Source organism: Algoriphagus confluentis (assembly GCF_036245625.1).
In the GTDB taxonomy this organism is placed as follows: Bacteria; Bacteroidota; Bacteroidia; order Cytophagales; family Cyclobacteriaceae; genus Algoriphagus; species Algoriphagus confluentis.
Window position 1 is genome coordinate 230,687 of the sequence record NZ_BTPD01000006.1, and the last position, 57,671, is coordinate 288,357.

Here is a 57,671-nt window from a genome sequence, read left to right on the forward strand (position 1 = left end):
TATGCTCTACCGCTTGGTGAGTATCGATACCCTGAATATTTCCGGCCGACGAGATATTCAGCACCTCCGGCCCCTTGCTGAATTGCGAGACCTCAAAGTCGTCGATATCAGTCAAACCCAAATCCGGGACCTCAGTGCCATTTCCAATGTGACCTTTCTGGAAAACCTGGACATTTCCAATACCCCAACCCGGGACATTCAGTTTATCAAATACGCTGACCGGCTGCAGACCCTCAATATCTCCAATACCCAAGTGGACAGCATAGGGGAGCTGCTCAACCTGAAAAATCTCAAAACACTACGGGCTGAAGGTGCCCCAATCAGCAGCTTTGCCGTATTGAACGAGTTCAAGAATTTGGAACACCTCTACCTGAGCAACAGCGGCTTTAACAATCCGGAAAACATCAAGGGATTAACCTCCCTGAAAACCTTGGATTTGAGCCAAAACTACATGGTGAATTTCTCTTCCTTGGCTTCGCTTACCTCCCTGCAAAACCTCAATCTAGCCCAAACCAACATCCAAGACCTAAATCCCCTCCGGGAGTTTGAAAACCTGGAAACTCTGGATATCACGGCTACTTCGGTATCGGATATTACTCCGCTTCAGGAGTTGCCTGCCCTGAAAAAAGTATTGGCGGATCAGACCCAATTGTCCACCGTCGCTGCGGATGATTTTGTACGGAAAAATCCCGAAGTCTTGCTCATTCACCATGTCAAAGATTTGGAATCTTGGTGGGCTACCCTTCCCGCTGCTTGGAAAGAGGGGCTCAAAAGAGCCAATCCAGCCATAAAAGGAGAAAATCCAGGAATAGAAGTGTTGACACAGACAGTCAATATCTATGAGCTGGATATCAGCGAATTGGAGCTGACCACCCTTAATCCCATCGTCCGCTTCATTAACCTCACCAAAGTCAACTTCTCAGCCAATCCCGTAGAAGACCTGTTGCCCCTTTCTGAAGTGAAAACGTTGAAGCAAATCCTGGGTAAAAACACCCAAATCTCTGACCTTTCTGCCCTTCAGTCCAACGAAGCCCTGGAATCCATCGATCTTCAGGGAAGTCCGGTGACAAGTATCAAAGAGGTGGTAGGTCTGCCCAACTTAAGGTACCTCAACGTCGATCAAAGCCAGCTGGACCAAACCCAGATTCCAGACTTTCTTTTCCAGAGAGCCGAAGTGAATGTAATTTACCGCTCAGAAGAATTGAAAACCTGGTGGGAAGAATTGGATACCCCATGGAAAGACCTGTTCAAAAGAGAGTTTTCCCTTCCTGCAGACCCCAATACCGAACAGCTTCATTCCCTTACAGCCAAGTCGGAGCTGAGTTTTCAGCGGGTATCCATCGAGCATTTGATCCCGATTACCGCCTTTGTCAACCTGAGGTCTCTCTCGGTATTTGACGCCCCGCTATCCAGCATTGCCCCGGTCAGCGGAATGGTGCTGTTGAAAAAACTGACCTTGTCCCAAATGCCGGTAAACGATTTTCTCCCAATCTCCAGCTTGGTCAGCTTGGAGCAATTGGATCTATCCAATACAGGAATTGAGGATTTGAGCGCGATCTCCAATATCAAAGGCCTGAAAAAACTGAACCTCTCCGGCACCAATCTCAAAGCCCTCAAAGGGCTGGAAAATCTCTATGAGTTGGAGGAACTCGATGTGGCCAGTACCAATCTCAGATCTTTGAAACCCGTGGAAGGCCTGATGCTGAAGAAGCTCTCCTGTTTCAATACCCGCTTGTCCTCACGGGCAGTGGATAATTTCAAATCTTCCAATCCCAACTGTGAGGTCAGGTTTTATTAACTAGGATTATCCGCAATGAGGTCAATTGACGGATTCCCCTTGCTGGTCTGGCTGGTAGACCGAAACTTCCATATCCTGAACCTATGAGCTTAAGTTGGCCGTATTTTTCCTACTGGCAAAAAAGCGGAACTACAACGATTAGATAAAAGGTGCTTCCGCTTATTTGCAAGTTACTTGGCTAAATTAGGTTTTGAGGTTACAAATAGGCGGATTCCCTTTGCCAAAGGAGGCTGGGAGATTTTTCATAAAGGAAAAACTGCTACTTGAGACCTACGCGCAAGGTTACGGATACACCCGTGGTATAAATAGGATAATTCACTTTTCAACCGGTAAAATCCTTTCCCCTTGCCAAAATCGTAACTTCCTGTACCCTAGGCGGTCGTCTGGGGAAGATCATTCACTACAGGTGCCTTCTCCACTTTCCTTAACTGCTTGGATTCCGGAAAATCCCCCTTTTTTGAAAGGAAGAAGAGAAAGGGGTAAAAAGTGGGAGAAAAATCCCTTAATGATGTTCTAGAAAAAATGATGAGAAAAGTTGCTTAATCACCCTGACCAAAATTACCATCGGTGCATAGAATAAAAATACCCACTAGTGGGTATTTTTCTGTTTTTGAGCGGATATTTATCCACATTTTATCACTATTCCTGGGTAGAATTAGCTTATTTAAAGCGATTTTTTACTAAACAATCTTTTTTCATTTCAAATATTTCCTAATCCAATGATCTACTTTCTCTCCACTTAAAGCAAGGCCCATTCCTGGATTCTCAACTGCCAGACCGGTGAACAACTAGCAGTCCCTTTGGGTGGATTCTCCCCAATGGATCCATCCGAAATTTCCCTCTCCCAGGTTTTCTCTGCCTTCCCCGATCTACAGTTTTCCCTGCCCAAACGGTCCGATTTTTTTGATCCTACCCGATCTTCCGGGAATCCCTATCCAACCGGAGTAGAGCTTGACTTCCACTTGTCTGGGATGCCTGACTTTCAGTGGCCGACGATTGGAAAATCTCATTTTCCAGTCCTTTCTTCTTGCTTGGACTGGGGATGAGTATCCTGCTTTTTGAATATATTGCCTCAAAAATCCAGCAATTAAGCCCATCGTTCACATATCTGTCGTCGTCCCGGTCTACAAAGGGCGTCAAACACTCCCGGAGTTGGTCGAAAGGTTGGAAAAGGTATGTCAATCCCTGAAATCCAATTTTGAGGTAATTTTGGTGGATGACGGTTGCCCGGAAGGGTCTTGGGATACCCTTGCAGCACTGGCAGGGAAATTCCCTGAAATCAAAGGAATCAAGCTGACCAGAAACTTTGGGCAGCACTATGCCATCACCGCAGGCTTGGACCATGCTCAAGGGGAGTGGGTAATGGTCATGGATGGAGACCTTCAGGACCGCCCGGAGGAAATTCCAAATCTCTATCGGGAAGCCATCAAGGGGTTTGATGTGGTTTTGGCAAGGAGGGTCAACCGAAAAGACAGCCTGCTTAAAGTAGGATTGGGTAAATTGTTTTTCCGCCTATTGTCCTATCTGACTGGGAATACCTTCGATCCCTCGGTGGGCAACTTTGGGATATACCACCGGAAAGTGATCGATGCCTTTCTAAAAATGAAAGAACCCGTCAGAGTATTTTCTGTCATGGTAAGTTGGATGGGTTTCAGCACTTCCTTCGTGGAAGTAAAGCACATGCCCAGAACAGACGGAAAAAGTGGATATTCCTTCCGCAGAAGATTGAATTTGGCCTTGGATATCATTTTGGCCTATTCAGACAAGCCCATTCGCCTCATGGTCAAAGTCGGCTTGTGGATCGCTTTTTTGAGTTTCCTCTTTTCATGCATCACCTTGTTCCGATATCTGTCAGGAGCCATTACCGTTTCAGGGTACACCAGTTTGATTCTTTCCATTTCTTTCTTTTCGGGAATCTTGATGATGATGCTGGGGATTGTGGGGTTGTATGTGGGTAAAATCTTCGAAGGGGTCAAAGGCCGGCCTTTGTACCTGATCGATAAGACTATTGAGAATCAGGAAAAAGACAAATGAAGAAAGACACAAGACACAAAACAAAAGACTTAAGACCAAATCTATTAACCCTTAACCCTTCCAACTCTCAATTAAACAGTTACTCAATTCCCTGATCCAAACTTTGCCACTTTGCAACCTTGCCACTTTAAACTCCTAAATTTTCCAATCTTTAAATTTTCCAATCTTCCAATCATTCCCAATGCCTAAACCTCTCCTCGGAGCCTCGATTCTCGTTGTAGCTATCGTCTTAGCAGGGGTCAACCGTGGATTTGACGTATCCGATGAGGGCTTGTATGTGTTGCTGGCGCATCCCCTTCAGGAAAATCAGGGAGGAATATTCAATTACGACCTCTTTTTTAAGCTCATTCATCAGGTCACTGGATTTCATTTTGGCATGGTAGGATTACGGGTACTTCGTCTGCTGATTTACGGCCTAGGAGCTTTTGCCCTGGCCGTTTGCTATAAAAATGTAAAATCAGAAACTCAGCTTTCCCCAACCATCTTCCTCATTTCCTTATTGGGTCTTTTTGCAGGTTATGGCTTTCTTCCGGCTAGCTTGTCCTACAATCATCTCTCTGTGGTAATCGCTGCCTGCTGGCTTGCTTTGATCTCTTTTCAGGAGGATAGATGGATGGTAAGGCTTGGGATAGGCTTAATGATTGCCTTTTTGGTTTATGTGAAAGTGACAGTGGCAATTCTTGTGGCAGGAATGACTTTGTTGTTTTTGTTTTTGGAGAAAAAGCTGAATTGGTTTTTCCTTTTGGGCCTGCTCCTTCCTTTTATTTTCCTGGAATGGGTTTTTTACTGGGATTTGGGTGAAAATGCCCTCCTTCGACTTAGGGATGGCTTGTCAGTGCAAACGGCCCGAACCGATTACCAAGGATGGACCTTAATCAAGCATACCGGGGTAGGGGTATTTTGGTGCTTGTTGGTTTTTGGGGGTTCGTTTATCGTCTTTAGATGGATCAAAAAGCCAATTATCCAGGCTTTGCTAATTCTCCCTTCCTTCCTTCTCGTCTTTTCAATCACTCGAATTACGGAGGAATGGAACCATATTTTCCTGCTTTTAGGAGCAGGGGTTTGGGCTTGGTTTTTTCACAAATACCATTTCTTCCAACTGTCCGGAAGAGATCAAATCTGGATTTTTTTTCTTCTCCTATTGCCATTTGTCCTGCATTTTGGCAGCAACGTATACTGGATGAGAATAGGAATCCACTACCTGGTCTTTTGGATTCTGGCTTGGTGGATTTGGTTGGGGAAAAACAATCTCCGCCTTGAAAAGGCTTTATCCCTTAGCCTGGCAGGGGTAACGGGGATATTGGTCTTGAATGGGCTTTGGTGGCAGCCTTTTGAACAAGGTCAGCTTGAGCAGCAGACGGAAAAGTGGGAATATCTCCCCGGAAAAGTCATTTTGCTGAGTCCTGACCAAGTCCGAGGCCTGGAGCAGTTATCTGCCCGGTTTGAAGGGGAGGAAAAGCTGCTGGCAGCTTATCGGATTTCCGGACTTGCATACCTTCTGGGGAAAACCCTGCCCAAAAGCCCAGGATTTTGGGATCGGGAGCAATTAGAGGGCTTTTTTCCCCAAGGCTATGCCGAAGATGTTTTATTTTACCCCATTGATTCCTTGCCCCAAAACTTTATCCAAGAGCCTATTTTGATAAGCAATTTCCAATGATAAGCCAGCAGGGAAAATATGATTCCTCCATTTATTGGACTTTTGGCCTTTTTCTCGGCTTGGGGATTATTTGGTTTTTCCCTTGGCGCTTTCAGACCAACGACGACGTGATGATGATGTGGCTGGTTTCGGGTGCTTACACCGGAGAACCAGAACCCTATGCGGTATTTATCCATCCCTGGTTGAGTTGGACTTTTTCCAAGCTGTACTCCGGGTCTCCGGAGGTCAATTGGTATGGTCTCACTTGGTTTGGAGTGAATTTTCTTTCGGCTTTTCTATTGTTAAAGAAAATCTGGACTACCACTTTTCCAACCATTCAAAAGCACTTATTGAGCCTTTTTATTGGACTGATTTCTGTCCATTTTGCCTTTTTTCCGCAATTTACTCTGATCGCAGGATTTGCGGTTTTGGGAGGGATGACCCAATTATTCAGTTCCTACTCCAGACGAGGGCTTGCTTTGGGCTTTTTCACCTTTTTTCTGGGCTTCTCCATCCGATTGGAATCGGCTGCTCTGATCAGTTTGGGCTGGATTTGGGCAGCATTTATTTTTCCTCTGGCAAGTGGCAACCTAAAATGGTTCAAAATATTGGGACTCCTTATCCTTTGTCTTTTCCTAGGGCTTGGAAAATGGGGCTACGAATCTGCCTTCATTTCAGAAGAGTACCTCAAGTTCAATTCTGCCCGAGCCACAGTCTTGGATCACCCGGTTTTTGTACAGCAATCCCAAAAAGGAGAGATTCCCGAATCATCTGATTGGTTTTATGTCAGTCGCTGGATGTTTGAAGAGCTTCCTCTGGACAAAGAGGATTTCCTTATCAAAAAAAAGGAATTGGATCAAAGTCTCTTCCAATGGAAAGCCATGGGAGAGGGACTTACCCGGCTTGTTCGGATTCAGCGCACGGAGTTGTTTAAATCCATGCTGATCGGTTTTCTCCTTTTGGCCTTTTTTGCTTCTGGAGCCGGGTTGAAGAAAAAAATCCTCTTTTTGAGTATTTGGATAGGGTTTTACCTGATATTTAATCATTTCAATCTGCTCTTGGGACGGGTCAATCTGCTGTTTTTTCTGGTTCTTCTCTTTCCGGTTTTTTACTTACCCAAACCAACTATTCCCCGACAAGCGGCTCATGGTCTGTTCCTCTTCCTCCTTCTTTTCCTGTGCTTTCATTCCTTCAATTTCTATAAAGAAGCTCAGGGAAGATTGGCCTTCCAGCGGGAGTTTGATCGATTGCTTGCGGAGAAAAATCCTGAATCCCCTCTTTTTCTGGAAGGGGTTTTTGAATACCTATTTACCGAACAATACAATTCTATAAAGCAGGTTTCATTTCTTGGCTATGGATGGATTTCCCGAAGTGCCATGCAGGAAAAAGCCTATGGAAAGAGAGAATTTTCCAGCCAAAGAGAAATGGAGGATTTCTACCTCCTGGTATTTCGGTCTGCGGAACCGGTCATCTTTCCAGACTACATGAATCGAATCTCTCCCGGTTTCCAGCTGAGCAAGCAGATCAATGGGGAGAGTTTGGTCCTGCTTCATTTTTCCAAGCCTAAGAATCTCTTCCAAAGTCCATGATTCAAGTTCCAAAGACCCTTATTTTTTGGATCGCTGTTCTTCTGATGGCTATCGGATATTCCTGGATAACCTATGCCATGCTTGCCGGGAAAGTCTTTTCCGATTTCCCCGCTCATCTGGATATTTGGAATTTCTACCAAGAGCGGGGAAAAATCCCCTTCCCACCGCTGTACTACCTTTCCTTTTTTGGCATCAGTACCCTCATTCCCTCGCCCCAAAGCCTCAAAATAGGCCTGCTGATTCTGGTCAGCCTGAGTTGGCTGGGGAAGTTCCTGCTGACTTATCGCTACCTCAGCCCAGTGTTTGGAGCAAGGAGCTGGACTCCTTGGATTCCCTTAGGACTGATCTTGTTTTTCCCAATCTCTGCCTGGATGGGAGAGGGGGCCTATTGGTTTTTGGGAAAAATGACCCCCAACCTTTGGCATAATGGCAGTACCATTTTCGTCTTTCCTTTCTGCATGTTGCTTTTTGGGGAGGTTCAAAAATGGTTTAGTGGAGAAAAGCCCAATTTTTTTCGGATAGGACTCTGGACCCTGCTGATTTTAGGAATTAAACCCAATTTTCTCTTTGGCCTGATTCCGGCCCTGATTTCCTTGATTTTTCTTTCAGAAGTAGGTCAAAAGTCCATTTTGCCGATAATAATTTATTCAGGCACGGTGCTTCTTTTCCTCTTGGGAAGCAAGTGGATGATCTTTTCCAATAGTTCAGAACAAAGTCTGTTTTTCAATTTCAATGCCCGAGGAGATGTGATCCTCGATCCTTTCGGTGTATGGCTCCAACTCTCCGAGAACCCGTTTTGGGACTTATTTGGAAGCTTTCCTTTTTTGATGGGTTCCTTGGCATGCTTTGGAAGAACCCTTGGGAATGATTCGGTATTCCGTTTGGCTTTTTCCACTTTTTGCTTCGCCATGCTTGTCTTTTTCCTATTTGCAGAAAGCGGTCCAGGGTATCTGGATGGGAATTTCTACTGGCAAATCCCCATTTCCCTTTTTATCCTGTACCTGGTCATAGCTAAAATTCTTTGGTCAACTTTTTCCCAAAATCCGGATAAAAAACCATCCGACCGGCTAAAAATGCAGCTCCTTTCTTTCCTGTTCGCCCTTCATGTCTTCTCCGGACTAGCCTACCTCTGGCGAATCACAGAAACGGGGCAATACTTTTAGTTGGGAGAACCCAAAACCCAAAACCCAAAACGTTCAACGTTCAAAGTTCTACGTTCAACGTTAATTAACGTCACGTTCCTGCCGAAGGCAGAACCACCCCAACTTAGAACTCAAAACGTAGAACGTCAAACGTTACGTTCGCGCCAACGGCACAACGCTCCAACGTTGAACCCAAAACGTAGAACGCCCAACGTCACGTCCCTGCCAAGGGCAGCACCGATTTAACCCTTAACCTCTTCGGTCCTCAGTTCAACAATCAAACGATTCGACAATTCGACAATTCGACAATTAATCACCAAACGAGTAAATTTTCTTCTCCCGAACTCTTGCAATTCCCAAAGTACCGAGTAATTTTATTACTCAATCTAGGCTAACTTCTCTTCCCAAATCCACCTAAAATTAAAGGTAGGTTGAAATTAATACCCCCTTCAGGGGGCTAGGGGGTGGGAGTGAAAGGGCGAAGCTTTCCAAACGTTCAATGTTCAAGGTTCAAGGTTCTACGTTCAACGTTAATCAACGGTACGTTCCTGCCAACGGCAGAACCACTCCAACGTAAAACTCAAAACGTAGAACGTCCAACGTCACGTTCCCGCCAACGGCATAACGCTCCAAGGGCACAACGCTCCAACGTTGAACCCAAAACGTAGAACTCCCAACCTCACGTCCCTGCAAAGGGCAGCACCGATTTAACCCTTTACCCCATCCCTCTCTTTGCTCGACTCCCTCGTCACATCCAAAACCCGAATCAAGCTTCTCCTGAAGTTCTTTTCCCATAGCAATTCAGGATACCTGCGCTCTTTGGCTAAGGATTTTGAGGAATCCACCAATTCTGTTCGGGTCGAACTCAACCGGCTGACAGAAGCGGGCTTATTGGTTACCGCAGAAGAGGGCAAAACCAAAATGTACAAAGCCAACGAAGGGCACCCCTTCTTTCATGAAATCAAAAATATGGTCTCCAAATTTTTGGGTTTGGATGATTTGATGGAGCGAATCGTAAAGCGAATGGGGGACGTGGACAAAGCCTATATCGTCGGAGATTACGCCCAAGGGATTGATTCAGGCACAGTCCAAATGATCCTTGTTGGAAAAAATCTGGATACCGATTACCTGAATTTTATCCGGGACAAGACCTACGAAAAAGTAAACAGAAAAGTCGAAGTAGAAATCCTCGATCAGGACCCAGGAGATATCATGGGAATTTTGATTTATGGAAAATAAAGGGGTTCAACGTTCAAGGTTCTACGTTAATCAACGTCACGTCTCTGCCGAAGGCAGAACCCCTTCAACCTAGAACCCAAAACGTTCAAGGTTCTACGTTCAACGTTAATCAACGATACGTTTCTGCCAACGGCACAACGCTCCAACGTCGAACTCAAAACGTAGAACGTCGAACGTCACGTCCCTGCCAAAGGCACAACGCTCCAATTGCACAACGCTCCAACGTAGAACTCAAAACGTAGAACGTCAAACATCACGTTCCTGCCGAAGGCAGAACCCCTCCAACCTAGAACCCAAAACCTTGAACACAGAACATTACAAAGTAATCGAACCCTCCTCCGGCTGGAAGATGGTGGACTTCAAAGAGCTTTGGAGATACAAGGATTTGCTTTATTTCCTTACACTCCGGGGGATAAAGGCCCGCTATGCCCAGTCCATTCTCGGGGTGTCTTGGGCGATTATCCAGCCCCTGTTCACTACGGTGGTCTTTACGCTGGTGTTTGGTGGCTTGGCCAAGGTGGACTCAGACGGAATGCCTTACATCCTGTTTTCCTACCTGGCTCTTTGGCCTTGGAACTACTTCTCCGGCACGCTTACCGAATCGGCCAATTCCCTGATTCAGAATGCCAATATGATCACCAAGGTCTATTTTCCCAGAATGGTGTTGCCTCTCTCGGCTATCCTGTCCAAGATGCTGGACTTTACCATTGCTTTTGTGGTCGTGGTGATTATGCTGATCTACTTCAAGCAAATCCCAGGTTGGGGGGTGCTGTATACCCCGCTTTTGATCCTCCAACTCCTGATGTGCAGCCTGGGAATAGGGATGTTTCTCTCTGCCTTGGCCGTGAAATACCGGGATGTGAAGCATGCGCTGACTTTCTTGGTCCAACTGCTGCTCTATGCCGCTCCGGTGGTGTATAGCACTTCCGCAGTACCGGCTGAATACCAAAAGTTCTATATCCTCAACCCCATGGTCGGCGTGATCGAAGGCTTCCGCGCCGCCTTCCTGAACAGACCAATGCCCTGGGAATGGATCTGGCCGGGAAGTATCGTAGCAGTGGTCGTGTTCGTGTTTGGGATGATGTACTTTAGAAAGATGGAGCGTACGTTCGCCGATGTGGCATAACCCCACCCCAACCCTTCCGCTGCGGCGTAGGGGAGTTGGTTTCATTTCCAAGACTTTATTTGTGAAAACATTATTTAATCTGAAAACACTACCCATTTCCCCCCTGAAGGGGGGCTAGGGGGGTAGAAAACAAGGAAGTTAAATTAATGTCCTACTCAGAAAATCTTTTTTACGGAGCTCCTCCAGAAATCCAAAGAAGAGCGAGAGAACTGAAGAAACAAATGACTCCCTCAGAGGAGGTTTTATGGAATTTTCTTAAGAATAAATCTCTTCAAGGATTAAAGTTTCGAAGACAACACCCCATTAAAAACTATATCGTGGATTTCTATTGCCATCAACAAAAGTTAGTGATTGAGGTAGATGGGAGTATACATGATCAAATAGATCAAAAAGAATATGATTTAGGGAGGACTAGCGTGTTAGAGGAATTTGGATTAATAGTAATCCGATTTCGAAACGAAGAGGTATTGGACAGTTTTGAAAGTGTAATTGAGCGAATTTTGGAGTATTTGATCCCACGTCAGCCCTCCCGCCATGGCGAATAGGTAGTCAGATTCGTTTCCAAAAGTAGAATTTACTATGCCGATTTAATTTTGAAATCGCTACCCATTCCCCCCTCAAGGGGGGCTAGGGGGGTAGAAAGATGAAGCGTACGTTCGCCGATGTGGCTTAACCTCCCCCAACCCCTCCTGAAGGAGGGGAGTTGGTTCAGTTTCCAGAAAAAAATGAATTTAGAATCTTTTGATTCTTAATTGTCTTTACATTCCCGCCTTTCCTCCCCCTTCAGGGGGTAAGGGGGGTGAACGAATCTTTGCCGATGTGGCATAACCCCACCCCAACCCTTCCGCTGCGGCGTAGGGGAGTTGGTTTCATTTCCAAGACTTTATTTGTGAAAACATTATTTAATCTGAAATCGCTACCCATTCCCCCCTCAAGGGGGGCTAGGGGGGTAGAAAGATGGAGCGTACGTTCGCCGATGTGGCTTAGGGGTTCGAAGTTCTATGTTCAACGTTCCACGTTAATCAACGTCACGTTCCCGCCAAGGGCATAACGCTCCAATAGTACAACGCTCCAACGTAGAACCCAAAACGTAGAACGTTCAAAGTTCAAAGTTCAAGGTTAATCAACGATACGTTCCCGCCAACGGCATAACGCTCCAACGTAGAACTCAAAACGTAGAACGTCCAACTTTGTCATGCTGAGCACCTGAGGGACGAGAGTCCCGAAGTCGAAGCCCCAAAACGTAGAACGTCCAACGTCACGTTCCCACCAACGGCACAACGCTCCAAGCTAGATCTCAAAACGTAGAACATTACATATTAAATACTAAACCCAAACTATCAATCAGCTCGTTTATAGTTTGGATAGGCTTAAGTAGATTTACATAATGAATCAGAAAACAAAAAAAATTGAGATTCAAAGCTTTCAAACTAGGATGAAGGCTGAAATGCCACGTATAAAAAAGGAAATTGAAACCTACGAAAAGGCGCTTAGAAAAGGTGTGCTGAAAAATCAACCTAATACTTCCCCTCAATTCAATCTTGGCTAATCCACGACTTTGGGTAGTAGCAGGATGCAATGGGGCCGGCAAGTCTTCTTTTTCTAAGTCACTTTTTGATTATCAATTGATTCCCTTCGATTACGATAAATACTTTCTAGATTATTATCATGAGCTTCAGCCATCTGATATTCAGGATCGAATGGCTCATAATCTAGCCTTCGAGGAGTTGAAAAGACAAATAGAAATAGCCGTAAACGATCGTAAGGATTTCGCTTATGAAACAAATTTTAATTCCACTCCACTTTTCTGGCCAGAGAAATTCAAAAAAGTAGGCTATAAGATTCACCTTATCTATTTTGTGTTAAATTCATTGGAAGAAGCCAAAAGAAGAGTTGCTATTCGAGTAGCCAATGGAGGACATTTCGTCCCGTCTTCTGAAATAGAAAAAAGATATTTTGAAGGCTTTTCTAACCTCAATATGTATTTTGCCTACTTCGATTCGGTTGACGTATTTGATTGCTCTACCTATAAAAAAGAGCCTCAGTTTTGTTTTTCTATTTCACATGGGAAGCTCTTATATAAAAAGCAATTTCCAAAATTCCTTGAATCATTGATTCCTGATGTTGCAAGACTCGTTGCTTAGTGGAGTTTATGTTTTGATTCACAAAATCTGTTCAACGTTAAACGTTAATCAACGGTACGTTTCTGCCAACGGCACAACGCTCCAACGTAGAACGTAGAACGTTCAACGTTCAAAGTTCAACGTTCAAAGTTCAACGTTCAAAGTTCAACGTTAATCAACGTCCCGTTCCCGCCAAAGGCACAACGCTCCGATGGCAGAACGCTCCAACGTAGAACGTTCAACGTTCAAAGTTCAAGGTTCTACGTTCAACGTTAATTAACGTTACGTCCCTGCCAACGGCACAACGCTCCAACGTAGAACGTTCAACGTTCAAAGTTCAAGGTTCTACGTTCAACGTTAATCAACGTTACGTCCCTGCCAACGGCACAACGCTCCAACGTAGAACGTTCAACGTTCAAAGTTCAAGGTTCTACGTTCAACGTTAATCAACGTCACGTCCCTGCCAACGGCACAACGCTCCAACGTAGAACCCAAAACGTAGAACGTCCAACGTCACGTCCATGCCAACGGCCGAAACGAATTAACCCTTAACAATTAACCCTTAACCTCTACCTTCTTCAGTTCGACAATTCATCAATTCGTCAATGAACCCCGAACCCTGAACCCCGAACTTCGAACCCTTAACAATTAACCCTTAACCCTTAACTCGCAGCTCTCCAGTTCGTCAGTTAAACAGTTCGACAATTCATCAATTCGACAATGAACCCCGAACCCTGAACTTCGAACCCTTAACCCTTAACCTCATCTTTCTCAATCCACCTGTTGGGAAAATAGGCCGGTCAATTCAAGCTTAAACCCTCAATTTTTTTTTAAATTCATTAAAAAGATAGCTAATGAAAGAAAACGCAGTGTTCGATCAAGTTTCAGAACCCCTTAGTTCGTATTACTCAAGGAATGAAGGACTTAATTTACTTTTGAAAAAAAGAACCGAACTGCTTGATTTATGCCATAAGCATCAGATCGAAAAGCTTTATGTCTTTGGTTCTGCTTTGGGCAATACATTTTCTGAAAACAGTGATTTTGATTTTTTAATCAGATTCAAAAATATTCCATTCGATCAATATACCGACCACTATTTTGAGCTTCATGAAGATCTAGAGCGTTTATTGGGTAGAAAGATCGACTTATTGACTGAAAATTCTTTGGGTAATAAATTCTTCAAGGAAAAAATTCTCTCTTCAAGGCTTCTACTTTATGTAGCTTGAATTAAAGAAATTACTCCTTGATATCACGACATCCATAGAGTCGATAGATACCTACTTAGGAAAAAAAAGAGACTTCCTGACATTTCAAAAAAAGAAAGTGCTTCGAAGGGCTGTAGAAAGAGAGTTGGAGATTATTGGAGAAGCTACCAATCGGATTCTGAAAATAGATCCTGATTTTCCCATTTCGGAGGCAAGAAGAATTGTGAATTTACGGAATTGGGTCATTCATACTTATGATTCAGTAGATCCGATAATTATTTGGGGAATTCTAAACAAAGACTTGCCTATCCTAAAAGAACAGGCCAAAAAGCTCCTTGAGGAATAATTAAATTGATCAGAAATTCAATCTTAATCCCAAAACCCTAAATGTTCAACGTTCAATGTTCCACGTTAATCAACGTTACGTCCCTGCCAACGGCACAACGCTCCAACGTAGAACCCAAAACGTAGAACGTCCAACGTCACGTCCATGCCAACGGCAGAAACGAATTAACCCTTAACAATTAACCCTTAACCTCTACCTTCTTTAGTTCGTCAATTCATCAGTTCGACAAAACGCCGAACCCTGAACCCCGAACTTCGAACCCTTAACAATTAACCTTTAACCCTTAACTCGCAGCTCTCCAGTTCGTCAGTTAAACAGTTCGACAATTCATCAATTAGACATTAAAAAACATCCTTGAAACGCATCCTCGTCACCGGCGGAGCCGGATTTTTAGGCTCTCATCTTTGTCAAAGACTCCTCCAGGAGGGCCATGAAGTACTTTGTGTGGACAATTTTTTTACCGGAAGAAGGCAAAATATCCACTCCATGCTCGACCATCCCAACTTCGAGATGCTCAGGCATGACATCACCTTTCCGCTCTTTGTGGAGGTGGATGAGATCTACAACTTAGCCTGTCCTGCCAGCCCGGTGCATTATCAGTTTGACCCGGTGCAGACGACCAAGACCTCCGTCATGGGCGCCATCAATATGCTGGGATTGGCCAAGCGACTGAAGATAAAGATCCTGCAAGCCAGTACTTCTGAGGTCTATGGGGATCCCGGGGTTCACCCCCAACCTGAATCCTATTGGGGCAATGTAAATCCCATCGGACCCAGGGCCTGCTACGACGAGGGTAAGCGCTGTGCGGAGACGCTATTCTTCGACTACCATAGACAGCATGGGGTAGAGATCAAAGTCATCCGGATCTTCAATACTTACGGACCCAATATGCAGCCCAACGATGGACGGGTGATCAGTAACTTTATCCTGCAGGCTTTGCGGAATGAACCCATTACCATATACGGGGATGGCAGCCAAACCCGCAGCTTTTGCTATGTTTCCGACCTGATCGAGGGGATGTATGGGCTGATGCAGACCTCAAAGGAGATTACTGGCCCAATCAATGTGGGCAATCCCACTGAGACCACCATGCTCGAACTGGCCCAACTTATCCTGGAACTCACTGGCAGCAAAAGCCAACTGGTCTTCAAAAACCTCCCTCAGGACGATCCTAAGCAGCGTAATCCCGATATCCGTCAAGCAGCCGAATTCCTCAACTGGAAAGCTCAAGTGGACCTAAAGGCCGGACTGGAGAAGACAATAGCGTATTTTGAGAAGGTAATGGGTCAAGGCTGATTTGAGGTAAACAAATTAGGGCCAAAAGTTCAACGTTCAAGGTTCTACGTTCAACGTTAATTGACGTCACGACCCTGCCAGCGGCATAATGCTCCAACGCTGAACCCAAAACGTAGAACGTTAAACCCTGTCAGGCTGAGCACCTGAGGGACGGGAGTCCCGAAGTCGAAGCCCCAAAACCCAAAACGTTCAACGTTCAAAGTTCATCGTTCAACGTTAATCAACGGTACGATTCTGCCAGCGGCACAACGCTCCAACCTAGAACCCAAAACGTAGAACGTTAAACCCTGTCAGGCTGAGCGAAGTCGAAGCCCCAAAACTTAGAACGTCTAACGTCACGTCCCTGCCCAAGGCAGCAATATTTCAACATTGAACCCAAAACGTAGAACGTAGAACCCAAAACCTCCAACCCTCAACCCATCCCTTTGACCCAATCTAAACCCCAAGCCATTTCCATCATCGTCCCTTGCTATAATGAGTCTATGGATGTACTAAATCATACCGTTTCAGTCATCCACGAGACCTTGGAGAAAAAGGGAATTGCTTTTGAGATCATCGTGGTCAATGACGGGTCAAAAGAAACTCCGGATAAATCCCAAATCCATATTCCTGTCCAACTGATTCATCATCCTGTAAACAAAGGCTACGGAGCTTCTTTGAAAACAGGTATCAAGCATGCCCGATACGATTGGATTGGAATTACGGATGCGGATGGAACCTATCCCAATCACTTGTTCGGCGAGTTGATTGACAAAGCAGCTGGAATGGATATGGTCATTGGTGCGAGAAAATGGGCCGATATTTCGTGGTCAAGAAAGATTCCGAAGCGAATTTTAACTTCATTCGCTTCATTCTTAAGCGGGCAAAAAATCCCTGATTTGAACTCAGGTATGCGCATTTTCAAAAAGGAATTGGCCGTTCAGTTTTGGAATTTGCTGCCAAAAGGCTTTTCCTTTACCTCTACCATTACCTTAGGTGCCTTGACCAACGATCATGAAGTAGCCTTTTATGAAATAAACTACTTCAAGCGAATCGGAAAGTCCTCGATTAGCCCAATCAACGATACGATTGTGTTCTTTACCCTGGTCACTCGACTCGCCTTGTACTTCAACCCCAAAAAGGTCTTTGTACCCATGAGCATGGTATTTATGGTTTTGGCCATCCTCAGGGGAATTCGGGATTATCAGCTTGTGGGTAGCTTAGGAGGCTTATGTTTGATTCTGTTTTTTTTCTCTTTTCAGTTCTTCTTCTTTGGATTGATTGCAGAGATTATCAATAAAACGCGAAGATTCCTTGTTGTCAACAAAAACATTTGAGGGAGACCTGATGGTAAAAGAAACCCTCTCAGGAGTTTCCAAAATGGCCCTTTGGGGAATACCGGGCTACTTGTTGGCTTTTGGCTTAAACTACGGGTTCAATGACCTGCTTCATTGGAATGTGTACTTGTCCTATTTTCTGGTAAGCGTGATAGTCACTACCCTTAACTTCTTTATTATCGACATGATTGTCTTCAAGGGAGATAAAGGGAAAAGTCTTAAAGTAAGAATCCTAGGCTATCTCTCGGTAGTGTACACCAGCAAAATGGGAGAATGGCTTTTTTATTCCGCATTGATTTGGGCTACAGCTTTTCACTATTTATGGGTGCAGTTGATTACGACTTTTAGTTTTCTTGTATACAAATACTTCTTTTTAAAAAAAGCATTCAGATAAAATGCCTGGATTACTTAGCCCTTATTTAAGAAATAAAAGAACTTCCATGGTATTACCCTATCTCAAGGGTGACATTCTGGATATTGGCTGCGGCCCAGGAAGAAACCGTGAATTAATGAGGGAAAGAAATATCCCATTTTCCTCATACACCGGAATAGAAATAGATGATAAACTAGTTCAAAAGCTTTCTGCTCAGTATCCTGATTCCAAATTTTATAAAGTTGATTTAGATTCTGAAAAAATTCCGGTAAATCAACAGTTTGATACGATAGTCCTTTTGGCAGTGATTGAACATGTATTCAATCTGAAATTCCTTTTCGGTCAATTACCAGATTTACTAAAGCCGGATGGAAGGATAGTTTTAACTACTCCTACACCTTTTGGAAATGATATTGTCCACAGAATAGGAACTTCCTTCGGCTTATTCGATAAAGAAGGAGGGCAAGATGATCATATTGCGATTTTTAATAAAAAGCGACTTGAAATACTTGGTGAAGAAGTAGGGCTTTCAATAATGAATTATAAAACATTTCAGCTAGGATGTAATCAATTAGCTGTTTATCAAAAGGTTGATGGCGGAATTGTCTAAAGATCAATCACATCACGAAATTAAAGATAAGGCTCTCTTTGATGCCATTTCTCCAAAGTATTTGGAAAAGGACTTGGCCCCACAAAGTTCTATCGCAAGAAAGCATCGGCTATTAAGTAGTTTGAAGGGAGTAAATTTCAATGAAAATACAAGGGTATTGGAAGTCGGGTGTGGGGCAGGCTTTTCAGTCAATTACTTGGATAAGCCTTATTTAGCCTACGTAGGAGTAGACTATTCCCAAGGATTAATTGACTATGCCAATCAATACAATTCTAAGCCCAAGGCTCAATTTATCTGTGCCAATATCAAGGAATACCAACCAGAGGAGAAGTTTGATGTCATCTTTATGATTGGAGTACTCCATCATTTTGACGATATGCAAGGCATCTTAGCCCATATTGTTTCTTTTTTGAAACCAGGTGGAGTTTTGGTGGCTAATGAACCTCAATCCAGCAATCCCTTGATTCAGGGCTTAAGAAACCTTCGGACTAAACTCGACAAAAGCTATTCAGATGATCAGGTACAATTGATTCCTGAGGATCTGAAAAGACTTTATGAGTCAGTCGGCTTAGAAAAAATCCAAGTATTCGGTCAAGGATATTTTTCAACACCTTTTGCAGAGGTGGTACTAAAACCAATGTGGTTATTGATTCCCCTATCTCAATTCTTTACTTTTATTGATGAATTAATAATGAAGTTTTTTGGAAGTCTAACTTTCTTCAGTTGGAATTGTGTAGCCTTTGGACGAACGAAAAGTGAAAAATAGTTTTTTAAGGAATAATCTTTGGATTATTGTTAATCTCTTGGTAATGTTTTGTTTCTTGATTTTGGCCAATGTAAACAGAATAACCAACCCAAGACCTCTACAAAAAGATTCTGCTGAATATTTGGAGTTGAGCTATCATTTGGCGTTTAATAAGACTTTTTCTTATGATGGTGTGATCCCCACTAATTACAGAGAACCAATAAGTAGTTTTTTGAATGCTGTCAATATTCATTTATTTACAGATATAAAAGATTCAATTGATGTAAATCAGCTTGGGCAAAACTTAAACTTAGTTTTGCAATTAACCCAAATAAACATTTTTTATTTATTTCTATTGTATATCGGAATTTGGTGGTTGCACTTTATCTTGACGGGATCTCATTCCTGGATGATTTTTTCTGCCTTTATTCCTATGACTTATTTTTCAATATCTACTACTTACTTAAAAAACTTATTGTCTGATTTACCATCTATAGTTTTATTTGTTTTTTCTGCTTGCGTCTTATTGTTAATTAATAGAGAACCAAAATATTGGAAGTCCATTTTACTTGCGATTTTATTGGGATTATTGATAATGTCTAAGGGAGTCTTTTATTATCTCGTTCCTATTTATCTTTTTTTGATGATAAGTCTAATTTGGTTTAAAGATGAGAGTCCGTTTAAGATTCAGAAAATCAAAATATTTGCTTTATCATTTCTTTTAACTTTCCTCACCATTCTACCATGGCAACTTAGGAACTATATTTACCTTGATGATTTTAGTTTGACCACTAGAGGAGGGACAATTCTTTTGCTAAGGGCTGAAATGGACCAGATGAATTCCGTGGAACGGGTCGGAATGTTCTATGTTTTTGCACCTGAAGTATTGAAGAAAGTTATTTTTGAGAAATATTTTGGATATGAAAAGGCAGATTACTTGGATGGAGGGAAGCTACAAAGACTTAATCGTGATTTGGAGCATGATTATAGGGCAATTGAGGCAGGTGATTATAATCAGTTAGTCAGTTTTTTAAGACGTTCAATGTTTATTTCCTTACCAATACTTCAAGCTGAGGCGAATCTGAAAGGACTTGATTCTGATCAATACATTAAAGAAGAATCATTAAAAACTATAAAAAATAATTGGCAATCACACATACTGACTTCAATTCCATTTGCTTGGAAAGGCTTGTGGTTTTATAAAGGCAATAATCTAGTATTTGTCCTTTTGATTGGCCTTTCCTATCTTGTTTTCTTCATCATGTTTATCAAATCACTCATATATTGGAAAATTGATTATTTGATTTTTTTCACATTGCCAATGCTTGTGTTTTTTTTTCATGTGCTATTGACACATAATATACCAAGATATATTTTGCCGATTGTTCCGTTTATATCATTGGGTTTAGTTCTGTTTTTGAAAGAGAAGTTTTCTGTGTATAGAAAAAGTAATTTGTTTAAGCTTTGATTTACCAATTTTATGATTCTTTAATCCATCCTTTTTGCTTATGAGTAAATCCGTAATCAAAGTAAGCAACCTCTCCAAGCGCTTCCGCTTAGGTCAGAAAGAAAAGCAAGCAAAGACTCTGATAGGGCAAGTGGCTTCGGTGATAAAATCCCCTTGGCAGAACCTAAAGCGACTTAAAGACCTTAATCGATTTCAAACCGAAGACGAATCTGTTTTTTGGGCCTTGAAGGATATTTCCTTTGAAGTCAAAGAAGGGGAAGTTTTAGGAATAATCGGGAAAAATGGGGCAGGTAAATCAACCGTACTCAAGATACTTTCTCAAATTACCGAACCCACCTCAGGGAAGATTGAAATTCACGGTAGAGTAGCTTCCTTGCTTGAGGTAGGCACTGGTTTTCATCCGGAACTTTCTGGTCGGGAAAATATCTACATGAACGGAACTATCCTTGGGATGACCCGCAGAGAAATTGACTCTAAATTGGATGAAATCATCGATTTCTCTGGAGTGGAAAAGTTTATTGATACTCCTGTGAAGTTTTATTCTTCCGGAATGAAAGTTCGCTTGGGGTTTTCTGTAGCAGCTCATCTAGACCCGGAAATTTTGATTATCGATGAGGTCTTGGCTGTGGGAGATTATGAATTCCAAAAGAAGTGTTTGGGAAAGATGGAGGATGTTAGTAGGAATCAAGGAAGAACTGTTTTGTTTGTTAGTCACAATATGGCTGCAGTTCAAAATTTATGTCAAAGTGCTATTCTTTTAAATTCTGGTGAAGTAACTGCTGAAGGAAGTCTGAATGAGGTTGTAAAAGTATACTTAAATCAATTTGATGGAATTCAACCTTCTAATTATTGGAAAAGTACTGTGCCTGATTTGACAAAGGCTTTCGAGTTTACTGAAATTTCTATAGCAATCAGTGGTCAACAACCAAATTTGGTTTTAGATTTAAATTTTAAATGTGTCTCGAATTATAAACACAAAGAAGGATTTGTTGCAATTGATATAAGTGCCCAAGATAATACAAATATATTTCAATCTATTTCTGAACCCAAATCAATTTTGAGATTTAATCCGAATTTAAGCCAATTCAATATTAAACTGAATTTACCTCCTTTAGTCCCTGGTTTATACAAATTATCGCTATGGGCTGGTTCTGATTATTCAGAAACACTAGATTGGAAAAAGAATATTCTTGGATTTGAAGTTGTTGAATCACCAATTAGCGGAAGGACATTTCCTCATTCACCGTTTAATAACGGATATTTTTGTCCAGAATCATTTGTTAGTAAGATTGAATTATGAAAATGTTAAAGATTAGAGTTTATAGATTTTTAAATGGTTTAAGGTTTAGAAGAAAATGTTCAATCATTTTTTCAAAGTATTCAAGATATACCATGATTCCAAGAAATATTTATATTTCAAATTTGGAGATTGCATCAGAATTTAAGGCTATTCCTGGAGATGTTGTAGAATGTGGGGTTTGGAAAGGAGGGATGATTGCTGGAATTGCTGAAGTAGTTGGGAAAAAAAAATATTTTTTGTTTGATAGCTTTGAGGGATTGCCACAAGCAGCTGAAATTGATGGAATAAATGCTATTAATTGGCAAAATAATACTTCAGGAGAAAATTATTTTGATAATTGTACAGCTGAGGAGCAATATGCAAATGAAGCGATGGTTCTTACTGGGTTTGATTTTAAATTAATTAAAGGTTGGTTCGACGAGACATTATCCCATACACCATTTGTTTCGAGCATTAGTATTTTGCGATTGGATGCTGATTGGTACGATTCTACTCTTACGTGTTTAAAATATCTGTTTCCTAAGGTATCAAAAGGGGGGGTTGTGATTATTGATGATTATTATACTTGGGATGGTTGTAGCCGAGCTGTACATTTTTATCTAAATAGTATAAACTCTTCTTCTAGGATTCAATCAAAAGATGGTGTCGCTTTTATCATTAAAAATGACTAACTTATGTATTTGCATAATGAAATAATTCATAATAAGGTTTCTGCTTCCATTATTCTTCCAAACGTATTTAAGCTTATAAAACCAAATTCAATTTTAGATATAGGTTGTGGAATAGGGACATGGCTTTCAGTAGCTAAGGATTTGGGAGTTCAGGAGGTATTGGGAGTAGATGGGGAAAATGTTAGCCCTAATTTATTAGCTAAGTACCTAGAAAAGAATGAGTTTTATCCTTATAATCTTTCATTACCATTGGACTTAGGGAGAAAGTTTGACCTGTGCCTTTGTTTGGAAGTAGCAGAACATTTGCCTCAAGAAGCAGCAGAAGCCCTTGTGGGAACTCTTGTTTGTCATTCAGATGTTATTCTTTTTTCTGCCGCTATACCTGGTCAAGGGGGGCAAAATCATCTTAATGAACAATGGCCAGAATATTGGGAAAAATTATTTAATCATTTTAATTTTGTCTTTTTTGATATAATTAGACCTTTGATTTGGGAGAATAATTCTGTGGATTTTTGGTATAAGCAAAATTTATTTCTAGTAGTAAGAAAGGATTCATATTTTAATTTTCCAGAAGCCTTCAGTTCGTTAAGTAAAATTCATCCTGATTTGTTGAAAAGTAAGAACTGCCAGATTGAAAGATTAGAGAAAAGAATTATTAGCCTTACAGATGGAAGGGTTAGTTGGAAGATCTATTTTGAGATAGTTAAAAAAAAATTTAAGAGATTTTTTTTAAGATGAATACAGTTGTTATTTTAATTATTGTTCATAAGAAAATCCCTACTTTTTTTGAGAAAATGTCGCTCATTCAATGTTTAAATATTCTAGGATCGCATCCGATTAAGCTTGTATGTCCCATTGGACTTGATGTGTCTGAATATTTGGAAGTTAATAAAGATCTTGAATTTGATTTTATTAATCCAAATTGGCATAGTAATTACACTATGTTTAATAGGTTGAAAATTTCTCCTTTTTTGTATGAAAGGTATAGAGATTACAATTATATAATGTTTTATGAGTTGGATTCTTGGGTTTTTAGAGATGAATTGTTATATTGGTGTAGTAAAGGCTATGATTATATTGGTGCTCCTTGGATTGGATTAAATGTTTATTCTTGGCTTTACATGAAGAATATTTATCCATTTGAGTTAAAGTTGATTTGGAAATTTTTAGATAAAAGTAAAATAAATATCGTTGGGAATGGAGGTTTTTCTCTAAGAAAAACTAAATCAATGTTGATTAACTCTAAATTATTTTCATTTCGTGGAAGAAATTGGGATTCTAATGAGGATTCTTTTTTCTGTCACTATGTTTCTTCGTTTAATAAGTTTTTTAAAGTAGCAGATTTTCCTAATGCATTAAAGTTTTCTTTTGATGTGTCACCTGATAAATCTTATCAATTGAATAATTTTGAATTGCCGTTTGGTTGTCATGGATTTTCTAGGTCAGATCTTCCGAATTACGTTAACAATTTCGAATTTTGGAGAGATCACATTTCTGAATTGAATCTATAAAGATCATTTCATGTTTTCGCCTTTTTTCTCAATTATTATTCCTTGTTTTAATTCTGAAAAGACTGTTTATAGGTGTGTTAAAAGTGTAATTAATCAAAGTTTTAGTAATTATGAAATTTTAATTATTGATTCTAAATCTTCTGATAATACATTGATAGAAGTAAGGCGCTTTAATGATTTCCGAATTAAAATTCATTCACATTTAGATTTAGGTGTGTATGATGCTATGAATAAAGGTATTAATTTAGCAAGAGGTCAATGGATCTATTTTTTAGGATCTGATGATGTGATTTATAGTGAGCATGTTTTTCAAAATATCTATAGATATATTTATAATGAAAATTTCTCTGTTATTTATGGTAATGTTAAAGTTTTTGGTGATGTTGGCTGGGCAAAAGATGGTGATATTTATGCAGGGAAGTTTTCGAAAAACAGGATGCTGTTTAAATCTATTTGTCATCAGTCCATTTTATATAAGCGAGATTTCTTGATTCTCAATAATCTTTTTTTTGATTTGCGTTATCCCGTATCTGCGGATTGGCATCTAAATCTACGTTGTAGAAGATTGACCAAATTTAAGTATGTGAATTTGATTATAGCAGTTTTCACTGCTGGAGGTATTAGCACACTAAAGAGAGACACCTTTCCAGAACAAATAAAGACGGAATTTGCGGACTTGTTTCCATCTCGTGGAGAGGTAATTCTTAATAAGATATTCAAATTGATTATTAGAATTTTTAAATGAGTTTATTTCGCAACCTTCAATACTATCGTTTTCTTTTTGAAAAGAGTACTGATTTAATTTATTTTCCAATTAAGAATAATCACATTCTCTTATTGACTGTTGCTTATAATAATGTTGAATTTGTAGAGTTGCAAATCAATTTATTAAGGAAATATTTCAAAGAAGATTTTATTCATTGTGTAGTAGATAACTCAACTTCACTTTCCGTTAGAAATGAATTGAAAGAAATCTGTAAGAGCAATTGGGTATTGTATTATGGCGTTCCGAAGACTCCTTTTTCTGATCATAAATCTCATGGTGCTGCGATGCATTGGGCATTTGTCAATGTGGTTAGAAAGATTAAACCCCCTATTTTTGGATACTTAGACCATGATATATTTCCATTCAAATCATTTGAAATTTCTGGAAAATTATTTCAAGGTGTATATGGTCGTGTAGTTAATAGCTATATCAAAGGAGGTGGCTATATGGAAGAAAGGACTAAAGATGTTCCGTATTGGTCGATTTGGGCAGGTTATTGTTTTTTTGACTTTTCACTTTTTAAAGGGTTATTTCCTTGGCATTTTAATTTTCTTTCAAAACATTTCCAGAAAAAGTACTATTTGGATACAGGAGGTGGTCTTTGGGATAGCGTTTATTCCAAAACAAAGTATCCTGGTATATTAGCTACCTATAGAAAGTTGAAAATTGATGAACTAGAAGGACAAGGTGATCAGAATGGTAATTTCGAAATTTTTGATGAGTCATTGATTCATTTTGTAAGTTTATCTAATTGGAGAGCCATATCTGATATAGAAAAGAAAAAAGAGATTTTGTTAGCAACAATTCATCGTTTGACTGAATTGAATTCTAATTAATAAAAGGGTGGAGTTTCATTAAGTATGATTTTAGCTAATATAATATTTACTTGATTGATGAAGTCAATTTACTTTACCCTTTGTTCTAATAATTATATTCCATTTGCTCTTTCATTAGGAAGTTCACTTCAATTGAATGAAGGAAATTCTTTATTTGTGATTGGTTTGGTTGATAAAGTTAACAGTCAGTTGAATTACTCCCTTGGTAGGAATTCTTTATTATTGCCTTGCTTTGATATCGGGTGTCCTGAGTTTGAGGATATGCTGTCTATTTATAGTATTGTAGAGTTTAACACTGCTGTCAAACCTTTTTATTTTGAGTATCTTTTTTCTAAATTCTCTGATATTGATTATATATATTATTTAGATCCAGATTTATATTTTTATGGTACTCCCAAGCTCTTGGATAGGTTTTCAAGTGATTTTGAGATTCTTTTGACTCCTAATCTTGTGCATACTGCGATGCAGCCAACTGTGGGTGAGTTTGCTTCTCTTCGTCATGGTATGTTTAATTTGGGATTTATTGGACTTAAAAGAGGTATAGAATCATTTAAACTGATCCACTGGTGGAAGGAACGTCTTCGGAAATACTGCCTGATTGATAAGTGTCAAGGAATTTTTGTTGATCAAAAGTGGATGGATCTTGTTCCACTTTACTTTGAAAAAGTTCTAGTTGTAAAAGAATTTGGCTGGAATATGGCGTGGTGGAATTTAAGCGAACGAAATTTGTTACTTAATGATTCAGGATTTTATGTAAATACAGTGGATATTCCTCTTCTTTTTTTTCACTTTAGTGGCTATAGACCAGTCAATAGTAATTTAACTGAAAGGATTTCAGTTCTTGATTCAACCTACCCCCACAACAAAGCTTTAATTCGATTGTATGATGATTATAAAAATATTCTTCTAAGTAATGGTTATGTTAAATTCTCAAGTGTTCAACCGGGTTTGAAGTTCAAAGAAAAAAAGGAGTCTAAGCAAAGTAAGGTTAAAAGAAAGATTAAGAAAATTATTAAAAAATTTTTTAGAAATTTTATCGTTTAGATGATAAGTATCATTCTATGTAGCTACAACGGTGCTCACAAGATTGAGAGGACTTTGAATTCAATTATTTCTCAAGAGACTTCTTTTCCTTGGGAGTTGGTATTTATAGATAATAATTCTAATGATAATACTTTTCTTAAAGCTAAGTCAATTTTGGAAAAATCAGGCATAGATTTTAGGGTTGAACATTTTTCTATTCCTGGTAAGATGTTTGCATTTTGGCATGGAATCAGTATTTCTAAGTATGATATTCTGTTAGATTGTGATGATGATAATGAACTATTTACAGATTACTTAGAGAATGGTTTAATGATCCTAACGCAAAATCCAAATGTAGGCGCGCTGGGCGGGCTGGGTATTTTACCTTATGAACATGTTCCAAATTGGTTTAATCAGTTTTCAAAATCTTATGCTCTTGGTCCTCAAGGCAAGCATCTTGAAGTTTTGCCAAAATTTGATCATCTATATGGCGCTGGATGTTTTTATCGAAAGCCAATACTCGTATCATTAAGAGACAAAGGTTTTCGGTCGTTGCTTTCCTGCAGAAAAGGTGATGAACTATCTTCAGGAGGCGATGTGGAGTTTTGTCATGCAATCCAACTATCAGGTATGGATTTGATGTACTCTGAATCCCTTAAATTCTATCACAATATTGAAATCAAGCGTATAAATTTTGATTATTATTTAAAATTGAAGAGAGGAATAAGTTTGAGTTTTCCTATTTTATTATCCTATCGCATTCATAATTTTGATTCTGCGTTTGATTTTAAGAAACACCTTCTTTTAAATTTATATTTAGTTATTAAAGGTTTAATTAAAATATTTATTCTACCAAAGAAATCTTACAGTAGTATGGTCGACTCGGTAGTTGTTAAAACAAAATTTCTTGCTTTTTTTAAGAATTACGCTACTGCTGTATCTGGATTCAGAAAAAATAAAACACTTTTTCAATAGTAGTTATTAGATTCTTTGTTTAGTTTGATGATATAATTATTATAGATTCTAATGATATTTATATATAACTTGCATTTTCATAAGTTTATCACTGATTGTATTTGTAAAAAGTTATTTATAAATTTTAAAGTAATATTTTGATTGTTGATTTTTCTGTAGTCATACCTTGTTACAATCGAGCGCACACCCTCTGCAGGGCGGTTCAATCGGTGCTAACTCAATCGTATCCTGCTTGGGAAGTTATCGTAGTTGATGATGGTTCTACAGACCATACAAGTAAAGTTTTGGAATCCTTTCCCCAAGTGATTTATCACTATCAAGATAATGGAGGTGTATGTTCCGCTAGGAATAAAGGTGCGGAAATCGCTACAGGCAAATGGCTGATTTTTTTGGATTCAGATGATGAATTAGAAGAAGATTCCTTAATTCAATTTTCAAATAGAGTGATAGGCAACCCGCTTACTGAAGTAATACAAGCCAGCTATGTGTTTGTAGATGGTAAGTCATCTATACTTAGAAATGTGACGACAGGAGATGTTGGATTTGTGTCAGGGAGTTTTGTAATCAAAAAGGAATTGTTTAACGCCTTAGGGGGATATGATTCCAATTTGAAATTTGGAGAGAATACTGAACTGAAATTCAGATTGGACAAAAGCGGAACTAAGATAGATAAGTTTGATTTTGTTGCATTTAAATATCATTCAGCTACCAATGAAGGAAGTAAAAACCTTGTAAACATGCGATATTCTATAACTTACATTTTGTCCAAGCATGAGGATTACCTTTCCCCGCATGTCAAACATTTGTACTATCAGAATATTGGGGTTATTGAGTTGAGATTTCAAAACTTTGAGCTTGCCCGGGAATATCTTTTGAAATCGTGGAAGCTGAATCCAAAAAAGATGGCCACATTACTTAGGCTGATTGTAGCTTTTTTTCCCAAAGTTTCAAAAAAGATCTATACGCCAGAAATTCCGCTTTAATGAGGTTTGGGGGATTTGTTATTACTTACAATCGACCTATTCTACTGGTCGAAACATTGGATAAACTTTTTGCTCAGACTTATCCGCCTGAATTAATTTGGGTGATTGATAATTCGGGTAACCTAGAAACGGACCATATCATTGCTGGTTTGCTCAATCCCAAAATCAAGTATTATAGAATGGGCTATAATGCCGGACCTTCTGGAGCTGGGGTAAAAGGTCTTCAACTTTGTAACGAGGAGGGCTTAGATTGGATTTTTTGGGGAGACGACAATGATCCCCCTTTTTTTCCTGATACATTCGAGAAGCTTCTTAGCATTAGAGAAGAAAATCCATTTTGTGGAATAGTAGGTTCGGTAGGTCATTTTTTTGACCGTAAAAAGGGAGTAATCAAACGAGTACAGACCCGATTATTGGAAAAAAAAGAGTGTATTCAGGTAGATTATGTAGGAGGAGGAATGACTATGATCGTAAGCTCCCAAATCGTCAAGAAAGGAATACTCCCTGACTCGGGACTATTTTTTGGGTTTGAAGACTTGGATCTTTGCCTTAAAGCGAATAGACAAGGTTTTGTTGTTTTAGTTCATTGTGGAATTTTTTTAGCTCTTCGCGAAAAACATAATCGATTGGACTATGAGAGACCCTTGTATCGGAAAAAGAAAAATGCTGCTCGGGAATATTACAGCCTGAGAAGTCTACTTTACATTTCCGATTCGCTGACGTTGAATTCGATGCGAAACCAACTCATCTTGAAATGGATCGGAAAGGCATTTTATGGCTTCCGGTACGGATTAAGATATGGCTGGACTAATTTCAGGATGATAACTTTGGCATTTTTTCATTATTCTCATGGGATAAAAGGTAAAACACTGGATCTATGAGAATTGTCCGTGATGAACTAGGTGTGGTAGTGGTGACTTACAAAAGACCTGAAGCTTTGCGCAAAACCATTTTTGAAATTCTTAATCAAGGTATTGCAGAAGCTCACATCGTAGTAATTAACAATGATCCCTCGGTCCAACTCCTTTCAGAAGAGATTGATCCCACCTTTACAAGTCTGATTATTAAAAACCAACCGGAAAATATTGCCTCTGCTGGTGGGTTTGCTATTGGAATGCAAGCTATTCAGGATTTGGGACTGCAATGGGCATGGTTATTTAATGACGATTCAAGACCGATAGATCGATCTTTTGAATCCTTGAAATCTGCATTGGAAAAAGTGAGTAATCAAAAAATCGGCTTGGTCAAGATTGGAAACTTCAACAATAGGGGGAAGGCAACCCTTCTAAACTGGAAGGGAGTGCGGGTTCCAAGCTATGTAGAACCAAGTGATAAATTGATAGAAACGGATCTGGTGACTTTTGACGGCTGCTTGATTTCCACACGACTCATTCAGGAGATTGGCACTTGCGATCCCGACTATTTTGTGGGTACCTATGAGTTTGATTACTGTCTTCGTGCAAGAGATGCCGGCTACTCCATCTTTACCCTTCCCAACGGATTGATCGAAGATGAAAAGGCTGGTTCAATAGGAGGTACTCCGCCTTGGAGGCAATATTACAACACCCGGAACCACCTTTATTTGGGTCTTCAACGGAAGGACTTGCAAACTATTCTAGCATGGATCAAGCGTGAGCTTAAGTTTAGCTATGCCATCATCCGATTTGAGGATCAAAAATTATTAAGGCTAAGACTAAAGACCTTGGCAACTTTTCACGCTATTCTGGGAAAAAGAGGAAAAACACTGGATCCGGCAAGTATCAAATAACAGGCTAAAATATACTAATTCAACCTTTAATCACCTTCTTTATCAGGTTTTTAAAATCATTTGCAGAAACGTAAGGTATACTTTTAAGTAGCTCTGGAAGACTTGAATATTTAGGATGAGAAATTTCGATTTGCCTTTTAAATGTTTCAGGATGAACAATTGACCAAGTTGACTTTCCAGTGTTTGGTACTTCCATAAATGATGGCAATTCCGGTAGTTTGTTTTTCTTTACAAAAACCAGTGTGTTTTGTTTGTACCAGGTTTTCACTTGGGAATTTTTCCAAACAGCCGGTCTGATGATATCAAAAGGAGAGTAGTCATGCTCCTCAAATTTGGCGATCCAATAGTCTGGCCATTGTTCATTGACGTGACCCGAACCTCGTTGACCTGGAATTGCTGCCGAAAACAAAATCACATCTGAGGCTTGAGTAAGATTTTCAACAAAGAGCGATGCAAATTTTTCATCGATATGCTCAGCTACTTCAAGGGAAATAGCTAATTCATACTTTTTTGGAAGTTGAATTTTGGTTGTTAGATCTCGATGAATAAATGAATCTTCTTTGATCACCAAGTGCCTTTTGTTCAGCCATTCTCCCTCAATCCCCAAATAGTCAGAAACTCCAAGTCGGTTTCCTATATTCAGCCAAGTACCCACACCACATCCAAAATCAACCATGGATTTGGGTTGGAAATAAGAAAAAAGTATGGACAAGATAGTATGGGCAGATTTCTCTGTTTCTGAGTTTCTTTTGGCGTAGAAGTTTTCTGTATAAAGTTTATTAAAAGCCATGGGTAAATTATTGCAAGGATATTTTTTTCCAAAGTATGGAATCTACTTATGCCTAAACAAGAGCAACAGAAAAAAATAATCACACTTTGATTTTGGAAGACCTTAAGAGGTATTTACTCATTAAACATCAACAAGTATAGATACAATATTGAAAATCCTCTTCACCCAAGATGCTCTCATAAACGCAGGGGCTGAGCGAAGCCATCTGGAAATTCTTTCCCGATTTTCGAGCGAAATGGATGTAGCGCTTGTGTACTTCTATCCCAAACATGAACTCAAAGAAGCCTACGAACGAGCCGGAATCCGGCTCTTTTTTTTGGATATTCCGGAGGCCTATCATTTTCCTTTGGCCATTTACCGCTTGGTTAAGCTCATCCGAACTGAAAAGCCAGACCTACTGATTTCTTCCCTTTGGAGAGCGGATATCATCACGCGCATTGCTTCCTTCCTTACCGAAGTTCCTTTGGTGGGTACCTTGGTGAATGACAGTTATGCAGCCATCGCATGGACGGATAAGAAGGGGCTGAAATATAAGGTGGTGTATTGGCTTGACCGGCTGACAGCGGGCATTCCGGTTCATTGGATTGCCAATGCCCAAGCCTTGGCTGATTCCCATGTGAAGACTTTGGGGATTAAAGGGGAAAAGATTTCGGTGGTTTATAGAGGGCGGCCTATTCCGCTCCCACCGAGGTCTGTGCCTACCCATCCGTCAGGCGGTTCCCCACATACAGGAAATTCTGGAACTCTGTTTAGTTCACAACTAAAAGAAGAATCACATTCAGTGGCTGGTGAGGACACAGGCCACGGACAAAGAATTCAAAACTTCATTTCCTACGGTCGGCTGCTCGAGCGAAAAGGCTTTCAGGATGCAATTAAGGCATTTTCTCAGCTGATCAAGAAGTGTCCCGATTGCACCTTTACGATCTTCGGAGAGGGTCCGTATCGAACCCAATTGGAGAGCTTAGTCCAAAATCTAGGTTTACAGGAATCTGTCTTCCTTCCCGGAAAAATTGATAATCCAGCAGAATTATTACTTCGAAGTGAATTTGAAAATCCGAAACCTGACACCTGTATTGAGGGGAGTCGAAGTATCCAAAATCCCAAATCATTTCACTGTTTCCTCTTCCCCTCTTGGTACGAAGGGTTCTCAGGTGCTTTGGTCGAAGCCATGATGGCGGGAATACCGATTATTGCCTCGGATATCCCGATGAATCTGGAAGCTATTGAGGATAAAAAAAGTGGGTTAGTTTTTCCTGTTAATCAGGTAAATGCGTTGGCTAGCCAAATGACTTGGGCTATTGAAAACCCTGAGCTCATTCGGGAATTAGGAATAAATGCCAGAATGATAGCAGAGGAGCGGTTTGAAATCGAGAAAATCGCAAAAAGATATGAAGCAACTCTTTTTTCAATTGTCGACTCGAAAACAAGTTTTTAATGATTCGAATAGTACTCTTACTTGATTCTTTGGACGTAGCAGCTTGGGTATGGGAAGCTATCAATCAAGTAAAGAAGGTTCCCAATGCACAAATTGTTTTGGCAGTGATTAATAAAACCCCCAAATCAAGTGGGAAGAAATCACCATTTCTCTATCGCCTTTATCGTTGGGCAGATCGAAAGCTGTTTTTAAAGCAACCTGATGCTTTTGCGAGAAAAAACCTGACTTCCCTCCCAAATTGGGAAGTCCCGGAGTTACAAGTAAAGCCAATTCAAAAAAAGTATTCGGATTACCTGGATTCCGAAACCATAGAACAAATCCATTCCTATCAACCGGATTTGATTTTGCGTTTTGGTTTTCGAATTCTTCGGGGAGAAATTTTGAATCTCAGCCGTTTGGGTGTGTGGTCTTACCATCATGGGGACATCGAGGCCTATCGGGGTGGCCCCCCCTGTTTCTGGGAAGTAATCCGACAGGAAGAGACTACCGGTGTGGTATTGCAACAGCTAACGGATAAACTGGACGATGGGCAGGTCCTTTATCAGTCTTGTTCTCAAACCGACCCGCTTTCTGTTCAACGAAACGCCAATAAGATCTTTTGGCTTTCTGCTTCCTTTATGGCTCGGGTGCTGAAGGAAATAGAGGTAATGGGAGAGGAAGAATGGAAAAAAACGATTTTAGAATTCCAAAAACCAGATCCCAGGCATTCTCCTATTTTGACGCCTCCCGACACGGGAGAAATGCTAGGTATCTGGATTAATTTGTGGGGAAGGAATTTGGCCAGGAAAATCAAGGAGGGCTTTAAAAAGCCCCATTGGGAAATCACTTACGCCTCAAAAGTAAAAATAGGGGAGAAGCTTCCTGCCTTTCAAGTCATTTTCAATTCTGAGAAGAAACTCAAAAAAGGGGGATTCCGCGCAGATCCTTTTCCTCTGGATAAAGACGGGGAGACTTGGGTCTTTTATGAAGAATTTGATCCAGATCAAAACAAAGGAAAGTTAGGCGTTGGAAAGTGGATGGGAAGCCAGTTAGTTCAAAACTGCAACATTTTGGAGGAATCCCATCATCTTTCTTACCCCTTTGTTTGGGAGGATAAGGAACAGGTTTTTCTGATTGCAGAGTCTGGAGAGGCTGGAAAAATTTTCCGATATCGTGCCAAGAATTTTCCCTACGCCTGGGAAAGGCTGGGGGTGTTTTTTGAAGGGGAGGGATATGACCCCACACTTTTCCGTCACAAGGATCGCTATTGGCTTTTTCTAAACCAAAAACCTCTTCCCGGGACCTCGCCATTTGTGGAACTGTATGCCTATTGGACTTGGGATTTGGAAAATCCTCAATGGACTCCTCATGCTTTAAATCCTATTGTCTCTGACGTCAGGTCTTCCCGTCCTGCCGGCAAAATTTTTTCTGAAGGGAATCGATTATTTCGCCCCGCTCAAGATTCCGGAAAGCGCTACGGACATCGAATCATAATCCAGGAAATTCTTTGCCTTTCAGAAACAGAGTACTCAGAAATGACAGTTCAAATTATTTCTCCTGATGAATCTATGGAAAGTTTGGGAACCCACACCTTCAACTTTACCCAAGATTGGATCTTTTCTGATGCCTATTTTAGAAAATAGGTGAACAAATAATCCTGCATTTACTTTAACCAAAAGTCAGCGCTGATGGTGAATTTGGGTAACTCCCCCTTTTTTAAAGGGGGTGAGGGGGATTTACAAAAAAATAACCTAAAACTCATTTCCCTAAAGGACTTCAACTAGCTTAAGCGGAAAATGAAGATTTTTCAAGTCATCCAGAAACCCCAAAAAAGAGGAGCAGAGCTTTTTGCTATTCAATTGAGCGAGGAATTGATTCGCTTGGGGCATGAGGTCATTTTAATCTCTGTTTTTGAAGGAATAGAAGCCCTTTCTTTTTCAGGGAGGCAGATCAATCTTGATCGGCCAATTCAAAGAAGGCTTTGGGACTGGAAAGGCTGGAAAACTTTTGCAGAATTGGTAAAAAAAGAGAAGCCGGATATCATTCAGGCCAATGCGGGAGACACTTTAAAATTCACGGTTCTCTCCCGGCTTTTTTTTGGATGGAAGACTCCCTTGGTTTTTCGAAATGCCTCCCAAATGAGCAGGTATTTCACCAATCCACTAATTAAATCGTGCAATCGCTTCCTGCTAACTCAGGTAGAAGGAATCGCTTCTGTCAGTCTGAATTCACAGGAGGATTTATTCACATTTTTTAAACCGAGAAGAACTAAACTTAAGGTAATTCCTATAGGGGTGAATAAAAAAAACGAAACGATAGGGGAAAATGGCAGAAGGAACAAGGAATTGGTACACATTGGAGGCTTTACGTTTGAAAAGAACCATGCCGAGTTATTGGATATTTTTCATAGACTTTTAAAAGTAGATTCTGATTTTCAGTTGATTTTGATAGGAGATGGACCCTTAAAAAGTCAAATAGAAGATCAAGTAAAGACAATGGGCATGGAAGATAAGGTTGATTTTTTAGGCAATGTCTCCCAGCCTTTTTCCCATATTTCAAAAAATGCGATTCTCCTACTTCCAAGTAAAATCGAAGGGCTTCCTGCAGTTATTTTAGAAGCTATGGTTCACCACATTCCAGTAATCGCTTATGGAGTAGGGGGTATTTCCGAGGTACTCAAAACCGGAGAAACCGGCTGGTGTATTCCCCCAAATGATTTTCAAGCCTTTATCCAAGCCATTCAGGAAGTCCAGACCATGTCTGAAGAAGCCAAACAAATAATCCTGGACCAAGCCCATCACCTCGTTTGCACCCACTATTCCCTCCCCCAAGTCTCCCTCCAATTCGAACAGTTTTACAAGTCTCTCCTCAATCAAAACTGAGTCCTTCCCCTAATTCCCCTAAACTCCGAATCCTGCCTGCAACAGGCAAGCTCGACACCTATCATTGACCCCTATTTTCAGCAGGGATGCTTACATTTGGATTTGGCAAGCATCCTTCAATTTTTACGTTTCACTCCATCAGAGATCGCTTCGTCGCCTTAATTTCCTTTTAATTGCTTGTTTTTGGTAGGCTCCTCGCGATGACGTCCACCCAAAAAGTACGAATTAACCCTTTACCCATTCCCCGGTTTTTCGTTTCCCCCCTTAAGAGCCTGTCCCGAACCTGCCTGCTGCAATTAGGCAGGATTCGGGAGGGGCTAGGGGGGTATACCCCAATTCCCCAGTTCGACCAACCTTGAACCTCCAACTCCGAACTTCGAACTACAGACAATTCCCCAGTTCACCCAACCCTGAACTTTGAACCCCGAACCTCGAACAAAACCCATCGATTCCCCAAACAATTAACCATTAACTATTAACCCTTAACCACTTCCTTTTCTATATTTGAAAAGCACTAACCCCCGTTCCCTTGCTCGGCGCATTATTCCTAGTCCTTTTCCTCTTCTTCGCCTCTCAGCCCATTTTGAACAACCTACAAAAGGAACACAAATGGCTAAAGGCTGGGCTATTGAATCAGATGTACTGGTACCATATGTTTTTTGGCTTGGTCTATTGGACTTATGCTCAACTAAACAGATCAGATTCAGTAATGTATTTTCGAAGTCATGAGCATTACAAGAATTGGTTTGATGCGTTCGTTCCGGGCACACTTTTTATAGAATGGATCAATTATCCTTTTGCCAAATGGTTGGGCTTCAATTACGACATGATGATGTTCCTCTCCACTTGGGTGGGATTTTGGGGTTTTGTGTATTTCTACCTTTTTATGAAGGAAAACCTGCGTTTCAATCCCAAGTTTGAGGGTTGGGATGCGATTACCATTTTTATGTTTTTGCCCAATATGCACTTTTGGACGGCCTCCTTGGGAAAAGGAGCCTATATTTTCGCGGGATTGGCTTTTCTGACCTATGGACTTTCCTGGCCTCAAAAGCGGATTTTTCATATCGCTTTGGGAAGTTTTATCTGTTACATGATTCGTCCCCATATTCTCTTTGCGGTATTGATTGGAATGGGAGTCGGGTTTGTTTTAGGTCGGGAGAAAGTTCCGCTCTACCAAAAGTATGCGGTAGTCGTTTTCGCCATAGGGATGAGTATATATGTGTACGAAGACTTATTGGTATTTTTAGGTTACGATCCGAATAATGTCTTGCAAAGCTTCGAAGAGGAGACTGCATTAAATGCCCAGCGACTTCAGGCTGCGGGTTCGGCTGTGGATATGACCAGTTACAGTCTGCCGATGAAGTTATTTACTTTTTGGTTTCGGCCCCTATTCGTGGATTCTCCGAATGCGATTGGCTTGATTGTTTCCTGTGAGAATGCGCTGTATATCTACATGTTTAGCCGGATACTGAAGAAGAGTTTTATCGATTACATCCGGATAGCCCCGGCGATGGTAAAGATGGCGGGCGTGGTGTTTATCTCCATCTCCATCTCCATGACCTTTGTGATGTCCAATCTGGGGATTATCATCCGGCAGAAGTCCCAGATTATGTATTTTATGCTGTTTGTGATCGTGGCCTTTATGGACTGGGAAAAAACCAACCGCATTAAGAAGCGGGCAGCTATCTACAATCGCATCGTCGAAGAAGAGCGCCGAAACCGCGAGCTCGCCGAAGCCGGCACCTAACCTTTGAGTCCGCCGCGGCGGACCATGCTAGTTCAAGTCTTCAGACCTGCCCGACGCAGGCGGGCTTGGACTTTTTCTTCATGCAGTCTTCAGACTGCCTTACCCACGGCTGTGGTCTGTTATCCGTGGTCTGTTGACCAATTCAACCCCAACTCCTTCATCCTTGCTCATTGAATTTGTCCCGATACATCGGGATGGTCTTTGAACCCTATCCCTTGCGCTGGCACATACTCCCGCTGTTCCCGCTTTTCGGGATTTGCAATCCCGAACCAATATCCTAGGGATTTGTAATCCCTCTACTTGTTGTCCTGCTTTTCCAGAAGCAGGACTTAGGTTTCTTTACGTAATAGCGAGAGATTTCTTTCCTCTTGCTGGCACAGACTTTTCGTCTCCAAATGGAGATTATCGGCCAGCGCTGAAGGGAAGGGTTGACTTAATTACCCGGGGTTGAAACCCCGGGCTACAAATATTTCACCCGCTGTTCGGGATTTGCAATCCCGAACCAATATCACAGGGATTTTTAATCCCGAACTCCTATCCAAAGTCCCGATGCTTCGGGATGCAATCCCAATCCTTGATCCTTGCTTGTGGCCTTGTGTCCCTTGCGCTGGCACAGACTTTTCGTCTCCAAATGGAGATTATCGGCCAGCGCTGGGGAAAATGATTGACTTTTTTACCCGGGGTTAAAACCCCGGGCTATTGACATTTGACCTCCGCCCGCTGTTCGGGATTTGCAATCCCGAACCAATATCACAGGGATTTTTAATCCCGAACTCCTATCCAAAGTCCCGATGCTTCGGGATGTAATCCCGAACTTCATTCCATGAATTTGTAATCCCTCTACTTGTTGTCCTGTTTCTCCGGAAGCAGAACTTAAATCTCTTAGCGTCTTACCGTCTTTGCGAGAGATTTCTTTCCTCTTGCTGGCACAGACTTTTTGTCTCCAAATGGAGATTATCGGCCAGCGCTGAAGGGAAGGGTTGACTTTTTTACCCGGGGTTAAAACCCCGGGCTATTGGCATTTGACCTCCGCCACGGCGGACAAGCATTACAGGGTCATCTTCTCCGCTGGGTCGAATTTGCCCGCTGTTCGGGATTTGCAATCCCGAACCAATATCCTAGGGATTTGTAATCCCCTTTTCACCTAATTTGCACAAGCCCGCCTGTCGGACGGACAGGTCCCCGCTGGGTCTAATTTGTAATTCGACCCAATTATCCTAGGGATTTGTAATCCCAAAACTCACCACTTCCCACCCAAAAAAACCTCCCTTCCCCTTCACTTTTTCCTCATTTACCCCCCAAAATACCCACTACTTGAGGACTGAGTGTAAATAAAATATCCTGGTGGACATTTTTAGCTCAGGGCCAGACTGTAGCGCTAGGAAATTCCCCCAAATTCCCTTTCTTAGCAAAACGAAGCTTTTGATAATCAGTGAGGGTAGGCAGGAGAGATGCCAAGGGATTACAAATCTTGGATTCTCCATTGCATGATCTCACTCTCCTTTAGATGAGAGGACAAGCCGTAAAAAATCTTCTAGTAGAGGACTGAGCGTTAAAAATCTTTCCTTAGGAAAGATATAGCTCAGGGCCAGGCAGCTGGGGAGGAGGCTTGGGCCAGCTTGCAGGCTGGGTTTGTGAAAGGGTGAGGTGGTATTGCACATCCCATTCAGTCCAATTTGATTATCCTACTTCGGTCCGTCCGGGCAGGTAACCAACACGTATAAACCGATGAGTCAGATCGATAAAATCTAGCAGCAAATGAAAAGAAATGAATTTATATCAGGGCGGTTAAAAGAAGTTCTAATTGACGGGAAGTGGATTGCCAATACGAATTATAAAGACCAACTTGAAAATTTAGATTGGAGCCAGGCTACCGAAAAGAATGGAAACCTAAATTCAATAGCTTCGATTACCTATCATGTTACTTACTATTTGAAAGGATTTGTTACTCTGTTCGAGAGTGGCCACTTGGACATACGCGATAAGTACAGTTTTGACATGCAGCCAATTACTTGTGAAAGCGATTGGAAGAGCCTTTTGACTGACTTTATTGATAATTCCAATAAAATCATTGAACATATCCGACAATTAAATGAAGATAAACTTGAGGACATATTTGTAGAGGAAAAATACGGGACTTATCATAGAAATCTTGAGGGAATGATTGAGCACTGCTATTACCATTTGGGACAAATAACACTTCTCAAAAAAATGATCCTTGACAAAGACAAAAAAGACATTTGAGTTGGAGCTGGCCCAATCTTAAACTTGGGCAACTTCTAAGCTAGCCTACAAGGGGCTTACACAAGCGGCGCATTACCTTAAAAACAAATCTCTTCCCAAAATAAACAAACAAGGACCATGGACCCTGCCCTTCTTACCTCCTGATCATACTTTGGTTAAGGCTCTTGCAACCGGCTCTGATAAATTGGTTTCTTTACTTTTTGATCGTCCCTCCAATGCATTCCTGTTTTTCTTTCTGCCTATCCAGATTTTAAACCCGGTGAAGGTGAGAAATGCCGGCAATAGCCCTGCGATAAACCAAATGATTCGCGTGGGGTAACCTCCAAATTCACCGAAGTGTATCGGTAATTGCCATTGGGCCATCAAGGCCGATCCCCTGGGTAATTTTGTCGGGTTGTTCTCAGACAAAACCTGTCCCGTGTACGGGTCAACAGCCAAAAAAATCCGGTGATCCGGTCCCAGGTAAAGATCAGTTTTGTGCTGATAAGCAAAGGACAGCTTCCCGTCCGCTTGGTCAGTCATCCACAGGTTTCGCTTAAAAAAATCAGGATAGTATCTATTCATTTCCTTTAAGGCTTCCAGGGTAGACATGAGTTTGGCATTGGGACTTGCCTCGGGTCTGCTGCTTTTGGTATCCCATACCGATTCAGTCGCTGGTTCTGAAAAGGTAATCGCGTCTACCGCCCATTGGATTTCATCATCAAAATAGAAGGCCGCTCCTGTAATCCCTGTCAGAAACAAAGGCAGAAAAAAATAAAACCCAGTGACATTGTGCAGATCGTAATTGAGTCTTTTTTTATTGGCGTCCCATTTGATTTTGAAGCTTGATTTTCTTCTTCCCTTATTGGTGGGAAACCATAGATACAAACCCGTAGTCAAAATCATTAGGGTAAATATCAAGGTGGCAATCCCGGTTACTAATCGCCCGGTTTCACCCAAAGTCAGGGTGGTATGTAGCTCAAGTATAAATCCGAAAAAAGAATTTCCCAGGGCCTCACCTCCCGGTGTTATTACCCCTGTGCTTTGATCCAGATAGTACCAAATCGGGTCCTCGAAAAGCTTGAAAACATACGTGTCCCGGCCTCTTTTAGGCCATTGGATACTTTGAAGCAGTTGACCGGTTTCCCTTTCAATATATTCTGCAATCGCATAATCGTCCGCAAAAATGGATTCCTCCCCCTGCAAGTGATACAGTTCACGTTCCAAAAAAGCGCTAAGCTCAGGCTCAAAAACATAAATGGAGCCTGTGACTCCCACAATGGACAATACCAATCCGGAGACTAGTCCCAGCCACAAGTGTAGATTTCTTACCGCCTTTTTGATTCGCATGATATTCAGTTTGCAATTAGAAATTCGCCGCTAGGGAAAAGATCGCCGTGGTGGGGGCTCCATAGAGAAAGCTTCCAAAAGCCAATCCTTCAATGAAGCGGATGTTGGTTACATTCCTTACATTCAGTCGGGCAGTCATGTTTTTACCGAAAAGATTGAATTCATATCGTGACCCTAAATCCAATCGGGTAAACCCATCCACATTGAAAGTACCAAAGTTGTCTGCAAATCGGTCACCTGTGTAAAACACACCGGCATTGACGGAAAGTCCCTTTACAAAATCAAAGGCATAATCCACGTAAATATTTCCTTGCAACTCAGGGACGCTTGCTGGTCGCTGTCCATCCAGGTTGGGTTGACTAGGATTATCGATTATTGCATTTAAATACAATCCTCCGACAATCACTTGGAAGTTATCGGTCACCTGACCGGAAAAGGTAGCCTCAAAACCTCTGTGACGTTGGCTTCCCCCGTAACCAAATACGTTGTTTTGATCCAGGAAGGCCAAAGGTTGGTCAATGTCGAAATAGGCACCGGTTAGCAAGACCCGCTTAAATAGATCCGCCTTAAAGCCCACTTCAAATTGGGCTGTTTCCACAGGATCAAGGAAAATATCCGTGCCAAAATTGGCCGCATCGGAGGGGATTTGTAATCCGTTGGTAACTCCGGTGGAATAGCTACTGTAGACACTTAGATTTTCCAGAGGTTTATAGATTATTCCAAAATTCGGGGAGAAAATATCGTCTCGATAGGATTCTTGAAGGGTGCCTGAATCATTGAATACATCCCGGTTTCGCTGCTCGGTAAATCTAACTGCTGCCAATAATTCCAATTTCTCAGACACTTTGATGAAATCTGTAACAAAGGCTGCTTTTTGTGTAAAGACCAAAGCTTCAACGGATTGACTGGCTGTGGCTTCCGGAAAAGGCAGCTCAACCGGATTGAAAATATTCGATGATCCTGCGATAAATTGAGCATTTCCTTGAGAAAACTTCAAGGGATTGTTACTGTAAGCACCTCCAAATGAAATGGTATGCTCCAATCCAAAGGTCTTTACCTTACCAGTCATGAAGGCCTCGATAGACAAAGGATCTCTCACCTGGGCAGGATCAAAAAATATCTCAGAAACAAAATCTCCGTTAGCCTGAAGTGATCGATTGACAATTCCTGCCGCTTTTTGATCCCGGATAAGATTCATTTTTTGAATTCTACCCTGAACCTTCCAATCAGGATTGATCTCGTAGGCAGCCCCCATGGAACTTACAAAGTTTCGGGTAGGGTAGGTTCCCCATTTTTGGCCTATGAAGACGCTGGGATCAAAATCCTTGATCAATTGTTTTTGCTGCTCGATGCTCAAATCAGTGGAAAAAGAGTTTAGCCTTAAAGTAGCCTGTTGCTCCAATTCACGGTATTGATATTCGCCTTCAAAATCAATCGTCAATTTTTCCGTAGGAGTCCATTCAAACAGCGCGCTGAATAGTTGTCTGGGACCTGAGACACCTTTTACATAGGAGGCTTCCTCGGAAATTACGGTGTTGATTCTGTAGCCGAAATTTTTGTTGACTTTGCCTCCAAAATCACCGTGAACACCGACTGTCCCATTGCTGTCCCCAAATCCTTGAATAAATACAAGCGGAGACTCAGTGGGCCGCTTCAAGACATAGTTGATGATCCCGCCCGGTGGAGTAAATCCATACCGTATCGCAGCCGGTCCTTTGACAATTTCTACAGCGGCTTTGTTTTCAAACGGACTGACCACCTGGTTTTGGAAAATGAGGTTTTCCCGTCTATAGCTGCTGGAGTTATCGAGATTATACCCTCGCATATTCAGGGTCTCATTGAACCCGGGAGGATTACTGACTATTACCGATGGGTCATTTCTTACCAAATCCCCCAAAGCTCTGACCTGTTGATCAAGCAAAACCTCCTGGGTAATCACCGAAACAGACTGGGGTAAATCCAGCATTCTCCGCGGTCCAAAAGTGGCAGCGGTCTGGGTAGTGGCCACATATCCCACTTCCCTTTCGGAAGCGATGACCACTTCTTGCAGGAGTTCATCGCTTTCTTGAAGAATAAAATCCACGGTTCGGGGACCGTTTGCCAAGATGATGGTTCTCTCTGCCGGTTGGTAGCCCAGATAATTGGCGATTAGTTTGATTTCTCCATCGGAAAGGTTGGAAATGGAATAGTTTCCTTCCGTGTCAGTAACCGCTCCTTTCTTGGATTTTGCGACCTGAAGGGTAACCCCAATCAAGGGCTGACCTTCTTCCGTAGTCACTTTACCTGAAATAGTGCTTTGGGAATAGCCCAGGGTGATAGTGATGGAAAAGAGAAAGAAAAGCAATAAGGGCTTCATTGGTTTATTTAGACTGATTAAAATTAAGACAAAAGTAAAAGCCTATTTTAATTAAATCTAAATAAGTCTAATTTTTTTTTTTGAATTCAGCTATGCTTCCAGTTGGGTAGGGCTTCCTGATTTCGCCAGTCTGGCATGGATAGGCCATCCGGATCCAATCCCAAAGCTGTCACCTCATGGGTATCTTCTTCTCAGTCCAGTCTCAGCTTCAAGCGACCATGAACTATCGCCCAAAGCCCACCTCTCCAGGTTCCGGCGGAAGACTTCGGATTACTTTCCCCAGTGAAATGGCTTTTGTGGGTTGAAAAGATCATGGTCCACATTTCCTATGGCCCCCTCGATACTTCCCCGCTCACTGCGTTGCCAAATCAGCCAACCTTCAGTAGCCCAGGCTTTTGGGATTTTGGGACTGCTCACCCCATATTCTGCAATCCACAAAGGATAGCTCTCAAATGCAGGATCATCCAAATAGGTATCTCCAAATGGATGGTTGGTATAAATAATAGGAGTAATTCCCAGCTTGGTTTCCACTGTTTTTAGCCAATCCAACACCTCTTTCTGAAATTGAACCTTGTCAATCGGTTCATTGCCTACTAGGCTGCCCTGCTCCAAATCCAAAACGGGAGGCATATCTTTTTCCGAATATTCAATTGCTTGGCAAAAATGCTCAGCTTGCTCTACCCCCGAGGCATTGGATACAAAAAAATGATAGGAGCCATGAAGCAGTCCTGCTTGATGGGCTCCCACTTTGTTTTGATTGTAATCAGGATCCAGGTAGTGTACTCCCTGAGTGGCCTTGTCATAAGCAAATCGAATATTTGCCTCCTTGATCTTTTCCCAATCTATATCCCCCTGAAAATGGGATACATCAATCCCCAGGATGAGGCTGTCGCTACTCGACTTCTCGGAAATCGGGCTCTCTTCTGCTTCTTTTTGCTCCGGTTTTTTTTCCGAACAAAAGCCAAGGAATGCCAGAAGGATCAGAAAGAAATTTATCTTTTTCATTTTATTGGGGGGCTTGAGGTCCGGATTCTTTTGAATTTATTTCCTTTAAGCTTTTCCATTGATTTTCAATTCTTTGCAGAATATTTCCATACCCGAAGAGCTGATTTACAGCCCGTCCAAGGATATACCAATACAACAAGGGCAAAACCAGGAATACCACGGCAATATTTCCCAACAAAGCCACGACCAGCTCCAATCCATGCTGTGCAGTAAATCTTAGCACATCCACCACCTCTTTTCCAATTTTGTCCAATTCATCTTCTGCCGAGTAGGTGATCTTTACAGCTTCGTCTTCAACCTTATTGAAAAGGTTCAGCCGACCCTCATGCTTGGCTCTTTGTTGGGACTCCAAGGTGTCCAGTTTGGATTGATGGATCAGTTTTTTGGCATGGATGGAGTCTTTGCTTGCCTGTAAATGTTCTCTCAGATCTTTTCCCAAATCAAGTTGGAGCTCATGGGTCACCCCCTGCAGGAAATGGGTGTAAATGGCCAATCCCGGTGAAATCAAAAGACCTAGGATCAGCAGGTTTCTGGAAAAAATCCGGATCGGTTGGATAAAGAGTCCTCCAAAAGCCAAGAGCAAAACTGCCTTGAACACCCACCAATGGCTGAGTTTAAGCAAGGCTTGCTGAATCAAAATCATCAGGGCAGCCGCATCCAGGTAGCTCAGAGTTTTCTCGAATTTTCCCTGATAGGTCTCAAACCAGGATTTAACCAAAGGAATACTTTCTGCTGCGGGGAAAATCAGGACATCCATTTCCTGAAGAACTGCCTTGCTAATTGCCAGTTCCTTTGCCACCGAATCCTCAAACTCGATCGCATCGGAATAAAAGATCTGGGTAAAGGACAAAGCAATCACTAATGCAAACAACAAAGCATCCCAATTCTGCTTGATAAAATCATTTTTCATACAAAAAGTAAGTTTAGTGTATAAGATGAGTTCCAGGCCAAAAGGCAATCTAAATTACATTATTTATTCCAATTTTCGCTATCACCTTATAGCAGAATTGAGTTATATTAAAATATTTTGTGAGTTGTTTAAATATTCTCGTTCACATCTGAATATTTGTAGTAAGATTTGACTATTGATATGAATATATCAAGATTTTTTCTTCAGGGTACTTGGTTCTTTCTTCGAGTGAATATGGGAGCGATGACACATAATTTTTTGGTGTTTTGATAAAAAAATTTAATGATTTTTTTATTTTAAATCTGTTGTAAGTTGCTAAAATTCATTACTTTAGGATCTTAATTTGTTTGGGTCTGATTTTACGGATTTGCGTTTTGTTTTCCGACTTTAAAATCAGTTATGAATTATTTACAGGTATTTAGTTGTATAGTTTTTATATGAAATTATATTTTATGCATTTGATAATATAAAAAATGCGGGTCATTGTTTGATTTAGCATTTTAGCCAATTTGTTTTCCTTTTTATTCCCATTTCGGACTGAATTGATTTTGGTCTGAATGGAAAAAGTTTGTCTTATTATTAATGTTGTTTATAGTGTTATTTAATTTTTAAAACCTTTTAAATCTAATGTTATGAGTACAAATCCGAGTAAACAATCCTTTCTCTCCAGTCCGAAGTACGGCTATGATTTTGTAGTGGCTACCACTCAAGCCAGCATCAATTCAGGACTCAAAGAATACCTGAATGCAGTGGATCAGCCTGAGACTTACCTTTGTTTTCTTGCTGATTCCAAAGGAAATCCTACGGTAGAGATCAGCCTGGAAGACCTTTTGGCCAAAACAGGTGGGGTAAATCCTTTTGAAATTCCTGATGGGACACCGTATAATGATCCCAGGATTACGACCCTTACCCAAAACATGTTTGTCGTGGGTTTGAAAATCAAATTGGGGCTCCCTTCCCAAATTCTCCCTAAAGACCTTCCATTTATTGTAGACTTGGGCAATGCTGCCAATAATGTCCGGTTCAATCTCCTGTGTTCTGAATTTCAAATTATTCAAAACAGCCCTCCCAGCGGATTTGGGTCGGGGGGGTCCTGGAATGTCTGGACTCAGCCTGCTGATGCAGCCTGGTACTTCAGTACTACGGTCAATCTGGTTTACAAAGATTTGGATTCGGAATTAAACACCCCCTATTTCAACAGTCATCCGGAGAAAAGGCAACAGCTTCTGGATCAATTGAGAAATCTGGGCTCAGGTGCATTTAGTCTACAGCAATTGCTTTTTGATCTGGATAATGCTGCCCTGCAGTCTATTCCTACCATTCAGGGAATAGATCCCGGGTCGGATGCTGCACTGATTTTGACCAAATCATTCATGAACTTGTACTTTCAGGCTGCCAAAAATCACGGGGAACCGGTACTCTCTGTCCATGCCGTGGCAAATACGCCTGACAATTCTTCTTTGCGATTGACCGGCATTGAGCGGGAAGTTGGGGTTTTTGTGGATGGCGCCGGCAACCCCATCGAAAATCCAACCCCTGATCAAAGAAATGTAGTCACGCTGGATTACCTCTGTGCAGTAAATAACAATCATCTTCCAGGAGTAGCCTCCTTTTCATGGAACTGGGTAGATCCTTCCGATGTAAATAATCTCAGCGGGGTAATTTCCATCAATCGAAATACCCTGGCCAATTACTACAAAGGAATTTTGCTCAATGCAGTCAAGAAATCCTGTATCAAGCCTTGGACCTCGGTCAATGCCCACTGGTATGGGAAATTTGATGCCAAATGGTCCTTTACCCAGAATCAGACTCCCCAGTCTGCTGTCATCCCTCCAAGCGGGGAAAAAGTCCTCGAAATAACCTACTCGAGTAATTCCGATGCCAATGACCAATCCGGAGCAACGTATGCGGAATTTGACATCCATTCCTCCTATTCCTGTGTCGTCTACTTTTCAGGCACTACCATCAAGGTGGTGCAAAATCTCACCTTTTGGTTAAAAGTAAAGTTTGACCTTACCTCCGCTTCAGGAAATGTAGTGGATAAGACTATAACAGACATCTACACCCTTTCGGTAGGTCAGAATGGATTGCTTCAATCCGCAGTCTCCAGCTCCACACAGGACAATTCCCAAACCATCGATTTGGATTGGTTTACTTCCCTTTTTGTAGACATGAACGATATGATCCATGCAGTCAAGTCAATGGCTGAAAATATCGCCTCCACCAATTTCTCCGATATTCCTGCTGGGGATATCAGGAACTTCGTGTTTCCCGGGGCTTCCGTTTTTGCCTACAAGGACGTCGAGTTTTCGGACAATCAGGATTTGCTGACCTCCATCACGTATGTCAGTCCTTCTTAAAGGGTAATTGTTTGCCCCATTTTATAATCCCTTTATCTTTTTAACCCTCTTTTCAATTCATCTTATGAGCACTTTAAAAATAAGCTACTCTGCCGAAATGATGACCAATTACCTTCAGGCAGAATTGATTTCTCCTCAAGCCAAGTTTGAGGCGCTTCAGACGGCAGACGGACATACCCTGCTTTTCTCTTTGGGTACCGACGGAACCATGTACCTCATCGGAGATGCCTCCGGACAAACCACTGCGGGTTGGACTAAGGCAGATTTGAGCAGTTCTCAAATTGCAAAGGATTTTGCGGGACAGCCTGGAATCGTCTGCAGAACCTTCGATGCCGCCCAAAGTGTTGTCAATGATACCATAAGTTTGGCTATGGTAGTCCATACTCCCCAAGGCGATAAGCTCTACCTAAGCATGGGCAATTCCAATGCTGATACTTCCTGGTCCAAAAAAGTGAATTGGGTACCTTATCCTTTCGACGCTCAGGGTGTCAACGTACCTGATCTGGAAATCGTCAATGTGTTTTTTTGCGAAACCTCCGGAAAAGACCAGTACATCATCGTGGATACGCTCAGAGATCCCAAATCTCCCGTAAAAGATATAACCCGATACTACCTAACGGCCACCAAGGAATCAGGTACCTTTTGGCATACTCATGATCTTCCGATAGATGTGGAAGCTGATACCTATCAGACCGCCCTAGGCCGTGCTGTCAAAGGATATGTCGATGGGATGTACACCTCAGGAAGGGCAGGGGAGTCAGGTCAGCTGGTTTTCACCCCGGTGGTCAACGTCTTTGGTGATGGTCCTCCTACTCCTGTCAAGCTGAATCTCCCCGGAGGATTGATCCCTGATTCTATTGCCTCCACACGCAATGATGACCTTTCCACAGACCTTTTTGTGGTGAGCGGGGACAAGCTATTTTATTTCTCGAATGCCAATCAAAAAAGTGGAGCCACAGCCAGCCTGCTGATCGAAAACGAGGTCTTTTTGGGTACTTCCAAACTTATTGGAATGCGGCAGGGAGACACCTTGACACTATGGGGCAAAAACGGAAGCGATCAAGTGTACTACCTGAGCGCGGCTGTAGAAAATATAGCTTCCGGGAATCAGTGGAGTCATCCTGTACCTATCCTCTCTGGCATGGAGGAAATATCTTCCTACCTCAACCTTAAGGATGGAGGGAATACCATCTTTGCTTCCGGAAATGGTATTCTTCAAAAAGTCACTCAGGATACCCAGTCCTCTTCCAAGCTTTGGAAAACCAGTTCGATTACCCTACCCGTACCTCCCAAAGCACCGGCTATTTCCTTCAATTCCTATACGACTACTCTTTCCCTGTCAGATGAAAATGATTTGCCGGCGGCTCAGGCCCAAATAAGTATTTCAGCCAACAGAAGGACGGATGTTTATATCAATGGGCTATACTATGTGCTGGATTCCAATAGCCCCGCCCACATCAGCGCCAATACCATGGGAATGATTACCATAGTGGAGGCCTCCGGCACCTTGATCGGGACGGTTTTCAAACTCTCGGTGGGAGGGGCACAGATGGAAATCAATCCCATGGATGCCCAGTTTAAAAAACTTGCTCTACTGGGTGACTCATCCGGGGATACTTCCAAATTGAAAAGCGCTACCATTGATTTGGGAAATGGGCATACCCAGCCTCTGATTTCGGGAAATCCCTCAGACGGAGACCTGAAAACGGTGGCTGTGGGATTGTCCAATCTGAATACCAGCTACCAAAGTCTTCAGACGCCCAAGTTTCAGACTTTTGCAGGATTGGCTATGCCGGTACCCCAAGCCTATCACAGTTTTGGGGATGATATTTTAATGGCTGCCGGAGACTTGTTCCGGTGGTTGGAGTCAGGAGTAGAAGCGATCATTTCCATTATAAAAGATGCAGCTTCAGCAGTTTGGCATTTTGTGGCAGAAATCGGAGGAAAAGTCTACAGAGCAATTCTCAATGCAGTGGATGCAGTAGTAGGGGCAGTAGAGTGGGTCTTCAATGCCATCAAAACCGGAATTCAAGAGCTGATCAAGTACCTTTCATTTCTCTTTGAATGGGAGGATATCAAGAGAACAAAAGAAGTATTGCATAACCTGATCAAATGCTGGTTGATTGGTCAGGTAGATGGACTCCAGACCTTGAAGACTGAATTTGATCAGATGATTCAGACCGCAGAAGGAAAAATCAACGATTGGGCACAAATCACCGATTGGTCTCCTTTGGGAGATAAATTTTCCCAAAAACCGACGAAATCCGCATCCAATCCATCCCAAAACCAAAATTCAGGCTCCCTCCATCTTACCCATCACTTCCAAAACAACGCAGGAAATATCTCCACCGTTGGTGATTCCCCGGTGATTGATCTTCTGGAGTCCCTAATCAAGGATTTGCTCGATGCAGTAGAGCAGGAAGCAGAGGTATTGGGTGCTGCTTTTGATCAGTTGAAACAATTGGTTCATGATTTTTCTTCCCTGACAGGAGTACAGATCATTCAGCGGGTGATTGCAATCTTGGCAGACACCCTGCTGAGTAGCGTACAGGTAGTGGTAGATGCTTTGTTGAATATTCTGACAGATATTGGCCATGCACTTGTCAGTATTTTGGATACCAAAATCCATATTCCGGTCATTTCAGACATTTTGAACGCAATCGGTATTCCGGATATTTCCATTTTGGATTTGATGTGTTGGATATCCGGAGTGGCATTTACCGTGGTGTATAAACTTGCAAAAGGGGTGGCTCCTTTTCCTGACGATACCTATACCCAGTTTCTGATCAATGCCACAAGTATCGATCAGCTTCAGCAGGCATTCCAGCAGACTACTCCCCGCGCTCTTCAAAAGCTGAATGCTACAGCTGGGGTGCAGGCCCAAGCCAGGGGAGACCAGGCCGGCCCGATTAAAATGCCCCACGTGGCCCAGGAGGCAGTCTTCCTCCTTGGCCATAGTGTGGGTACCATCGCCACATTTATTTCCGCTTTTGTAGATTCTTTGGAAGCAGAAATCCTTTCCTCTGAAGAAAATCCTTTTGCCATTCCTGCGGCTGTTTTAGGGATTGTGGCAGGAGGGTCTATCGGAATAGCCAACTTCCTTGTTCCAAGAGATCCAATTCAAAACAAGATCTTTAGCTACCTGGCCTCTGGAACCACAGGGATTCGGATCATCTCCAAGATCATGTTTTCCTCTTACCTCCAGAAGAAATTCGGAGCGAGTTCTAAGTTAAGTTTTCTGGCCGCTGCCGACGGAAGAGGTACCGGAGCTGCTATCGATGCCTTATTGGTATTCCCGGGAGTGATTGCTACAATCTGGCATTTGGTGGAATTGATGCAGGAAAAAGCGGATTACGCCTTGGCTGATGCAGTTTTGGATGAACTGAGCAACGTAACTTCGTATGTTTCAAGAATCTCTTACGCATTTGCCGTAAATGACGAGGAGGAAGAATCCAGAAATATATTTATCCTGGTCATGGCAGCTGCAAATCTGCTCACCTCTGGACTTCAGGCGGCTGAGGTAGTGGTAGAAGGAACATCCAATGCCTAATACCTACCATGAAATCGGATCAAAAGGAGCTAGTTTGTTCCTTTTGGTCTTTTCACTACCCCACAGCAATTCCAGCATCTTAAGTGGGTGAATTTAGTTTGCCTGAAGGGAAGAGGATATGCCCATAGGATAGGTAGGTTCAATTGACCTCTTTTCAGGCTCATGGTAACTACCGAAGGGGGCTATTCCATTCCGCTTTGGAAAATTCAAAGGAGTTTTTCCCTCCTGACTCAGAGAGGACAAAATGGCCTTGGCAAAGCTATTGATTCAGAGACCGGGTGAGGCCATCCGATGGGGAGCAAAAGGAAAAAGGGGAGGAGAAGTTGGCGAAGCTGGATTTTCCTCCCTACTCTTTGCTCAACATGCTTTGGATTCCTCAGGGTGGCTTGACTGGCTTAGCCTGACCCAAAAAGCCAAATACTAAATCTATTGGTCTACGGTTGATCAAGGGGGATTTCCCGCTAAAAAAAAGATTAAAGTTAAAGAAGTCCATATGGAATTAATTTGATACCTTATTGAAAATTTTAGGCCTCGGGTGCCAAATGTTTTGCCGGAGTAAAACAAAACTGATTCTTATTGCTCAATTGCTCTGATTTTAGGCTTTCTTCAGGGTAATTTATCTTTTACCTAATTAATAAATATTAAATCAATCTGTATATCCGCATGCTTGCACGTTACCGATTTAAACTAGGTTTTGAGGTTCCAAGTAGGCGTTTTCCCCTTTACCAAGAGGGCTGAGGGGATTTTTCATCAAGGAAAACTCGCTATTGAAGACCTATGCGCATCGTTCCGGATACAACAATAAATCCATGATTCCTTAGCTTTTAAAATCAGAATTCAGGCCAGAAAACAGGATAGCGTGGTGAATTTCCTGGTTCTGAAAGTTTTTCTGATGAGATTATTTATTACGGTTTGCCTTGGGTAAGCCTGTGTTATTCGTTGAATTTCTTTTTATCTTTCACTTAAATAATAATTATTATGGAGCCATTTCTTGGACAAATTATGATGGTAGGCTTTAATTTTGAGCCTAGAGGTTGGGCATTTTGCGATGGTCGATTATTATCGATTGCGCAGAATAGTGCCTTATTTTCCCTACTCGGGACGATGTATGGAGGGGATGGAAGGACCACTTTTGCCTTGCCTGACCTGAGAGGAAGAAGTGCTGTGGGAATGGGAAATGGTCCCGGGCTTTCCAGTGTGCAAATCGGTGAGCGGAGTGGGGCAGAGCAAGTGCGCCTGAATTCGGCTAATTTGCCTGCTCATAATCACCTGTTAAATGCAAGCTCAGCAGCAGGCACGACTTCCAGTCCCGGAGGAGCGGTTCTTTCCCAATGTCAATTTCAGGTAGACAGGTCCAGTCCTGTAGTCAATGTAAATTCTTACGGAAGTTTTCCGAACGAAACCATGTCTCCCCAAAGTATCTCAGAAACCGGACAGAGTATTCCATTCAACAACAGAAACCCTTATTTGGGCGTGAATTATGTCATCGCTTTGGAGGGTATTTTCCCAAGCAGAAACTAAACCATTTACGCCTTTGGGTCTTAGGGCTCAAAGGCTTTTTACTTTCAATTTGAGCCTATCCGCTTAGGTGTCAGTTACTTGTTTATTTAATAAAAAATTCGGTAAATAGTAGAAGATTGGGCACTTTGATCGCTCGGACTGAGTGAAGTCGATGAATACCTTCCCCACAACAAAAGGTAAGAAATCGACTGCCAAGAATGTGGACAATCCTATTTCACTTTTATTCTCTTTTCTTATGCTGAAAAAATTACTGTACATCAGTTTGTTGGTTTTTGCTTTTTTTGGGCAGGAAGCCTTGGCTCAAACCACCATCAACTTCAATGATTTATCCAATGATGTGGCGCTGGGATTGGCATACAACAGGGAGGGGTTTACTTTTGCTGTAAATATTCCACCGGCAAGTGGCAGACAAATCGTTTCCCGAACCGGATTGGGCTTTCAGAATACGACCACACTTTACGACAACAATGTGACTCCGGGTGCCCTCACCCGATGGACCATCACCAGAAATGGGGGGGCAGAGTTTCAGTTTCGAAGTATTTATTTACAAGCTACCGCGATAGCGGGAGTTTCCCAAAATGGTACTATTCAAGGGTTCAAAAATGGAAATCCGGTAGGTTCTGCCAAAAACATTCAATTTAATTCAGCTACAGCCGGTCTCAAGGATTTTGCCGGGGATGCTGACTTTTATGATGTGGATGAAATCAGAATTCAAGGGACAGACCTGAACTTGTACCTCGATCATTTTACCTATGGGCCTGTTTTCGTTCCTGTGGATACAGACCCTGTTCAAGTCACCTCGATTGCTCCTCAGGTCACCTCTACTTTTGCAACTTCAGTTGATTTCATTGTCAATTTCAATAAAACAGCCTTAAATGTCAGCATTGATGATTTTCAGTTGGTCACGGTAGGCTCTGCTAGTGGAAGTATAGCTTCAGTCACCGGCTCAGGGAGCACTTTTACCGTACGCGTCAATTCCATTTCGCCTGAAGGGACTATCCGCTTGGACCTCCAAGCCAACACCGATATCACCAATGCCAATGGAAATACCGGAACCAATGCCTTTAGTAGTGGGCAGGTTTTTAACTCGACATTCTGCTTCACCGAAACCTTTGAAATAGGTTCAATTTCGGACGGTGCCACCTCATTTGCCAGCAACGGACGGGACTTTACCTTGGGTTCAGGATTGGAAATCGAAGCCCGTCTGGGATTTGGAGCAGTAAGCCCCGGAGGAACGAATCCTTCCAATAAGTACATCAAAAACAACAATACGGCAGGAACATTTTCCCTCACCAGTGCCCAGGATTTCACCATGAATACGGTGGATGTTTTTCTTTCGGACCGCAGCAATGGAGATAATCCTACTGCCACAGGGAGCCTGACTGTCCGGGGTAAAAAAGATGGAGCCATCGTATTCTCCATTCTCAAAACCTCCGGATTTCCCACCAGTGGAACCGTAAACGGAGGCTTTTTCACCCTCAATTTTGCCACCGATGGAGCTGCAAATTATAGGAATGTCAATGTAGACGAGCTGGAATTTGTCATTGCTGACGGGTTTACCGAATTGTTGCTGGACAACTTCCGCTTCTGTCAGCAAGTGCCGGATGTGGATACTCAGGCTCCACGCCTTATTTCCTCAATTCCTGACGGCACAGCCCTTTCCACAGCCACTTCGGTGAATTTTGACCTGCTTTTTGATGAAAATGCTTTGAATGTTACCACCCATGATTTCCAACTGTTTACTACAGGCACGGCTACGGGTACCCTATCTGGCATCTCGGGAAGTGGATCCCAATATGTGTTAACGGTATCCGGTATTTCAGGGGAGGGAGCTATTCGTGTAGATTTGGCCGCAGGAAATGATATTCGGGATGCCATCGGAAATACCCCTTCACCGGTCTTTACCTCCGGGCAGGAGCATTTGGTAGGAGCCTGCTTTATTGAAACCTTTGAGGATGAGATCAATGGTTCGACTTCTTTTTCAGGCAATGGTCTTAATTTTAACCTGACAGGCAACTGGACCATCAGTCAGGAGGTACCTACCACAGGAATTGGTGGATCCAAACTGAACCTGAAAAATACAGGAGCCGGACCTTATTCCATCAATTCACCCGATCGAAAGATCACGGTATCCCAAATAGCCTTATTCCTTTCTTCTTTCGCCTCCGGAAGTGCTCCTACAACCAACGGAACGGTGACAGTGAAAGGTTTTAGCGGAGCCACGGAAGAGTTTTCCTTTACCAAATCCACCGGGTTCAATACCACATTTACCCAAAATTCGGGCTATACCCTTTTGGATTTATCCACTGAAGCAGGTCAGGATAATTCAAATACCCTGATTGATCGGTTGGAAATCACTTTGGGGGGAAGTTTTGTGTATCTAAACCTGGATAATTTTGAATGGTGTCAGGATATTACCCCTCCTTCGGGATATTCAGTTGCTATTGATCAGGATCCAATTACGGCAGCGAACCAAACGACGGTAAGTTTTACCTATTCGGGTGCTGAGTTGGGGACCACCTACGAGTACACCTTCAGCAGTGATGCGGGAGGTACTCCCGTGACCAATTCAGGAATGGTTTCAGGAGCTAGTGGGCAAGTGACAGGCATTGATCTCAGTGGCTTGCCAGATGGCAACATTACCCTTTCATTTACCCTGACCGATCTTTCCGGCAATGAAGGAAGTCCCGCCACAGATACAAAAGTCAAGCAAACCAATTCTCCTCCTGTTGCTACTCCACCAACAGCCCCAATGGTGCTGGAAGATACACCTACAGCTCTGGCTGATGACATACAAGTCAGCGATGAAGATGGTGACGATCAGACGCTGACCTTTACGATCACCGGAGGCACGCTGACCATAGGGACCACCGGAATCATTTTTGGCGGAGACGGAAACGGGAGCAGTAATTTCACCGCATCGGGAACTCTGACAGCGGTCAATGCTGCCTTGGATGCCGCCATATTCACTCCTACTCCTAATCTAAGCGGGGCCAATGCCGGAACGATTTCTTTCATTAGTAATGATGGAACTGCCGATTCCAATACCGCCTCGGTAACTTTTGATATAGAGCCAGTTAATGATCCACCAGTATTCGATGGGAATCGGGTGATTTCCTATACAGAAGATGGCTCTCCGACTCCGTTTAATGCTGGTGGAAATATTATTCTAACAGATCCAGAAGGCGATGATATAATAGAAGCGACAATCACCCTCAATGACGGGATAAGTGGTGATATTCTTTCAGTGGAAAGCCCTGGTCCGTATACTGTTTCTCAATTGAATAATGTGATTACCCTTTCAGGAACGGGTTCCGTAGCTCAAATGGTAAACGTCTTGGAATCAATCGAGTTTAGTCACAATGGGAATGACCCTACAGTTGGAGGAACTGATGATATACGTAGCATTTCAATAGTGGTCAAAGATGCTTCTGGTTTATCGTCTAACACCTTGACTGTCCACGTGATTATCAGTGCTGTCAATGATGATCCTACATTTACTGGCTTACCTACTTCAATTACTGTCCTGGATGGTGTGGCGAGTAACATCGACCTATCGGCAGCCACTTTTGAAGATCCGGATTCCGGCAATGGGAATGTAACCCTGTCGTTTCTGGTCTCTGGTGGTACTTTGGCTGCCAGTAGTGGAAATGGGGTTACCGTAACTTTCCCAATTCCCGGTGCCATGAATTTGGATGGGACAGCAACAGCCATTGCTAACTTCCTGACTACGCCAACCAACATCCAGTATACCAATGCTTCAGGTGCCAGTATGGCGAGTTTAAGTCTTTCGGCCAATGACAATGGGAATACCGGTACAGGGGGAGGAACCTCGGTTGCTTTTGGAACCATCGCCATTGAGGTTATTGCCGGAAACTCAGATCCTATTGTCCTTAACCCCATTCCCAATCAAAATGCGACACAAGATGCAGCGTTCAGTTTTCAGTTTGCTGCAAATACCTTCCAGGATCCGGATGCAGAGGATATATTAACCTATTCGGCTCAGCTAAACGGAGGAGGATCCTTGCCGGCTTGGCTAAGCTTCAATCCCATAACAAGAACCTTCAGCGGAACTCCCAGGAATTCGGATGTAGGAACAATCAGTATTGACGTGACTGCCAATGATGGAAATGGAGGAGAAGTCACAGATACCTTTGATCTCACAGTGATCAATGTCAACGATCCGCCTACAGTGGCCAATCCCATTCCCGATCAAAATGCAACCCAGGATTTGGCTTTCAATTTTCAGTTTGGAATCAATACCTTCAACGACATTGATGTAGGGGATGTCCTGAACTATACTGCAAGCCTAATCGACGGCAATCCTTTGCCTGCATGGCTTGGTTTTGACGGACCAAACCGGACATTCAGTGGGACCCCGCTGAATACTGATGTAGGTGTGCTGGAAATCCGAGTGACGGCAAATGATGGAAACGGAGGATCAGTATTTACTGACTTTAGGTTGACTATTGGCAATGTCAACGATGGTCCGATTGTCCTTAACCCCATTCCCAATCAAAATGCGACACAAGATGCAGCGTTCAGTTTTCAGTTTGCTGCAAATACCTTCCAGGATCCGGATGCAGAGGATATATTAACCTATTCGGCTCAGCTAAACGGAGGAGGATCCTTGCCGGCTTGGCTAAGCTTCAATCCCATAACAAGAACCTTCAGCGGAACTCCCAGGAATTCGGATGTAGGAACAATCAGTATTGACGTGACTGCCAGTGATGGAAATGGAGGAGAAGTCACAGATACCTTTGATCTCACAGTGATCAATGTCAACGATCCGCCTACAGTGGCCAATCCCATTCCCGATCAAAATGCAACCCAGGATTTGGCTTACAATTTTCAGTTTGGAATCAATACCTTCAACGACATTGACGTAGGGGATGTCCTGAACTATACTGCAAGCCTAATCGACGGCAATCCTTTGCCTGCATGGCTTGGTTTTGACGGACCAAACCGGACATTCAGTGGGACCCCGCTGAATACTGATGTAGGTGTGCTTGAAATCCGGGTGACGGCAAATGATGGAAACGGAGGATCAGTATTTACTGACTTTAGGTTGACTATTGCCAACGTCAACGATGCTCCAACGATTACGACCAGTCCGGGGGTAACGGTTTTCAACGAAAACGAACCCGCGATTCCGGTTGATTCAGAACTTGCTTTAGAGGACCCGGATAGTCCAACTCTTGCTTTTGCAACGGTTACCATCTCCGGAAACTATGAATCAGGCAGTGATTTTCTGGCTTTCACAGGTAATCCTGCCCTGTATGGAAATATTTCTTCCAGCTTTAATGGGGCTCAGGGAATTTTGACCTTGTCCTCAGCGGGGGCTTTAGCATCGGTATTTCAATGGCAAGCAGCCCTGAGATCGGTGACTTTCATCAATACCTCTGAAAACCCAAGTCCTTTGGATCGAACAGTCCATTTCCAAATTAATGACGGAGAGCTATTTAGTAATTCCTCAAGCAAAATCATTGAGGTGATTGCGATAAATGACGATCCTACTTTCACCGGATTGCCTACCAGTATTGTTGTTCAGGAAGGGGTTATCGGTAATATTGATCTTTCCTCTGGTACTTTCGAAGATGTAGATGCAGGTTCCAATCCAGTTTCTTTGACCTTTGTTATATCCACAGGGACGATTTTTGCATCAGGTGGAGGAGGCGTAACGG

Annotated in this window: 43 protein-coding genes (2 of these 43 running past the window's edge); 38 read left to right on the top strand and 5 right to left on the bottom strand. The window is 42.1% G+C overall.

The features are described 5' to 3' along the window. The 28 genes from AAA943_RS10860 to AAA943_RS10995 form a co-directional block, all read left to right on the top strand. Positions 1-1,798 carry the 3' portion of a leucine-rich repeat domain-containing protein gene (locus tag AAA943_RS10860; RefSeq protein WP_338224269.1) on the top strand. The gene continues 650 nt to the left of window position 1, outside the view, so the window shows 1,798 of its 2,448 coding nt (coding positions 651-2,448); its start codon lies off the left edge, out of view; its stop codon occupies positions 1,796-1,798. 1,104 nt (positions 1,799-2,902) lie between these two features. Next, entirely contained in the window at positions 2,903-3,832 is a 930-nt protein-coding gene (locus tag AAA943_RS10865; RefSeq protein WP_338224367.1) for a glycosyltransferase family 2 protein, read from the top strand. 181 nt (positions 3,833-4,013) lie between these two features. Further along, complete coding sequence (locus tag AAA943_RS10870; protein WP_338224270.1) at positions 4,014-5,489, top strand: hypothetical protein; 1,476 nt, start codon at positions 4,014-4,016, stop codon at positions 5,487-5,489. Next, positions 5,486-7,057 carry a hypothetical protein gene (locus tag AAA943_RS10875; RefSeq protein WP_338224271.1) on the top strand — a complete coding sequence of 524 codons (1,572 nt, stop codon included), beginning with the start codon at positions 5,486-5,488 and terminating at the stop codon, positions 7,055-7,057. The genes AAA943_RS10870 and AAA943_RS10875 overlap by 4 nt, the downstream gene beginning before the upstream one ends. Beyond that, on the top strand, positions 7,054-8,220 hold the full coding sequence (locus AAA943_RS10880) for a hypothetical protein (RefSeq protein WP_338224272.1): 1,167 nt from the start codon (positions 7,054-7,056) through the stop codon (positions 8,218-8,220). The genes AAA943_RS10875 and AAA943_RS10880 overlap by 4 nt, the downstream gene beginning before the upstream one ends. Positions 8,221-8,931: 711 nt before the next feature. Continuing rightward, complete coding sequence (locus AAA943_RS10885) at positions 8,932-9,438, top strand: winged helix-turn-helix domain-containing protein (RefSeq protein WP_338224273.1); 507 nt, start codon at positions 8,932-8,934, stop codon at positions 9,436-9,438. A gap of 349 nt (positions 9,439-9,787) precedes the next feature. Further along, a complete protein-coding gene (locus AAA943_RS10890) occupies positions 9,788-10,564 on the top strand; it encodes an ABC transporter permease (RefSeq protein WP_338224369.1) in 777 nt (258 codons plus the stop codon). Between the two features lie 146 nt (positions 10,565-10,710). Then, on the top strand, positions 10,711-11,109 hold the full coding sequence (locus AAA943_RS10895; RefSeq protein WP_338224274.1) for an endonuclease domain-containing protein: 399 nt from the start codon (positions 10,711-10,713) through the stop codon (positions 11,107-11,109). Positions 11,110-12,105: 996 nt separating this feature from the next. Next, positions 12,106-12,708, top strand: coding sequence for an ATPase (locus AAA943_RS10900; RefSeq protein ID WP_338224275.1), 603 nt, complete (start codon positions 12,106-12,108; stop codon positions 12,706-12,708). Positions 12,709-13,541: 833 nt separating this feature from the next. Then, on the top strand, positions 13,542-13,913 hold the full coding sequence (locus AAA943_RS10905; RefSeq protein ID WP_338224276.1) for a nucleotidyltransferase family protein: 372 nt from the start codon (positions 13,542-13,544) through the stop codon (positions 13,911-13,913). A gap of 34 nt (positions 13,914-13,947) precedes the next feature. Continuing rightward, entirely contained in the window at positions 13,948-14,238 is a 291-nt protein-coding gene (locus tag AAA943_RS10910) for a HepT-like ribonuclease domain-containing protein (protein ID WP_338224370.1), read from the top strand. A 354-nt stretch (positions 14,239-14,592) separates the two neighbouring features. Continuing rightward, complete coding sequence (locus AAA943_RS10915) at positions 14,593-15,534, top strand: UDP-glucuronic acid decarboxylase family protein (protein WP_338224277.1); 942 nt, start codon at positions 14,593-14,595, stop codon at positions 15,532-15,534. Positions 15,535-15,959: 425 nt separating this feature from the next. Then, positions 15,960-16,850, top strand: coding sequence for a glycosyltransferase family 2 protein (locus AAA943_RS10920; RefSeq protein WP_338224278.1), 891 nt, complete (start codon positions 15,960-15,962; stop codon positions 16,848-16,850). Next, positions 16,831-17,244, top strand: coding sequence for a GtrA domain-containing protein (locus AAA943_RS10925; RefSeq protein WP_338224279.1), 414 nt, complete (start codon positions 16,831-16,833; stop codon positions 17,242-17,244). The genes AAA943_RS10920 and AAA943_RS10925 overlap by 20 nt, the downstream gene beginning before the upstream one ends. 1 nt (position 17,245) lies before the next feature. After that, the gene (locus AAA943_RS10930) at positions 17,246-17,833 is read left to right on the top strand and encodes a class I SAM-dependent methyltransferase (RefSeq protein WP_338224280.1); all 588 of its coding nucleotides are present in this window, start codon (positions 17,246-17,248) and stop codon (positions 17,831-17,833) included. Then, positions 17,817-18,599, top strand: coding sequence for a class I SAM-dependent methyltransferase (locus AAA943_RS10935; protein WP_338224281.1), 783 nt, complete (start codon positions 17,817-17,819; stop codon positions 18,597-18,599). Before AAA943_RS10930 ends, AAA943_RS10935 begins: the two co-directional genes overlap by 17 nt. Beyond that, on the top strand, positions 18,574-20,046 hold the full coding sequence (locus AAA943_RS10940; RefSeq protein ID WP_338224282.1) for a hypothetical protein: 1,473 nt from the start codon (positions 18,574-18,576) through the stop codon (positions 20,044-20,046). The genes AAA943_RS10935 and AAA943_RS10940 overlap by 26 nt, the downstream gene beginning before the upstream one ends. A 40-nt stretch (positions 20,047-20,086) precedes the next feature. After that, a complete protein-coding gene (locus AAA943_RS10945; RefSeq protein ID WP_338224283.1) occupies positions 20,087-21,346 on the top strand; it encodes an ABC transporter ATP-binding protein in 1,260 nt (419 codons plus the stop codon). Positions 21,347-21,348: 2 nt separating this feature from the next. Further along, positions 21,349-22,017, top strand: coding sequence for a TylF/MycF/NovP-related O-methyltransferase (locus AAA943_RS10950; RefSeq protein WP_338224284.1), 669 nt, complete (start codon positions 21,349-21,351; stop codon positions 22,015-22,017). Positions 22,018-22,020: 3 nt separating this feature from the next. After that, positions 22,021-22,755 (top strand): class I SAM-dependent methyltransferase, encoded by a 735-nt coding sequence (locus AAA943_RS10955; protein ID WP_338224285.1) that lies wholly within the window; start codon positions 22,021-22,023, stop codon positions 22,753-22,755. Next, a complete protein-coding gene (locus AAA943_RS10960) occupies positions 22,752-23,528 on the top strand; it encodes a DUF5672 family protein (protein WP_338224286.1) in 777 nt (258 codons plus the stop codon). Before AAA943_RS10955 ends, AAA943_RS10960 begins: the two co-directional genes overlap by 4 nt. Before the next feature lie 10 nt (positions 23,529-23,538). After that, a complete protein-coding gene (locus AAA943_RS10965) occupies positions 23,539-24,273 on the top strand; it encodes a glycosyltransferase family 2 protein (RefSeq protein ID WP_338224287.1) in 735 nt (244 codons plus the stop codon). Then, a complete protein-coding gene (locus tag AAA943_RS10970) occupies positions 24,270-25,130 on the top strand; it encodes a hypothetical protein (protein ID WP_338224288.1) in 861 nt (286 codons plus the stop codon). Before AAA943_RS10965 ends, AAA943_RS10970 begins: the two co-directional genes overlap by 4 nt. Before the next feature lie 57 nt (positions 25,131-25,187). Continuing rightward, positions 25,188-26,174, top strand: a complete 987-nt coding sequence (locus AAA943_RS10975) for a hypothetical protein (RefSeq protein WP_338224289.1) — start codon at positions 25,188-25,190, stop codon at positions 26,172-26,174. Continuing rightward, positions 26,175-27,128, top strand: coding sequence for a glycosyltransferase (locus tag AAA943_RS10980; RefSeq protein WP_338224290.1), 954 nt, complete (start codon positions 26,175-26,177; stop codon positions 27,126-27,128). It begins immediately after the preceding gene. Between the two features lie 137 nt (positions 27,129-27,265). Further along, on the top strand, positions 27,266-28,111 hold the full coding sequence (locus AAA943_RS10985) for a glycosyltransferase family 2 protein (RefSeq protein WP_338224291.1): 846 nt from the start codon (positions 27,266-27,268) through the stop codon (positions 28,109-28,111). Next, entirely contained in the window at positions 28,111-28,992 is an 882-nt protein-coding gene (locus tag AAA943_RS10990) for a glycosyltransferase (RefSeq protein WP_338224292.1), read from the top strand. The genes AAA943_RS10985 and AAA943_RS10990 overlap by 1 nt, the downstream gene beginning before the upstream one ends. After that, a complete protein-coding gene (locus AAA943_RS10995) occupies positions 28,989-29,879 on the top strand; it encodes a glycosyltransferase (RefSeq protein WP_338224293.1) in 891 nt (296 codons plus the stop codon). The genes AAA943_RS10990 and AAA943_RS10995 overlap by 4 nt, the downstream gene beginning before the upstream one ends. A 19-nt stretch (positions 29,880-29,898) precedes the next feature. On the opposite strand, the gene AAA943_RS11000 is transcribed toward AAA943_RS10995, so the two are convergent. Beyond that, on the bottom strand, positions 29,899-30,555 hold the full coding sequence (locus AAA943_RS11000) for a hypothetical protein (RefSeq protein WP_338224294.1): 657 nt from the start codon (positions 30,553-30,555) through the stop codon (positions 29,899-29,901). 262 nt (positions 30,556-30,817) lie between these two features. Between AAA943_RS11000 and AAA943_RS11005 the strand changes: the two genes are divergently transcribed. The 5 genes from AAA943_RS11005 to AAA943_RS11025 all read left to right on the top strand — a co-directional run bounded on the left by AAA943_RS11005 (position 30,818) and on the right by AAA943_RS11025 (position 38,956). Beyond that, complete coding sequence (locus AAA943_RS11005; protein ID WP_338224295.1) at positions 30,818-32,104, top strand: glycosyltransferase; 1,287 nt, start codon at positions 30,818-30,820, stop codon at positions 32,102-32,104. Further along, positions 32,104-33,726 (top strand): glucosamine inositolphosphorylceramide transferase family protein, encoded by a 1,623-nt coding sequence (locus AAA943_RS11010; RefSeq protein ID WP_338224296.1) that lies wholly within the window; start codon positions 32,104-32,106, stop codon positions 33,724-33,726. The genes AAA943_RS11005 and AAA943_RS11010 overlap by 1 nt, the downstream gene beginning before the upstream one ends. 153 nt (positions 33,727-33,879) lie before the next feature. After that, positions 33,880-34,965, top strand: a complete 1,086-nt coding sequence (locus AAA943_RS11015; RefSeq protein ID WP_338224297.1) for a glycosyltransferase — start codon at positions 33,880-33,882, stop codon at positions 34,963-34,965. 529 nt (positions 34,966-35,494) lie between these two features. Then, the gene (locus AAA943_RS11020) at positions 35,495-36,712 is read left to right on the top strand and encodes a hypothetical protein (protein ID WP_338224298.1); all 1,218 of its coding nucleotides are present in this window, start codon (positions 35,495-35,497) and stop codon (positions 36,710-36,712) included. A 1,758-nt stretch (positions 36,713-38,470) separates the two neighbouring features. Beyond that, a complete protein-coding gene (locus AAA943_RS11025) occupies positions 38,471-38,956 on the top strand; it encodes a DinB family protein (protein WP_338224299.1) in 486 nt (161 codons plus the stop codon). Positions 38,957-39,100: 144 nt separating this feature from the next. Here AAA943_RS11025 and AAA943_RS11030 read toward each other — a convergent pair whose 3' ends face one another. From AAA943_RS11030 to AAA943_RS11045, 4 genes are all read right to left on the bottom strand, one after another. After that, positions 39,101-40,285 (bottom strand): PepSY-associated TM helix domain-containing protein, encoded by a 1,185-nt coding sequence (locus AAA943_RS11030; protein WP_338224300.1) that lies wholly within the window; start codon positions 40,283-40,285, stop codon positions 39,101-39,103. Positions 40,286-40,301: 16 nt separating this feature from the next. Next, complete coding sequence (locus tag AAA943_RS11035; protein WP_338224301.1) at positions 40,302-42,641, bottom strand: TonB-dependent siderophore receptor; 2,340 nt, start codon at positions 42,639-42,641, stop codon at positions 40,302-40,304. A 270-nt stretch (positions 42,642-42,911) separates the two neighbouring features. Next, positions 42,912-43,646: a glycoside hydrolase family 25 protein gene (locus tag AAA943_RS11040; RefSeq protein ID WP_338224302.1), complete on the bottom strand. Its 735-nt coding sequence runs from the start codon at positions 43,644-43,646 to the stop codon at positions 42,912-42,914. Position 43,647: 1 nt separating this feature from the next. After that, positions 43,648-44,556, bottom strand: a complete 909-nt coding sequence (locus tag AAA943_RS11045) for a hypothetical protein (RefSeq protein ID WP_338224303.1) — start codon at positions 44,554-44,556, stop codon at positions 43,648-43,650. Positions 44,557-45,188: 632 nt separating this feature from the next. Here AAA943_RS11045 and AAA943_RS11050 point away from each other — a divergent pair. From AAA943_RS11050 to AAA943_RS11070, 5 genes are all read left to right on the top strand, one after another. Further along, positions 45,189-46,916 carry a hypothetical protein gene (locus tag AAA943_RS11050; protein ID WP_338224304.1) on the top strand — a complete coding sequence of 576 codons (1,728 nt, stop codon included), beginning with the start codon at positions 45,189-45,191 and terminating at the stop codon, positions 46,914-46,916. 64 nt (positions 46,917-46,980) lie between these two features. Next, entirely contained in the window at positions 46,981-50,466 is a 3,486-nt protein-coding gene (locus tag AAA943_RS11055) for a hypothetical protein (protein ID WP_338224305.1), read from the top strand. A gap of 250 nt (positions 50,467-50,716) precedes the next feature. Beyond that, entirely contained in the window at positions 50,717-50,890 is a 174-nt protein-coding gene (locus AAA943_RS11060) for a hypothetical protein (protein WP_338224306.1), read from the top strand. Between the two features lie 554 nt (positions 50,891-51,444). Further along, complete coding sequence (locus tag AAA943_RS11065; protein WP_338224308.1) at positions 51,445-51,987, top strand: phage tail protein; 543 nt, start codon at positions 51,445-51,447, stop codon at positions 51,985-51,987. Between the two features lie 235 nt (positions 51,988-52,222). Further along, positions 52,223-57,671 carry the beginning of an MBG domain-containing protein gene (locus tag AAA943_RS11070; protein WP_338224309.1) on the top strand. 7,301 nt of this gene lie beyond the right edge of the window, so 5,449 of the gene's 12,750 nt are visible here — the first part of the coding sequence; its start codon is at positions 52,223-52,225; the stop codon falls past the right edge of the window.

Excerpts from the sequence above, each read along its gene's own strand:
- AAA943_RS10905 (WP_338224276.1), top strand. The coding sequence starts at position 13,542 with ATGAAAGAAAACGCAGTGTTCGATCAAGTTTCAGAACCCCTTAGTTCG.
- AAA943_RS10890 (WP_338224369.1), top strand. The coding sequence starts at position 9,788 with ATGGTGGACTTCAAAGAGCTTTGGAGATACAAGGATTTGCTTTATTTC.
- AAA943_RS11045 (WP_338224303.1), bottom strand. The coding sequence starts at position 44,556 with ATGAAAAATGATTTTATCAAGCAGAATTGGGATGCTTTGTTGTTTGCA.
- AAA943_RS10960 (WP_338224286.1), top strand. The coding sequence starts at position 22,752 with ATGAATACAGTTGTTATTTTAATTATTGTTCATAAGAAAATCCCTACT.
- AAA943_RS10950 (WP_338224284.1), top strand. The coding sequence starts at position 21,349 with ATGTTAAAGATTAGAGTTTATAGATTTTTAAATGGTTTAAGGTTTAGA.
- AAA943_RS10995 (WP_338224293.1), top strand. The coding sequence starts at position 28,989 with ATGAGAATTGTCCGTGATGAACTAGGTGTGGTAGTGGTGACTTACAAA.
- AAA943_RS11010 (WP_338224296.1), top strand. The coding sequence starts at position 32,104 with ATGATTCGAATAGTACTCTTACTTGATTCTTTGGACGTAGCAGCTTGG.
- AAA943_RS11050 (WP_338224304.1), top strand. The coding sequence starts at position 45,189 with ATGAGTACAAATCCGAGTAAACAATCCTTTCTCTCCAGTCCGAAGTAC.
- AAA943_RS11040 (WP_338224302.1), bottom strand. The coding sequence starts at position 43,646 with ATGAAAAAGATAAATTTCTTTCTGATCCTTCTGGCATTCCTTGGCTTT.
- AAA943_RS10935 (WP_338224281.1), top strand. The coding sequence starts at position 17,817 with ATGGCGGAATTGTCTAAAGATCAATCACATCACGAAATTAAAGATAAG.
- AAA943_RS10980 (WP_338224290.1), top strand. The coding sequence starts at position 26,175 with ATGATAAGTATCATTCTATGTAGCTACAACGGTGCTCACAAGATTGAG.
- AAA943_RS10875 (WP_338224271.1), top strand. The coding sequence starts at position 5,486 with ATGATAAGCCAGCAGGGAAAATATGATTCCTCCATTTATTGGACTTTT.
- AAA943_RS11025 (WP_338224299.1), top strand. The coding sequence starts at position 38,471 with ATGAAAAGAAATGAATTTATATCAGGGCGGTTAAAAGAAGTTCTAATT.
- AAA943_RS10930 (WP_338224280.1), top strand. The coding sequence starts at position 17,246 with ATGCCTGGATTACTTAGCCCTTATTTAAGAAATAAAAGAACTTCCATG.
- AAA943_RS10970 (WP_338224288.1), top strand. The coding sequence starts at position 24,270 with ATGAGTTTATTTCGCAACCTTCAATACTATCGTTTTCTTTTTGAAAAG.
- AAA943_RS10870 (WP_338224270.1), top strand. The coding sequence starts at position 4,014 with ATGCCTAAACCTCTCCTCGGAGCCTCGATTCTCGTTGTAGCTATCGTC.
- AAA943_RS11055 (WP_338224305.1), top strand. The coding sequence starts at position 46,981 with ATGAGCACTTTAAAAATAAGCTACTCTGCCGAAATGATGACCAATTAC.
- AAA943_RS11015 (WP_338224297.1), top strand. The coding sequence starts at position 33,880 with ATGAAGATTTTTCAAGTCATCCAGAAACCCCAAAAAAGAGGAGCAGAG.
- AAA943_RS10975 (WP_338224289.1), top strand. The coding sequence starts at position 25,188 with ATGAAGTCAATTTACTTTACCCTTTGTTCTAATAATTATATTCCATTT.
- AAA943_RS10955 (WP_338224285.1), top strand. The coding sequence starts at position 22,021 with ATGTATTTGCATAATGAAATAATTCATAATAAGGTTTCTGCTTCCATT.
- AAA943_RS10880 (WP_338224272.1), top strand. The coding sequence starts at position 7,054 with ATGATTCAAGTTCCAAAGACCCTTATTTTTTGGATCGCTGTTCTTCTG.
- AAA943_RS10895 (WP_338224274.1), top strand. The coding sequence starts at position 10,711 with ATGTCCTACTCAGAAAATCTTTTTTACGGAGCTCCTCCAGAAATCCAA.
- AAA943_RS10990 (WP_338224292.1), top strand. The coding sequence starts at position 28,111 with ATGAGGTTTGGGGGATTTGTTATTACTTACAATCGACCTATTCTACTG.
- AAA943_RS10965 (WP_338224287.1), top strand. The coding sequence starts at position 23,539 with ATGTTTTCGCCTTTTTTCTCAATTATTATTCCTTGTTTTAATTCTGAA.
- AAA943_RS11065 (WP_338224308.1), top strand. The coding sequence starts at position 51,445 with ATGGAGCCATTTCTTGGACAAATTATGATGGTAGGCTTTAATTTTGAG.
- AAA943_RS11035 (WP_338224301.1), bottom strand. The coding sequence starts at position 42,641 with ATGAAGCCCTTATTGCTTTTCTTTCTCTTTTCCATCACTATCACCCTG.
- AAA943_RS11000 (WP_338224294.1), bottom strand. The coding sequence starts at position 30,555 with ATGGTTGATTTTGGATGTGGTGTGGGTACTTGGCTGAATATAGGAAAC.
- AAA943_RS10945 (WP_338224283.1), top strand. The coding sequence starts at position 20,087 with ATGAGTAAATCCGTAATCAAAGTAAGCAACCTCTCCAAGCGCTTCCGC.
- AAA943_RS11030 (WP_338224300.1), bottom strand. The coding sequence starts at position 40,285 with ATGCGAATCAAAAAGGCGGTAAGAAATCTACACTTGTGGCTGGGACTA.